Annotated in this window: 68 protein-coding genes, 2 tRNA genes, 1 other RNA gene and 1 riboswitch (1 of these 72 running past the window's edge); of the genes, 59 read left to right on the top strand and 12 right to left on the bottom strand. The window is 69.4% G+C overall.

Annotated elements, in window-relative coordinates; all coding sequences use genetic code 11:
* From rpsL to rpsI, 38 genes are all read left to right on the top strand, one after another.
* A protein-coding gene (gene rpsL, locus FWJ67_RS04960) for a 30S ribosomal protein S12 (RefSeq protein WP_304171519.1) crosses the window boundary here: on the top strand, positions 1 to 307 show its 3' portion. 107 nt of this gene lie to the left of the window's left edge; only the last 307 of its 414 coding nucleotides appear in the window; its start codon lies beyond the left edge, outside the window; it ends in the stop codon at positions 305 to 307.
* A 37-nt stretch (positions 308 to 344) separates the two neighbouring features.
* A complete protein-coding gene (gene rpsG / locus FWJ67_RS04955; RefSeq protein ID WP_304171521.1) occupies positions 345 to 818 on the top strand; it encodes a 30S ribosomal protein S7 in 474 nt (157 codons plus the stop codon).
* Between the two features lie 27 nt (positions 819 to 845).
* Positions 846 to 2,918, top strand: coding sequence for an elongation factor G (gene fusA, locus FWJ67_RS04950; RefSeq protein ID WP_414482606.1), 2,073 nt, complete (start codon positions 846 to 848; stop codon positions 2,916 to 2,918).
* Positions 2,919 to 2,983: 65 nt separating this feature from the next.
* Positions 2,984 to 4,186, top strand: a complete 1,203-nt coding sequence (gene tuf / locus FWJ67_RS04945) for an elongation factor Tu (RefSeq protein WP_414482605.1) — start codon at positions 2,984 to 2,986, stop codon at positions 4,184 to 4,186.
* 66 nt (positions 4,187 to 4,252) lie between these two features.
* On the top strand, positions 4,253 to 4,561 hold the full coding sequence (gene rpsJ, locus FWJ67_RS04940) for a 30S ribosomal protein S10 (protein ID WP_304171194.1): 309 nt from the start codon (positions 4,253 to 4,255) through the stop codon (positions 4,559 to 4,561).
* Positions 4,562 to 4,600: 39 nt separating this feature from the next.
* A complete protein-coding gene (gene rplC / locus FWJ67_RS04935; RefSeq protein WP_304171192.1) occupies positions 4,601 to 5,239 on the top strand; it encodes a 50S ribosomal protein L3 in 639 nt (212 codons plus the stop codon).
* Positions 5,240 to 5,273: 34 nt separating this feature from the next.
* Positions 5,274 to 5,939 (top strand): 50S ribosomal protein L4, encoded by a 666-nt coding sequence (rplD, locus tag FWJ67_RS04930; RefSeq protein ID WP_304171190.1) that lies wholly within the window; start codon positions 5,274 to 5,276, stop codon positions 5,937 to 5,939.
* Entirely contained in the window at positions 5,899 to 6,183 is a 285-nt protein-coding gene (gene rplW, locus FWJ67_RS04925; protein ID WP_414482028.1) for a 50S ribosomal protein L23, read from the top strand. Before rplD ends, rplW begins: the two co-directional genes overlap by 41 nt.
* A 45-nt stretch (positions 6,184 to 6,228) precedes the next feature.
* On the top strand, positions 6,229 to 7,059 hold the full coding sequence (gene rplB / locus FWJ67_RS04920; RefSeq protein ID WP_414482604.1) for a 50S ribosomal protein L2: 831 nt from the start codon (positions 6,229 to 6,231) through the stop codon (positions 7,057 to 7,059).
* 24 nt (positions 7,060 to 7,083) lie between these two features.
* Complete coding sequence (gene rpsS / locus FWJ67_RS04915) at positions 7,084 to 7,365, top strand: 30S ribosomal protein S19 (protein WP_304171184.1); 282 nt, start codon at positions 7,084 to 7,086, stop codon at positions 7,363 to 7,365.
* Between the two features lie 27 nt (positions 7,366 to 7,392).
* Positions 7,393 to 7,728, top strand: coding sequence for a 50S ribosomal protein L22 (gene rplV / locus FWJ67_RS04910; RefSeq protein ID WP_304171182.1), 336 nt, complete (start codon positions 7,393 to 7,395; stop codon positions 7,726 to 7,728).
* Between the two features lie 12 nt (positions 7,729 to 7,740).
* Positions 7,741 to 8,415 (top strand): 30S ribosomal protein S3, encoded by a 675-nt coding sequence (rpsC, locus tag FWJ67_RS04905; RefSeq protein ID WP_304171181.1) that lies wholly within the window; start codon positions 7,741 to 7,743, stop codon positions 8,413 to 8,415.
* A gap of 2 nt (positions 8,416 to 8,417) precedes the next feature.
* Positions 8,418 to 8,846 carry a 50S ribosomal protein L16 gene (gene rplP, locus FWJ67_RS04900; protein WP_414482029.1) on the top strand — a complete coding sequence of 143 codons (429 nt, stop codon included), beginning with the start codon at positions 8,418 to 8,420 and terminating at the stop codon, positions 8,844 to 8,846.
* Positions 8,843 to 9,082 (top strand): 50S ribosomal protein L29, encoded by a 240-nt coding sequence (rpmC, locus tag FWJ67_RS04895; protein WP_304171177.1) that lies wholly within the window; start codon positions 8,843 to 8,845, stop codon positions 9,080 to 9,082. The genes rplP and rpmC overlap by 4 nt, the downstream gene beginning before the upstream one ends.
* Positions 9,083 to 9,087: 5 nt before the next feature.
* Positions 9,088 to 9,351, top strand: coding sequence for a 30S ribosomal protein S17 (gene rpsQ, locus FWJ67_RS04890; protein ID WP_304171175.1), 264 nt, complete (start codon positions 9,088 to 9,090; stop codon positions 9,349 to 9,351).
* 32 nt (positions 9,352 to 9,383) lie between these two features.
* The gene (gene rplN, locus FWJ67_RS04885; RefSeq protein ID WP_304171173.1) at positions 9,384 to 9,752 is read left to right on the top strand and encodes a 50S ribosomal protein L14; all 369 of its coding nucleotides are present in this window, start codon (positions 9,384 to 9,386) and stop codon (positions 9,750 to 9,752) included.
* Positions 9,753 to 9,787: 35 nt separating this feature from the next.
* A complete protein-coding gene (gene rplX / locus FWJ67_RS04880; RefSeq protein ID WP_304171171.1) occupies positions 9,788 to 10,120 on the top strand; it encodes a 50S ribosomal protein L24 in 333 nt (110 codons plus the stop codon).
* 27 nt (positions 10,121 to 10,147) lie between these two features.
* A complete protein-coding gene (gene rplE / locus FWJ67_RS04875) occupies positions 10,148 to 10,696 on the top strand; it encodes a 50S ribosomal protein L5 (protein WP_304171169.1) in 549 nt (182 codons plus the stop codon).
* Positions 10,697 to 10,727: 31 nt separating this feature from the next.
* On the top strand, positions 10,728 to 10,913 hold the full coding sequence (locus tag FWJ67_RS04870) for a type Z 30S ribosomal protein S14 (protein WP_304171167.1): 186 nt from the start codon (positions 10,728 to 10,730) through the stop codon (positions 10,911 to 10,913).
* A 20-nt stretch (positions 10,914 to 10,933) separates the two neighbouring features.
* Positions 10,934 to 11,332 (top strand): 30S ribosomal protein S8, encoded by a 399-nt coding sequence (gene rpsH, locus FWJ67_RS04865; RefSeq protein WP_304171165.1) that lies wholly within the window; start codon positions 10,934 to 10,936, stop codon positions 11,330 to 11,332.
* Between the two features lie 54 nt (positions 11,333 to 11,386).
* On the top strand, positions 11,387 to 11,935 hold the full coding sequence (rplF, locus tag FWJ67_RS04860) for a 50S ribosomal protein L6 (protein ID WP_304171163.1): 549 nt from the start codon (positions 11,387 to 11,389) through the stop codon (positions 11,933 to 11,935).
* A 13-nt stretch (positions 11,936 to 11,948) separates the two neighbouring features.
* Positions 11,949 to 12,314 carry a 50S ribosomal protein L18 gene (rplR, locus tag FWJ67_RS04855; RefSeq protein WP_304171161.1) on the top strand — a complete coding sequence of 122 codons (366 nt, stop codon included), beginning with the start codon at positions 11,949 to 11,951 and terminating at the stop codon, positions 12,312 to 12,314.
* Positions 12,315 to 12,389: 75 nt separating this feature from the next.
* The gene (gene rpsE / locus FWJ67_RS04850; RefSeq protein ID WP_304171197.1) at positions 12,390 to 12,911 is read left to right on the top strand and encodes a 30S ribosomal protein S5; all 522 of its coding nucleotides are present in this window, start codon (positions 12,390 to 12,392) and stop codon (positions 12,909 to 12,911) included.
* 40 nt (positions 12,912 to 12,951) lie between these two features.
* Complete coding sequence (rpmD, locus tag FWJ67_RS04845; protein WP_304171159.1) at positions 12,952 to 13,140, top strand: 50S ribosomal protein L30; 189 nt, start codon at positions 12,952 to 12,954, stop codon at positions 13,138 to 13,140.
* A 28-nt stretch (positions 13,141 to 13,168) separates the two neighbouring features.
* Positions 13,169 to 13,612, top strand: a complete 444-nt coding sequence (gene rplO, locus FWJ67_RS04840) for a 50S ribosomal protein L15 (protein WP_304171156.1) — start codon at positions 13,169 to 13,171, stop codon at positions 13,610 to 13,612.
* A 1-nt stretch (position 13,613) separates the two neighbouring features.
* Positions 13,614 to 14,882 (top strand): preprotein translocase subunit SecY, encoded by a 1,269-nt coding sequence (gene secY, locus FWJ67_RS04835; RefSeq protein ID WP_304171154.1) that lies wholly within the window; start codon positions 13,614 to 13,616, stop codon positions 14,880 to 14,882.
* Between the two features lie 19 nt (positions 14,883 to 14,901).
* Positions 14,902 to 15,651 (top strand): type I methionyl aminopeptidase, encoded by a 750-nt coding sequence (gene map / locus FWJ67_RS04830; protein ID WP_414482032.1) that lies wholly within the window; start codon positions 14,902 to 14,904, stop codon positions 15,649 to 15,651.
* Positions 15,652 to 15,750: 99 nt separating this feature from the next.
* Complete coding sequence (locus FWJ67_RS04825; protein WP_304171058.1) at positions 15,751 to 15,999, top strand: hypothetical protein; 249 nt, start codon at positions 15,751 to 15,753, stop codon at positions 15,997 to 15,999.
* 15 nt (positions 16,000 to 16,014) lie between these two features.
* On the top strand, positions 16,015 to 16,233 hold the full coding sequence (gene infA / locus FWJ67_RS04820; protein WP_304171066.1) for a translation initiation factor IF-1: 219 nt from the start codon (positions 16,015 to 16,017) through the stop codon (positions 16,231 to 16,233).
* A 30-nt stretch (positions 16,234 to 16,263) separates the two neighbouring features.
* The gene (gene rpmJ / locus FWJ67_RS04815) at positions 16,264 to 16,377 is read left to right on the top strand and encodes a 50S ribosomal protein L36 (protein WP_304171055.1); all 114 of its coding nucleotides are present in this window, start codon (positions 16,264 to 16,266) and stop codon (positions 16,375 to 16,377) included.
* A 16-nt stretch (positions 16,378 to 16,393) separates the two neighbouring features.
* Positions 16,394 to 16,768, top strand: coding sequence for a 30S ribosomal protein S13 (rpsM, locus tag FWJ67_RS04810; protein WP_304171053.1), 375 nt, complete (start codon positions 16,394 to 16,396; stop codon positions 16,766 to 16,768).
* A 62-nt stretch (positions 16,769 to 16,830) separates the two neighbouring features.
* Positions 16,831 to 17,226: a 30S ribosomal protein S11 gene (gene rpsK / locus FWJ67_RS04805; RefSeq protein WP_304171051.1), complete on the top strand. Its 396-nt coding sequence runs from the start codon at positions 16,831 to 16,833 to the stop codon at positions 17,224 to 17,226.
* A gap of 24 nt (positions 17,227 to 17,250) precedes the next feature.
* A complete protein-coding gene (gene rpsD, locus FWJ67_RS04800; protein WP_304171049.1) occupies positions 17,251 to 17,877 on the top strand; it encodes a 30S ribosomal protein S4 in 627 nt (208 codons plus the stop codon).
* Positions 17,878 to 17,922: 45 nt separating this feature from the next.
* The gene (locus tag FWJ67_RS04795) at positions 17,923 to 18,864 is read left to right on the top strand and encodes a DNA-directed RNA polymerase subunit alpha (protein ID WP_304171064.1); all 942 of its coding nucleotides are present in this window, start codon (positions 17,923 to 17,925) and stop codon (positions 18,862 to 18,864) included.
* 23 nt (positions 18,865 to 18,887) lie between these two features.
* Positions 18,888 to 19,226, top strand: coding sequence for a 50S ribosomal protein L17 (gene rplQ, locus FWJ67_RS04790; protein ID WP_304171047.1), 339 nt, complete (start codon positions 18,888 to 18,890; stop codon positions 19,224 to 19,226).
* Positions 19,227 to 19,229: 3 nt separating this feature from the next.
* Complete coding sequence (gene truA, locus FWJ67_RS04785; protein ID WP_304171045.1) at positions 19,230 to 20,063, top strand: tRNA pseudouridine(38-40) synthase TruA; 834 nt, start codon at positions 19,230 to 19,232, stop codon at positions 20,061 to 20,063.
* A 54-nt stretch (positions 20,064 to 20,117) separates the two neighbouring features.
* A complete protein-coding gene (rplM, locus tag FWJ67_RS04780) occupies positions 20,118 to 20,564 on the top strand; it encodes a 50S ribosomal protein L13 (protein WP_304171043.1) in 447 nt (148 codons plus the stop codon).
* A gap of 15 nt (positions 20,565 to 20,579) precedes the next feature.
* Positions 20,580 to 20,981: a 30S ribosomal protein S9 gene (gene rpsI, locus FWJ67_RS04775; protein WP_414482603.1), complete on the top strand. Its 402-nt coding sequence runs from the start codon at positions 20,580 to 20,582 to the stop codon at positions 20,979 to 20,981.
* A gap of 104 nt (positions 20,982 to 21,085) precedes the next feature.
* Here rpsI and FWJ67_RS04770 read toward each other — a convergent pair whose 3' ends face one another.
* Positions 21,086 to 23,227: a transglycosylase domain-containing protein gene (locus tag FWJ67_RS04770; RefSeq protein WP_304171041.1), complete on the bottom strand. Its 2,142-nt coding sequence runs from the start codon at positions 23,225 to 23,227 to the stop codon at positions 21,086 to 21,088.
* Positions 23,228 to 23,316: 89 nt separating this feature from the next.
* Positions 23,317 to 24,429 carry an NAD/NADP octopine/nopaline dehydrogenase family protein gene (locus FWJ67_RS04765; protein WP_414482034.1) on the bottom strand — a complete coding sequence of 371 codons (1,113 nt, stop codon included), beginning with the start codon at positions 24,427 to 24,429 and terminating at the stop codon, positions 23,317 to 23,319.
* Positions 24,430 to 24,535: 106 nt separating this feature from the next.
* Positions 24,536 to 24,681, bottom strand: a riboswitch (cyclic di-AMP (ydaO/yuaA leader).
* A gap of 213 nt (positions 24,682 to 24,894) precedes the next feature.
* Here FWJ67_RS04765 and FWJ67_RS04760 point away from each other — a divergent pair.
* Positions 24,895 to 26,310 carry an FAD-binding oxidoreductase gene (locus tag FWJ67_RS04760; RefSeq protein ID WP_304171037.1) on the top strand — a complete coding sequence of 472 codons (1,416 nt, stop codon included), beginning with the start codon at positions 24,895 to 24,897 and terminating at the stop codon, positions 26,308 to 26,310.
* A complete protein-coding gene (locus tag FWJ67_RS04755; protein WP_304171035.1) occupies positions 26,307 to 27,638 on the top strand; it encodes a (Fe-S)-binding protein in 1,332 nt (443 codons plus the stop codon). The genes FWJ67_RS04760 and FWJ67_RS04755 overlap by 4 nt, the downstream gene beginning before the upstream one ends.
* Here FWJ67_RS04755 and FWJ67_RS04750 read toward each other — a convergent pair.
* The 5 genes from FWJ67_RS04750 to FWJ67_RS04730 all read right to left on the bottom strand — a co-directional run bounded on the left by FWJ67_RS04750 (position 27,635) and on the right by FWJ67_RS04730 (position 34,554).
* On the bottom strand, positions 27,635 to 28,006 hold the full coding sequence (locus tag FWJ67_RS04750) for a hypothetical protein (protein WP_304171033.1): 372 nt from the start codon (positions 28,004 to 28,006) through the stop codon (positions 27,635 to 27,637). The two genes, FWJ67_RS04755 and FWJ67_RS04750, sit on opposite strands and share 4 nt — an antisense overlap.
* A gap of 49 nt (positions 28,007 to 28,055) precedes the next feature.
* The gene (locus FWJ67_RS04745) at positions 28,056 to 29,498 is read right to left on the bottom strand and encodes a SpoVR family protein (RefSeq protein ID WP_414482035.1); all 1,443 of its coding nucleotides are present in this window, start codon (positions 29,496 to 29,498) and stop codon (positions 28,056 to 28,058) included.
* Complete coding sequence (gene yhbH / locus FWJ67_RS04740) at positions 29,495 to 30,673, bottom strand: sporulation protein YhbH (protein ID WP_304171029.1); 1,179 nt, start codon at positions 30,671 to 30,673, stop codon at positions 29,495 to 29,497. The genes FWJ67_RS04745 and yhbH overlap by 4 nt, the downstream gene beginning before the upstream one ends.
* A 41-nt stretch (positions 30,674 to 30,714) precedes the next feature.
* Positions 30,715 to 32,610 carry a PrkA family serine protein kinase gene (locus FWJ67_RS04735; protein ID WP_414482036.1) on the bottom strand — a complete coding sequence of 632 codons (1,896 nt, stop codon included), beginning with the start codon at positions 32,608 to 32,610 and terminating at the stop codon, positions 30,715 to 30,717.
* 516 nt (positions 32,611 to 33,126) lie between these two features.
* Positions 33,127 to 34,554: a CCA tRNA nucleotidyltransferase gene (locus tag FWJ67_RS04730; RefSeq protein ID WP_304171025.1), complete on the bottom strand. Its 1,428-nt coding sequence runs from the start codon at positions 34,552 to 34,554 to the stop codon at positions 33,127 to 33,129.
* A gap of 169 nt (positions 34,555 to 34,723) precedes the next feature.
* On the opposite strand from FWJ67_RS04730, the gene FWJ67_RS04725 reads away from it, so the two are divergent.
* From FWJ67_RS04725 to FWJ67_RS04705, 5 genes are all read left to right on the top strand, one after another.
* On the top strand, positions 34,724 to 35,431 hold the full coding sequence (locus FWJ67_RS04725; RefSeq protein WP_414482037.1) for a hypothetical protein: 708 nt from the start codon (positions 34,724 to 34,726) through the stop codon (positions 35,429 to 35,431).
* Between the two features lie 18 nt (positions 35,432 to 35,449).
* The gene (locus FWJ67_RS04720; RefSeq protein WP_304171021.1) at positions 35,450 to 36,178 is read left to right on the top strand and encodes a hypothetical protein; all 729 of its coding nucleotides are present in this window, start codon (positions 35,450 to 35,452) and stop codon (positions 36,176 to 36,178) included.
* Positions 36,179 to 36,279: 101 nt separating this feature from the next.
* Complete coding sequence (locus FWJ67_RS04715; RefSeq protein WP_304171019.1) at positions 36,280 to 37,305, top strand: P1 family peptidase; 1,026 nt, start codon at positions 36,280 to 36,282, stop codon at positions 37,303 to 37,305.
* A 14-nt stretch (positions 37,306 to 37,319) separates the two neighbouring features.
* Positions 37,320 to 38,264: an ABC transporter permease gene (locus tag FWJ67_RS04710; protein WP_304171017.1), complete on the top strand. Its 945-nt coding sequence runs from the start codon at positions 37,320 to 37,322 to the stop codon at positions 38,262 to 38,264.
* Complete coding sequence (locus FWJ67_RS04705) at positions 38,261 to 39,067, top strand: ABC transporter permease (protein WP_304171015.1); 807 nt, start codon at positions 38,261 to 38,263, stop codon at positions 39,065 to 39,067. The genes FWJ67_RS04710 and FWJ67_RS04705 overlap by 4 nt, the downstream gene beginning before the upstream one ends.
* 36 nt (positions 39,068 to 39,103) lie before the next feature.
* Here FWJ67_RS04705 and FWJ67_RS04700 read toward each other — a convergent pair whose 3' ends face one another.
* Positions 39,104 to 39,802, bottom strand: a complete 699-nt coding sequence (locus FWJ67_RS04700) for a DNA-3-methyladenine glycosylase (RefSeq protein WP_414482038.1) — start codon at positions 39,800 to 39,802, stop codon at positions 39,104 to 39,106.
* Between the two features lie 99 nt (positions 39,803 to 39,901).
* On the opposite strand from FWJ67_RS04700, the gene FWJ67_RS04695 reads away from it, so the two are divergent.
* The 4 genes from FWJ67_RS04695 to FWJ67_RS04680 are packed head-to-tail and all read left to right on the top strand — an operon-like array spanning position 39,902 to position 43,965.
* Positions 39,902 to 41,419, top strand: a complete 1,518-nt coding sequence (locus tag FWJ67_RS04695) for an acyl-CoA carboxylase subunit beta (RefSeq protein WP_304172811.1) — start codon at positions 39,902 to 39,904, stop codon at positions 41,417 to 41,419.
* 22 nt (positions 41,420 to 41,441) lie between these two features.
* A complete protein-coding gene (locus FWJ67_RS04690; protein ID WP_304172813.1) occupies positions 41,442 to 42,242 on the top strand; it encodes an enoyl-CoA hydratase/isomerase family protein in 801 nt (266 codons plus the stop codon).
* Entirely contained in the window at positions 42,239 to 43,609 is a 1,371-nt protein-coding gene (locus FWJ67_RS04685; RefSeq protein ID WP_304172815.1) for an acyclic terpene utilization AtuA family protein, read from the top strand. Before FWJ67_RS04690 ends, FWJ67_RS04685 begins: the two co-directional genes overlap by 4 nt.
* Entirely contained in the window at positions 43,609 to 43,965 is a 357-nt protein-coding gene (locus tag FWJ67_RS04680) for a hypothetical protein (RefSeq protein WP_304172817.1), read from the top strand. The genes FWJ67_RS04685 and FWJ67_RS04680 overlap by 1 nt, the downstream gene beginning before the upstream one ends.
* 51 nt (positions 43,966 to 44,016) lie before the next feature.
* On the opposite strand, the gene FWJ67_RS04675 is transcribed toward FWJ67_RS04680, so the two are convergent.
* Together FWJ67_RS04675 and FWJ67_RS04670 are read right to left on the bottom strand one after the other, a co-directional pair.
* Positions 44,017 to 44,466, bottom strand: coding sequence for an SH3 domain-containing protein (locus tag FWJ67_RS04675; RefSeq protein ID WP_304172820.1), 450 nt, complete (start codon positions 44,464 to 44,466; stop codon positions 44,017 to 44,019).
* Between the two features lie 77 nt (positions 44,467 to 44,543).
* Positions 44,544 to 45,218, bottom strand: a complete 675-nt coding sequence (locus FWJ67_RS04670; RefSeq protein WP_304172822.1) for an MBL fold metallo-hydrolase — start codon at positions 45,216 to 45,218, stop codon at positions 44,544 to 44,546.
* A gap of 104 nt (positions 45,219 to 45,322) precedes the next feature.
* On the opposite strand from FWJ67_RS04670, the gene FWJ67_RS04665 reads away from it, so the two are divergent.
* Positions 45,323 to 46,339 (top strand): Gfo/Idh/MocA family protein, encoded by a 1,017-nt coding sequence (locus FWJ67_RS04665; RefSeq protein WP_304172824.1) that lies wholly within the window; start codon positions 45,323 to 45,325, stop codon positions 46,337 to 46,339.
* Here FWJ67_RS04665 and FWJ67_RS04660 read toward each other — a convergent pair.
* Both FWJ67_RS04660 and FWJ67_RS04655 read right to left on the bottom strand, forming a co-directional pair.
* The gene (locus FWJ67_RS04660; RefSeq protein ID WP_304172826.1) at positions 46,333 to 46,650 is read right to left on the bottom strand and encodes a HesB/IscA family protein; all 318 of its coding nucleotides are present in this window, start codon (positions 46,648 to 46,650) and stop codon (positions 46,333 to 46,335) included. The genes FWJ67_RS04665 and FWJ67_RS04660 overlap by 7 nt on opposite strands.
* A 67-nt stretch (positions 46,651 to 46,717) precedes the next feature.
* Complete coding sequence (locus tag FWJ67_RS04655; RefSeq protein WP_304172828.1) at positions 46,718 to 47,425, bottom strand: cell wall hydrolase; 708 nt, start codon at positions 47,423 to 47,425, stop codon at positions 46,718 to 46,720.
* A 173-nt stretch (positions 47,426 to 47,598) separates the two neighbouring features.
* Here FWJ67_RS04655 and FWJ67_RS04650 point away from each other — a divergent pair, with 173 nt between their 5' ends.
* From FWJ67_RS04650 to FWJ67_RS04610, 9 genes are all read left to right on the top strand, one after another.
* Positions 47,599 to 48,270: a spore coat protein gene (locus tag FWJ67_RS04650; protein ID WP_304172830.1), complete on the top strand. Its 672-nt coding sequence runs from the start codon at positions 47,599 to 47,601 to the stop codon at positions 48,268 to 48,270.
* 103 nt (positions 48,271 to 48,373) lie between these two features.
* Positions 48,374 to 48,859 carry a tRNA adenosine(34) deaminase TadA gene (gene tadA, locus FWJ67_RS04645; protein WP_304172838.1) on the top strand — a complete coding sequence of 162 codons (486 nt, stop codon included), beginning with the start codon at positions 48,374 to 48,376 and terminating at the stop codon, positions 48,857 to 48,859.
* Positions 48,846 to 48,937: transfer RNA gene (locus FWJ67_RS04640), tRNA-Ser, on the top strand. The genes tadA and FWJ67_RS04640 overlap by 14 nt, the downstream gene beginning before the upstream one ends.
* 15 nt (positions 48,938 to 48,952) lie before the next feature.
* Positions 48,953 to 49,043: transfer RNA gene (locus FWJ67_RS04635), tRNA-Ser, on the top strand.
* Positions 49,044 to 49,277: 234 nt separating this feature from the next.
* Positions 49,278 to 49,542, top strand: an RNA gene (gene ffs, locus FWJ67_RS04630) — signal recognition particle sRNA large type.
* A gap of 64 nt (positions 49,543 to 49,606) precedes the next feature.
* Positions 49,607 to 51,448, top strand: coding sequence for a DNA polymerase III subunit gamma/tau (gene dnaX / locus FWJ67_RS04625; RefSeq protein ID WP_414482039.1), 1,842 nt, complete (start codon positions 49,607 to 49,609; stop codon positions 51,446 to 51,448).
* Between the two features lie 43 nt (positions 51,449 to 51,491).
* The gene (locus FWJ67_RS04620; protein ID WP_304172840.1) at positions 51,492 to 51,794 is read left to right on the top strand and encodes a YbaB/EbfC family nucleoid-associated protein; all 303 of its coding nucleotides are present in this window, start codon (positions 51,492 to 51,494) and stop codon (positions 51,792 to 51,794) included.
* Positions 51,794 to 52,393, top strand: a complete 600-nt coding sequence (recR, locus tag FWJ67_RS04615) for a recombination mediator RecR (RefSeq protein WP_304172834.1) — start codon at positions 51,794 to 51,796, stop codon at positions 52,391 to 52,393. Before FWJ67_RS04620 ends, recR begins: the two co-directional genes overlap by 1 nt.
* Before the next feature lie 78 nt (positions 52,394 to 52,471).
* Positions 52,472 to 52,744, top strand: a complete 273-nt coding sequence (locus FWJ67_RS04610; RefSeq protein ID WP_304172836.1) for a DUF2508 family protein — start codon at positions 52,472 to 52,474, stop codon at positions 52,742 to 52,744.
* Positions 52,745 to 52,961 lie beyond the last annotated feature (217 nt).

Genomic DNA, 52,961 nt, shown 5'->3' with positions numbered 1-52,961 from the left:
GGCGACCAAGGGATCGCCCCAAAAGCGCGGCGTTTGCACGCGTGTCTTCACGGTAACCCCGAAGAAGCCCAACTCCGCGCTGCGCAAGGTGGCCCGGGTTCGCCTCAGCAATCAGATTGAGGTGACCGCGTACATCCCGGGTGAGGGCCACAACCTGCAGGAGCACTCGGTGGTTCTGGTCCGCGGGGGCCGGGTCAAGGACCTGCCGGGGGTGCGGTACCACATCATCCGGGGAGCCCTGGACGCGGCGGGGGTGGCCGATCGGCGCCAGGGGCGTTCCAAGTACGGGGCCAAGCGGCCCAAGTGAGGGCCACGGAAGGAGCTTGGGGTAAGGAGGGAAGGCCATGCCGCGGCGCGGTCCGGTGCCACCGCGAGAGATTCAGCCCGACCTGGTCTACAACAGTGAGCTGGTGGCGCGCCTGATCAACAAGGTGATGATCTCGGGCAAGAAGGCGTTGGCCGAGCGGATTGTCTACAGCGCGCTGGAGATCGTCCGGGAGAAGTCGGGCCGGGATCCCCTGGAAGTGCTGGAAGAGGCTTTGAAGAATGTCCAGCCCCTCCTGGAGGTGCGGCCCCGCCGGGTGGGCGGCGCCACCTACCAGGTTCCGCTGGAGGTCCGGCCCAGCCGCCGTCTGAGCCTGGGGCTCCGCTGGCTGGTCCAATACGCCCGGCTGCGTGGGGACGCCCGGACGATGGATCAGAAGCTGGCGCGGGAGATTCTGGACGCGGCCAACGGCCAGGGCGGTGCGGTCCGCAAGCGGGAGGAGACCCACCGCATGGCAGAAGCCAACCGGGCCTTTGCCCATTATCGTTGGTAGGTTTTGCAGGACGAGGAGGAGCATCCTTTGGGACGACCAGCTCCCATTGAGCAGATCCGAAATATAGGGATCATGGCCCACATCGACGCGGGCAAGACGACCACCACCGAGCGGATCCTTTTCTACGCGGGCCGGATCCACAAGATGGGCGAGACCCACGAGGGCGCCGCCACCATGGACTGGATGGTCCAGGAGCGGGAGCGGGGGATCACCATCACCGCGGCCGCCACGACGTGCCAGTGGCGGGATTGCACCATCAACATCATTGATACGCCCGGCCACGTGGACTTCACGGTGGAGGTTGAGCGCTCGTTGCGGGTGCTCGATGGGGCTGTGGCCGTCTTTGACGCCGTGGCGGGCGTGGAGCCCCAGTCGGAGACCGTCTGGCGCCAGGCGGACAAGTACCAGGTGCCCCGCATCGCCTACGTCAACAAGATGGACCGGGTCGGCGCCGACTTCCGGGCGGCCGTCGCCTCCATGCGGGAGCGCCTGGGGGCCAATGTAGTGCCCATCCAGCTTCCCATTGGGGCGGAGGATCAGTTTAGCGGGATTGTCGACCTGATCGAGAACCGGGCCATCCACTACCTGGACGACCTGGGGACCCGGGCGGAGTCCACAGAGATCCCCGAGGCCATGCGCGAGGAGGTGGAGTTGGCCCGGCAGGAGATGATCGAGGCCATCGTCGAGTTCGACGATGAGCTGATGGCCAAGTACCTGGAGGGCGAGGAGATCAGTCCGGACGAGCTGCGGCGGGCCCTGCGGGCGGCCTGCCTGGCCAACCAGCTGGTGCCGGTGCTCTGCGGCTCCTCCTTCAAGAACAAGGGCGTCCAGCTCCTCCTGGATGCCATCACCTACTACCTCCCCTCGCCCGTGGATCTGCCGCCGGTGACGGGGCAGAACCCCCGGACCGAGGAGGAGGAGAGCCGGCGCCCCGCCGACGATGAGCCGCTGACCGCGCTGGCGTTCAAGATCGCGGCGGATCCCTACGTGGGGAAGCTGGCGTACGTGCGGGTGTACAGCGGCGTCCTCCAGGCCGGCAGCTACGTCTACAACAGCAGCAAGGGCCGCAAGGAGCGGATCGGGCGGGTCCTGCGGATGCACGCCAACCACCGGGAGGAGCTGGAGGCGGCGTACGCAGGGGATATTGTCGCCTGTGTGGGCCTCAAGGACGTTTCCACCGGCGACAGCCTGTGCGATCCCGATCACCCCATCGTGCTGGAGCAGCTCACCTTCCCTGAGCCGGTTATCGCTCAGGCCATCGAGCCCAAGACCCGGGCCGATCAGGACAAGCTCGGGTTGGCCCTCCAGCGCCTGGCCGAGGAAGACCCGACTTTCCATGTCTCCTACGACGAGGAGACGGGCCAGACCATCATCCGGGGCATGGGCGAGCTCCACCTGGAGGTTCTGGTCGACCGGCTGTTGCGGGAGTTCCACGTCAACGCCAACGTGGGCCGGCCCCAGGTGGCGTACCGGGAGACCATCCGCAAGGCGGTCCGCCAGGAGGGCAAGTTCATCCGGCAGACCGGCGGTCACGGCCAGTACGGCCACGTGGTCTTGGAGGTGGAGCCGGCGGAGCCTGGCGAAGGGTTCGTCTTCGAGAACAAGATCGTCGGCGGTGTGGTCCCCAAGGAGTACATCCCGGCCGTCGAAGCCGGGGTGAAGGAAGCTATGTCCTCCGGCGTGCTGGCCGGCTATCCGGTCGTCGATGTGCGGGTGCGGCTGGTGGACGGGTCCTACCACGAGGTTGACTCCTCGGAGCAGGCCTTCCGCATCGCCGCCTCCATCGGCTTCCGGGAGGCGGCCAAGAAGGCGTCGCCCATCCTGTTGGAGCCGCTGATGAGGGTGGAAGTGGTGACGCCGGAGGAGTTCTTGGGCGACGTCATGGGCGACCTGAACGCTCGGCGGGGTCGTATTGAGGGGATGGCCCCCCGGGGGAATGCGCAGGTGGTCCGGGCCATCGTGCCCCTGGCCGAGATGTTCGGCTACGCGACGGACCTGCGCTCCATGACCCAGGGGCGGGCCACCTACACCATGCAGTTCGAGCGGTACGCTCCGGTGCCTGAGCATCTGGAGCAGGCCATCGTCGAGCAAAAGGCCTAACAGGCAAGGAACCAAAGAGGTGAGTCTGCCGGCCGGTAGGCCGGGATGCAAGGAGGTCGCAGGGGATGGCGAAGCAGAAGTTCGAGCGGACCAAGCCGCACGTGAACGTGGGGACCATCGGGCACGTGGACCACGGGAAGACGACGCTGACGGCAGCGATCACGGCGTATCTGGCGCATCAGGGGAAGGCGGAGCGGCGGAAGTTCGAGGAGATCGACAACGCTCCTGAGGAGCGGGAGCGCGGGATCACCATCAACACGTCGCACGTGGAGTACGAGACGGATGCGCGGCACTATGCGCACGTGGACTGCCCTGGGCACGCGGACTACGTGAAGAACATGATCACGGGAGCGGCCCAGATGGACGGGGCGATTCTGGTGGTGAGCGCTGCGGACGGACCGATGCCGCAGACCCGGGAGCACATTCTCCTGGCGCGTCAGGTGGGTGTTCCTGCGATCGTGGTCTTCCTGAACAAGGCGGACATGGTGGACGATCCCGAGCTGATGGAGCTGGTGGAGGTTGAGGTTCGGGATCTGTTGAACGAGTACGAGTTCCCCGGGGACGAGATTCCGGTGATTTCGGGTTCGGCGCTGAAGGCATTGGAGGAGCTGGAGGCGGGGTCTCCGGGGCCGTGGTGCGAGAAGCTGGGCGAGTTGATGAAGGCGGTGGACGAGTACATTCCGACGCCGCAGCGTGACAACGAGAAGCCGTTCCTGATGCCCGTGGAGGACGTGTTCAGCATCACGGGTCGTGGGACGGTGGCGACGGGTCGGGTGGAGCGCGGGACGATCAAGGTGGGCGACGAGGTGGAGATCGTCGGCCTGACGGATCAGACGCGCAAGACGGTGGCGACGGGCGTGGAGATGTTCCGGAAGCTGCTGGACCAGGCCGAGGCCGGGGACAACATTGGTGTGCTGCTGCGCGGCGTGGACCGGGATGAGATCGAGCGGGGCCAGGTTTTGGCCAAGCCCGGGTCGATCACGCCGCACACCAAGTTCGAGGCCGAGGTGTACGTGCTGTCCAAGGAGGAGGGCGGTCGTCACACGCCGTTCTTCAAGGGGTACCGTCCTCAGTTCTACCTTCGGACGACGGACGTGACGGGCGTGGTGGATCTTCCGGAGGGCGTTGAGATGGTGATGCCTGGCGACAACGTGCGGTTGACGTGCGAGCTGATCACGCCCGTCGCCATGGAGGAAGGCATGCGCTTCGCCATCCGGGAGGGTGGCCGCACCGTCGGTGCGGGGGTCGTCACCAAGATCCTGGGGTGAGGCTCCGGCCCCGCCGCCTCGGCGGGGCCGGGCATGCCGGGAGCTAGCTCCCGGGGAGGTGGAAAGATGGCCAAGCAACGGATCCGGATCCGGCTGAAGGCCTTCGACCACAGGCTGCTTGACGGCTCGGCCGAGCAGATTGTGGAGACGGCTCGACGGACCGGGGCCCTGGTGTCTGGGCCGGTGCCCTTGCCGACCGAGCGGACGGTCTTCACCGTGCTGCGCTCGCCGCACGTTCACAAGGATTCGCGCGAGCAGTTCGAGATGCGGACCCATAAGCGGCTGATCGACATTTTGGAGCCAACCTCCAAGACCGTCGACGCGCTCATGCGGCTCGACCTGCCGGCGGGGGTCGACATCGAGATCAAGGTCTGACCGGCAGGGCGTTGAGCTGGAAAGGAAGGAGGGCGCGAGATGTCTCGGGGCATTCTGGGGCGGAAACTGGGCATGACCCAGATGTTCGACGAAGCAGGCAGGGCGGTGGCCGTCACCGTCATCGAGGCCGGCCCCTGCTGGGTTGTGGCCAAGCGGACCCCAGAGAAGCACCAGTACCGCGCCGTGCAGTTGGGCTTTGAGGAGGCCCGGCCCAACCGGGTGACCAAGGCCGAGGCGGGGCATGCCCAGAAGGCCGGCGTCCCCGTGCCGAGGGTGCTGCGGGAGTTCCGGACGGAGGAAGGGAAGGGTCTGGACACCCTGGAGGTCGGCGCGGAGGTTCGGGCGGACATTTTCCAGGTGGGTGACCGGGTGGATGTCACCGGGATCACCAAGGGGAAGGGGTTTGCCGGCGTTATCAAGCGCTGGAACTTCGCCAGGGGTCCCATGAGCCATGGCTCCATGTACCACCGGCGGGTCGGGGCGCTGAACGCGACGGGGCCGGCCCGGGTCTTCAAGGGCCGGAAGATGCCCGGGCGCATGGGGGGCAAGCGGCGGACCGTCCAGTCGCTCCAGGTCATGCAGGTGGACCCCGAGCGCAACCTGCTGGTGGTCAAGGGCGCGGTGCCTGGGCCGCGTCGGGGCCTCTTGCTCATCAGGGAGTCGGTGCGGGCTCGCTGAGGCGCGCGGGTCCCAGCACTGAGGAGGATGGACGATGCCGAAGGTCGACGTATACGACGTGAACGGCCAGGTGGTGGGCGAGGCAGACCTGTTGGACGACGTCTTCGGCGCGCCCGTCAACCACGCCCTTATGCACCAGGCGGTGCGGGTCTACCTGGCCAACCGCCGGGCAGGGACCGCGTCCACCAAGACCCGTGGCGAGGTTCGGGGCGGGGGCCGGAAGCCCTGGCGGCAGAAGGGTTTGGGGCGGGCCAGGCACGGGAGTATCCGGTCGCCCCTCTGGCGGGGCGGTGGCGTGGTCTTCGGGCCCAAGCCCCGGGACTGGCGGCTGCGGATGCCCAAGAAGGCCAGAAGGCAGGCGCTCCGGAGTGCTCTTTCGGCCAAGCTGCGGGACGGCGAGCTGCTGGTGGTGGACCGGCTGGAGCTGCCTGAGTACAAGACGAAGGTGGTCGCCCAGGTGCTGGAGCGGCTCCAGGCAGGGCGGAAGCCCCTGCTGGTCACCGCCGAGCCCGATCCAGAGTTGCGGCGGGCGGCCCGGAACCTGCCGGGTGTGCGCACCGTGGTCGCGTCCTGCTTGAACACCTACGAGGTGTTGGACTGCACCCGCATCGTCATCACCCAGGATGCGGTGAAGAAGGTGGAGGAGGTGTTCGGGCCCGATGGATCCGCACGACGTCATCAAACGGCCAGTGGTGACTGAGAAGACCACCGGCGCCATGGAAGCCAACCAATACACCTTCGAGGTCGACCTCCGGGCCACCAAGACGCAGATCAAGCAGGCCATTGAGCAGATCTTCAACGTCAAAGTGGTGAAGGTGAACACCAGCAGGGTCCCGGGGAAGGTCCGCCGGCGGGGCCGGACCGAAGGCCGCACGCCCGAGTGGAAGAAGGCGGTTGTCACCCTACGGGAGGGCGACCGGATCCCCATCATCGAGGGTCTGTAAGGTTCCAAGGCGCGTGAGGCCTGAGGAGGAGGAGGGGGCGCTGCCATGCCGGTCAAGAAGTACAAGCCGATCACACCCGGGCGGCGGCAGATGATCGGGCAAAACTTCGACGAGATTACCAAGAGCCGCCCCGAGCGCTCTTTGGTCCGGGGGAAGTCGTCCTCCGGCGGCCGGAACGCGACAGGCCGGATCACCCTGCGCTTCCGGGGGGGCGGCCACAAGCGGCGGTACCGCTTTATTGACTTCCGCCGGGATAAGGACGGCGTGCCCGCCAAGGTGGTCGCCATCGAGTACGATCCCAACCGGTCCGCCCGGATCGCGCTGCTCCACTACGCGGATGGGGAGAAGCGGTACATCCTCGCGCCCCTGGGCCTGGAGGTGGGCCAGACGGTCATGTCGGGCCCCAACGCGGACATCCGCGTGGGGAACGCGCTGCCCCTCCGGTACATTCCCGTGGGGGCCGTGGTCCACAATGTGGAGCTCCACATCGGCAAGGGCGGCCAGCTGGCCCGGGCGGCCGGGACCAGCGCGCAGCTGGTGGCCAAGGAGGAGCCCTACGCGACCCTCCGTCTCCCCTCGGGCGAGATGCGGATGGTCCACTGGGAGTGCCGGGCCACCATCGGTCAGGTCGGCAATGTGGAGCATGAGAACGAGGTCATTGGGAAGGCCGGTCGGAAGCGGTGGCTGGGCCGGCGGCCACGCCAGCGCGGCCTCTCCATGAACCCCGTCGATCACCCGCACGGCGGTGGCGAGGGCAAGGCGCCCATCGGGATGCCGACGCCCAGGACGCCCTGGGGCAAGCCCGCCCTCGGGGTGAAGACGCGGAAGCGCAACAAGCCGTCGGATCGCCTGATCATCCGCCGGCGGAAGCGCTGAGAGCATGAGAGGAGGGGAGCCTGAATGGGCCGGTCGCTGAAGAAGGGGCCATACGCTCACCCGAGCCTCCTGAAGAAGATTCAGCAGATGAACGAGACGGGCAAGAAGCAGGTCATCAAGACCTGGTCCCGGGATTCCACCATCTTCCCGGAGATGGTCGGCCACACCATCGCCGTCCACGACGGGCGGCGGCACGTGCCGGTTTACATCACCGAGGACATGGTGGGCCACAAGTTGGGCGAGTTCGCGCCGACCCGGACCTTCCGGGGGCACGCTGGGTCTGAGCGCTCGGCGAGGATGCGGTAGGCTCCCCGCGTCGAGGAGGGGATGAGGGTGGAAGCACGGGCAACGGCACGGTATCAGCGGATTTCGCCCTATAAGGCGCGCTTGGCCGCGAACCTGATCCGGGGCCGTTCGGTTCAGGAGGCGGAGGCCATCTTGCGCTTCACGCCCAAGAAGGCGGCTGCCCTCTTCGCAAAGGTCTTGCGTTCGGCCGTGGCCAACGCCGAGAACAACCTGAACTTGGACCGCCGCCGCCTCGTGGTCAGCCAGGCCTATGTCGATGAGGGTCCAACCCTCAAGCGGATCCGGCCGCGGGCCCGGGGGATGGCGCACCGGATTCGGAAGCGGACCAGCCACATCACGGTGGTGGTCTCGGAGAAGCGGTGAGGGGGTTTTGCCGTGGGTCAGAAGGTGCACCCGTACGGCCTTCGCCTGGGCATCATCAAGGATTGGCAGAGCAACTGGTACGCCGATAAGCGCTCCTTTGCGGACACGCTCCACGAGGATCTCTTCATCCGGAAGCTGATCAAGGAGCGGTTCTATCGGGCGGGTGTGTCCCGGATCGACATCGAGCGCGCGGCCAACCGGGTGAAGGTCACCATCCGCACGGCCCGGCCTGGCATGGTCATCGGCAAGGGCGGCGCGGAGGTCGAAAGGCTTCGCACCATGCTGGAAGCCCAGACGGGCAAGCAGATGCAGATCAACATTGTGGAGATCAAGATCCCTGAGCTGGACGCCCAGCTCGTCGCCGAGAACGTGGCCTTCCAGCTGGAGCGCCGGGTGGCGTTCCGGCGGGCGATCCGTCAGGCCCAGCAGCGCACCATGCGCATGGGGGCCCTGGGGATCCGGGTGATGGTCGCGGGCCGCTTGGGCGGCGCGGAGATCGCCCGGACCGAGTGGAGCGCCGAGGGGTCCATCCCCCTGCACACGCTCCGGGCCGACGTGGACTACGGGTTCGCCGAGGCTCAGACCACCTACGGGCGGATCGGCGTGAAGGTCTGGATCTACAAGGGCGAGGTTCTTCCTGAACGGCCGGCCCGCCAGGAGGCGCACGCGGCCGAAGGGGGCGAGTAACGGTGTTGATGCCCAAGCGGGTGAAGTACCGGAAGGTGCAGCGTGGCCGCATGAGGGGCATGGCGCGGCGGGGCAACACGGTGACCATGGGCGATTACGGCCTGCAGGCCCTGGAGCCCGCCTGGATCACCAACACCCAGATTGAGGCGGCCCGTGTCGCCATGACCCGGCACATGCGGCGGGGCGGGAAGGTCTGGATCAAGATCTTCCCCGACAAGCCAGTGACCAAGAAGCCCGCCGAGGTCCGCATGGGCAGCGGGAAGGGCAATCCCGAGTACTGGGTGGCCGTGGTTCGCCCGGGCCGGGTGCTCTTTGAGGTGGCCGGGGTGTCGGAGGACGTGGCCCGGGAGGCCCTGCGCCTGGCGGCCCACAAGCTCCCCATCAAGACCCAGGTGGTCGCCCGGCCGGGACTGGGTGGTGAGGCGCGGTGAAGGCTGAGGAGCTGCGGGATCTGACGTCGGAGGAGCTGGCTCAGAAGGTGGCCGACCTGAAGGAGGAGCTTTTCAACCTCCGGTTCCAGATGGCCACCGGGCAGCTCGACAACCCCATGCGCCTGCGGGCCGTCCGGCGGGATATCGCCCGGGTGCGGACGGTCATGCGGGAGCGGGAGCTGGCGGAGCAGCCGACAAGCCGGACGAAGCGGGCGTCCCGGCGGAGGAGGGGGTGACTCCGATGGCGGAGCAGACCCGAGGGCGGCGGAAGGTCCGGGAGGGCATCGTCGTCTCGGACAAGATGGACAAGACGGTGGTTGTGCTGGTGGAGCGGGAGGTGCGCCATCCCCTCTACGGGAAGCGGATGCGCCTCAGCAAGCGCTTCAAGGCCCACGATGAGACCAATGCCTGCCGCGAAGGGGATCGCGTCCGGATCATGGAGACCCGCCCGCTGAGCAAGGAGAAGCGGTGGCGCGTGGTTGAGATCCTGGAGCGGGCGCGGTAAGGCCGAGTCTAGGGCCCGGGAGGTAGGGCGGCATGGTGCAGCAGGAGACGGTGTTGAACGTTGCGGACAACTCGGGCGCGAAGAAACTCCTGTGCATTCGCGTCCTGGGGGGTTCCCGTCGGAGGTACGCGGGCGTCGGCGATGTGATCGTGGCCTCGGTGAAGGAGGCGACGCCGGGAGGGCTCGTCAAGAAGGGCGATGTGGTGAAGGCCGTGGTCGTGCGGACCAAGCACGCCATCCGGCGCCCGGACGGCTCCACCCTGCGCTTCGACGAGAATGCTGCGGTGATCATCGACAACCAGCAGATGCCCCGGGGCACGCGAATCTTTGGGCCGGTGGCCCGGGAGCTTCGGGAACGGAACTTCATGCGGATCGTCTCCCTGGCGCCTGAGGTGCTCTGAGGGTCGGTCGCGACAGGACCTGGGAGGTGAAGCGCATGACGACCAAGGCACGGGCCAAAGTCCACGTGCGGAAAGGCGACCTGGTTGAGGTTCGGAAGGGCGCCGACCGGGGCAAGCGCGGCAAGGTTTTGCAGGTTTATCCCCGCGAGGGGCGGGTGGTGGTGGAAGGCGTGCGTCTCATCAAGCGGCACACCCGCCCCAGCCGGACCAACCCCCAGGGCGGGGTGGTGGAGAGCCCGGCCCCCATCCAGGCGGCCAACGTGATGCTGGTCTGCCCCAGCTGCAACCAGGCGGTCCGGTATGGGAAGGACCGGTCGGGGGAGCAGGTGGTCCGGGTCTGCAAGAACTGCGGCAAGACCATTGACTAGCGGGCGCGAGCGGGGAGGTGTGAGGCCATGTCCCGGTTGCGGGAGTTGTACCAGGAGCAAGTGGTCCCGGCGATGATGGAACGCTTTGGGTACACGAGCGTCATGCAGGTGCCCCGCCTGTACAAAGTGGTGCTCAACATGGGCGTGGGCGAGGCGGCCCACGACTCCAAGGCGTTGGAAGGCGCCATCCGTGACCTGACCATGATTTCGGGCCAGAAGCCCGCCATCACCCGGGCGAAGAAGTCCGTCTCCAACTTTCGGATCCGTGCGGGGATGCCCATCGGGTGCAAGGTGACCCTGCGGGGCCAGCGCATGTACGACTTTGTCGACAAGCTGATCCATATCGCGCTGCCCCGGATTCGGGACTTCTCGGGCCTGTCGCCCAACGGCTTCGACGGGCGGGGCAACTACTCCCTGGGCGTCAACGAGCAGCTGATCTTCCCGGAGATCCGGTATGACGACATCGATCGGATCCGGGGTCTGGACATCACGGTGGTGACCACGGCCGAGACCGATGAGGAGGCCCTGGAGCTCTTCAAGCTGCTGGGCTTCCCCATGCGGGACCGGGCCGCGTAGCGGAAACCGGGGGCAGGAAGGAGGTTGACGTGTGGCCAGAAAGGCGCTCATTATCAGAGCCCAACGCGAACCCAAGTACTCCACTCGCAAAGTGAACAGGTGCCGGCGCTGTGGGCGGCCTCGCGGGTACATGCGGCGCTTCGGCCTCTGCCGCATCTGCTTCCGGGAGCTAGCCCACCGGGGTCAGATCCCGGGCGTGGTTAAGGCGAGCTGGTAGGGCCGGAGGGTGGTAGAGAGATGGTCATGACCGATCCGATTGCCGACATGCTGACCCGGATCCGCAATGCGAGCCACGCGCGCCACGACTCGGTGGACATTCCGAGCTCGCGGTTGAAGAAGGAGTTGGCCCGGGTGCTCAAGGAAGAGGGGTACATCCGCGACGTGCGGATCCTCCAGGACGGCCCCTTCGAGACCATCCGGGTCTACCTCAAGTATGGTCCCCAGAAGCGGGAGAGCATCAGGGGCATCCGGCGCATCAGCAAGCCGGGGCGGCGGGTCTACGCCACCAAAGATCAGGTTCCCAAGGTGCTTGGTGGGCTGGGCATCGCCGTGCTGTCGACCTCCCGCGGCGTGATGACCGACCGGCAGGCTCGCAAGGAGCGGGTGGGCGGCGAGGTCATCTGTTATGTCTGGTAAGGCGCCGGGCCCCAGGCCCTGGCGGCCGTCAAGGGTCGCGGGAGGTGAGCGCGCGTGTCACGGATTGGCAAGAAGCCGATCCCCATTCCCAGCGGGGTGAAGGTAGAAACCACCGACCACCAGGTGAAGGTGAGCGGTCCCAAGGGTGAGCTGGTCCAGCAGGTCCACCCCCGGATGCGGGTGGTGGTGGAGGGGCAGGAGATCCGGGTGGAGCGGGCGAGCGACGCCCGGCAGGACCGGGCCCTCCATGGGCTCACCCGGACCTTGATCGCCAACATGGTTGAAGGGGTTACCAACGGTTTTGAGAAGGTTCTCCTCCTCTCCGGCGTCGGCTACCGGGCCGCCAAGCAGGGAAACAAGCTGGTGCTCAGCCTGGGTTTCAGCCACCCCGTGGAGATCGATCCCCCACCGGGCATCGAGATTGAGGTACCCCAGCCCACCCGAATCGTGGTCCGGGGGATCGACAAGCAGGCCGTCGGCCAGATCGCGGCCGATATCCGGAGCCTGCGCAAGGTGGAGCCCTACCTGGGCAAGGGGATCCGCTACGAGAACGAGCGGGTCCGCCGGAAGGCCGGGAAGGCGGGCAAGGTGAGCAAGGCGTAAGGGGTGAAGGCTTGTGGCTGAGAGGAGTCGTCATGTCGGGCGCGAGCGGCGCCACCGGCGGGTGCGCAAGCGCATCAGCGGGACCCCTGAACGCCCGAGATTGGCAGTCTTCCGGAGCCTGCGCCACATCTACGCGCAGGTGATCGACGACACCCAGGGGCGGACCCTCGCCCACGCGTCCACCCTCGACCCGGAGCTGCGGGGGCAGCTCACCTCCACGAAGAACGTGGAGGCGGCCCGGAAGGTGGGCGAGCTGGTGGCGGAGCGGGCGAAGGCCGTGGGGATCGAACGGGTCGTCTTCGATCGCGGGGGTCACAAGTATCACGGCCGGGTGGCCGCTCTGGCCGATGGGGCCCGGTCTCGGGGACTGGACTTCTAAGAAGAGGCCGGGTACACTGGAGAGCGTTCTGCGTTCGGAAGTGGAAGGGGCGAGAGCGTGGCAGAGCGACGGCGCGTGGGTGGCCGGCGGCGGGATGACCGGCGCCGGGACCGTCCCGAAAGCGAGTTTGAAGAGCGGGTCGTCCACATCAACCCTGTCTCCAAGACGGTGAAGGGTGGCCGCAGCCGGTCCTTCAATGCCCTGGTCGTGGTGGGCGATCGCCAGGGCCGGGTGGGGGCTGGCCTGGGCAAGGCCAAGGAGGTTGCGGACGCCATCCGCAAGGCCGTGGATGAGGGGAAGAAGAACCTGATCGAGGTTCCCCTGGTGGGCACGACAATCCCGCACGAGGTGACGGTGCGCTACAGCGGGGCCCGGGTGCTCCTCAAGCCGGCCTCCCGCGGGACGGGCGTCATCGCCGGAGGGCCTGTCCGGGCGGTGTTGGAGCTGGCAGGGGTGCAGGACGTGCTGAGCAAGTCCCTCGGGTCATCCAACCCCATCAACGTGGTTCGGGCCACCTTGAAGGCCCTCTCCGAGCTGCGGACGGCCGCCGAGGTGGCTGAGATCCGGGGCAAGCGCGTCGAGGAGATCATCGGCTGATCGTCGGCCGATGAACCCTAGGGATGGAGGGGGCGAGAGCGTGGCCAAGCGGTTGCGTATCACGTACCGGCGGAGCGTGATCGGCCGCCCCGAGGACCAGAAGAAGACCATCCGGTCGCTGGGCCTCCGCAAGCTGAACAGCACCGTCGAACAGCCAGATACGCCCACCATTCGGGGCATGATTGCCAAGGTGCGTCACCTCGTGGACGTGGAAGAGGTCGACGCCTGACGGCCGAGGGCACAAGGGGGTTACCGGGGTGAGGATTCACGATCTGACACCGCCGGAAGGGAGCCGCCACCGTCGCAAGCGGGTCGGGCGGGGGATCGGTTCCGGGCACGGGAAGACGTCCGGGCGGGGCCAGAAGGGGCAAGGGGCCCGGAGCGGGGGCGGAAAGGGCCCCTACTTCGAGGGCGGTCAGATGCCCCTGGTCCGCCGCATCCCCAAGCGGGGCTTTACCAACCCGTTCCGCAAGGAGTATGAAGAGGTGAAGCTCCAGGACCTGAACCGGTTCCCGGCAGGGACGCGGGTGACGCCGGAGCTGCTCCGGGAGGTCGGGTTGGTTCGCAAGCAGCGGGATGGCATCAAGATCTTGGGGAACGGTGAGCTGCACGTCGCGCTGGAGGTGAGCGCGCACCGCTTCACCGAGTCGGCTCGGCAGAAGATCGAGGCGGCTGGCGGGAAGGTCGAGGTGATCGGCTGAGATGCTGGAAGCCCTCATCAACGCGTTTCGCATCTCGGACCTCCGGCGGAAGATCCTGTACACCCTGGGGCTTCTGGTGGTCTTCCGCATCGGCTCCTATATCCCCGTGCCCGGTGTCGACGCGGCCACCTTGCGGGAGATGCTCGACATCGGCGGCGGGAACGTCTTTGCCTTCCTCGACCTGTTCGCCGGCGGGGCGTTGGGGAACTTCGCCCTCTTTGCCATGGGCGTCAACCCCTACATCACCGCCTCGATCATCATGCAGCTGCTCCAGGTGGTCATTCCCCGGTTGGAGGAGCTGGCCAAAGAGGGGATCGAGGGTCGGAAGCAGATCGCCCAGTACACCCGCTACGGCACCGTCATCCTGGCCATCGTGCAGGCCATCGGTTTGACGGCCCTGGCGCGCAGCTACGGTGTGATCGCCAGCCCGACCTTCTTCACTCTGGCCGTCATCGTCGTCAATTTGACGGCGGGCTCCCTCTTCCTCACCTGGATCGGTGAGAAGATCAGCGAGAAGGGTATTGGCAACGGCGTCTCCCTGATCATCTTCACGGGGATTGTGGCCCGCTTCCCCTCCCAGATCGGCTTCGCCATCCGGGCGGTGGGAGAGGGCGGGGTGAGCATCTTCAGCCTGCTCCTCTACCTGGTGCTGGCGGTGGTCGTCATCGCCGGCGTGGTCATGGTACAGGAAGGGCAGCGGAGGATCCCGGTCCAGTACGCCCGGCGGGTGGTGGGCCGGCGGGTGATGGGCGGCCAGAGCACCCACATCCCCCTACGGGTCAACCAGGCGGGGGTCATCCCCGTCATCTTCGCCAGCTCCATCCTGACCTTCCCCTTGACCCTGGGGCAGTTCGTCCCCTCGCTGGCGCGGTTTACCGACTGGCTGGCCTTGGGCGGGGTTGGGTATAATATCGTGTACGCGCTGCTGGTGGTCTTCTTCACGTACTTTTACACGGCCGTCACCTTTAACCCCCGGGATGTGGCGGACAACATGCGGAAGTACGGCGGGTTCATCCCCGGCTTGCGCCCCGGGCGGCCGACGGCCGAGTACTTGGACCGGGTGCTCACCCGCATCACCCTGCTGGGGGCACTCTTCCTGGCGTTCATTGCGGTGCTGCCTTACCTGATGGCAGGCATCACCCGGTTGCCCATGCAGATTATGTCCTTCGGCGGCACCAGCCTCTTGATCATGGTGGGCGTCGCCCTGGACACGATGAAGCAGGTGGAGGCGCAGCTCTTGATGCGCCACTACGAAGGCTTCATCCGCTAGGGAAGGCGGCGACGGGAGGGTGATCATTCTCAAGTCGTCCGAAGAGATCCGCCGGCTTCGCCGGGCCGGGAAGCTGGTGGCCGACGCGCATGCGCTGGTGGCCGAGATGATCCGTCCCGGCGTGACCACCGCCGAGCTGGATGAGGCGGTGGAGCAACTGATCCGGAAGGCGGGCGGCATCCCGACCTTCAAGGGGTACCAAGGGTTCCCGGCAAGCATCTGCACCTCCGTGGACGATGAGGTGATCCATGGGATTCCGGGCTCCCGGCGGCTGGAGGAAGGCCAGATTGTCTCGGTGGACATCGGGGTGACCTTAGACGGTTTTGTGGGCGACAGCGCCTGGACCTACCCCGTCGGCGCCATCGCGCCCGACGTCCAGCGGCTTCTCCAGACCACGGAGGAGGCCCTGTACCGCGGAATCGAAGCCGCCCGCCCAGGGAACCGCATCTCCGATATCGGGCATGCGATCCAGACCTGGGTTGAGCGCCGCGGCTTCTCTGTGGTGCGTGACTTTGTCGGCCACGGGGTGGGGCGCGAGATGCATGAAGAACCTCAGGTGCCCAACTTCGGCCCCCCGGGGCGGGGCCCCCGGATCAAACCTGGCATGTGCCTGGCCATCGAACCGATGGTCACCATGGGGAAGCATCATGTGCGGATCTTGGACGACCAGTGGACGGCGGTGACGGTGGATGGGTCCCTCGCGGCCCACTTTGAGCACACCATCATCGTCACCCCCGATGGGCCCGAGATCCTGACCCGGCGGGAGTGAGCCGGGTCGGGAGCGGGATGGTGAGGTGTTATGGCCAGGAAGCCGGAGCTCGGCGGACGGGTGACATCCCGAGCCGGGCGGGACGCAGGTCGGTGCTACATGGTGGTCGGCTTGGCCGATGAGCGGATGGTGCTGGTGAGCGACGGCGACCGCCACCCGCTCAGCAAGCCCAAGCGGAAGAACCTGAAGCACCTGTGGCTTCATGCGGAGGTCGATCGGGATCTGGGCCAGCGGCTGATGCGGGGGGAGCCGGTGAGCGACCGGGAAATTCGGGCTCGCATCGAAGCGTGGCTGGCCGAGGAGGCCAGCGCCGGAGAGCGATCGGAGCCGGCAGGCGTCGCGGAATAGGAGGTGATGGCACGGGTGGGTAAGGAAGACGTGATCGAGATGGAAGGGACCGTGATTGAGCCGCTGCCGAACGCCATGTTCCGCGTCGAGCTTGAGAATGGCCACCGGGTTCTGGCGCACATTTCCGGGAAGATGCGGATGCACTACATCCGAATCATCCCAGGCGATAAGGTGACCGTTGAGCTTTCGCCGTACGATTTGAGCCGGGGCCGGATTGTCTACCGGAAGCGGTGACGGCCCGGCCCAGTGGGGAGGTGGGTGCAGATGAAGGTGCGGCCCTCGGTGAAGCCCAGGTGCGAGAAGTGTAAGGTGATCCGGCGCCACGGCCGGGTCATGGTTATCTGCGAGAACCCGAAGCACAAGCAGGTGCAGGGTTAGTCAGGAGGGTGTGACGATGGCGCGGATCGCCGGCGTCGACATCCCGCGAGAGAAGCGTGTGGAGGCGGCGCTTACCTACATTTACGGCATTGGCTTGTCGACGTCCCGCAAGATCCTGGCGAAGACGGGCGTCAACCCCGACACGCGCGTGCGGGATCTCACCGAGGACGAGGTGACCCGCCTCCGGGAGGTCATCGAGAAGGAGCACGTGGTGGAGGGTGACCTCCGGCGGGAGGTCCAGGCCAACATTAAGCGGTTGATCGACATCGGTTGCTACCGGGGCCTCCGCCACCGCCGGGGCCTGCCGGTCCGGGGCCAGCGGACGCGCACCAACGCTCGGACGCGCAAGGGCCCGCGGCGGACGGTCGGCATCCGGAAGAAGAAGAAGTGAGGCCAGGCCAGGGGGCCGTTCAGCCCAGCAGTCAGCTCGGGTTCCATGAGGGGTGAAGGCGCATGTCCAGACAGCGGGGCACCACCCGGGTGAAGCGCCGGGAACGGAAGAACGTGGCGTACGGGGTGGCCCACATCAAGTCAACCTTTAACAACACGCTGGTCACCATTACCGACCGTCAGGGGAATGTGATCGCTTGGGCCAGCGCCGGGACCGTTGGCTTCAAGGGTGCCCGTAAGGGGACGCCGTACGCGGCCGGCCTGGCGGCGGAGCGGGCGGCGCGGATGGCCATGGAGCATGGCATGCGGGAGATCGACGTCTACGTCAAGGGACCGGGTTCAGGCCGGGAGGCCGCCATCCGTTCCTTGCAGGCGGCCGGCTTGGAAGTGAACGCCATCAAGGACGTCACCCCCGTGCCCCACAACGGCTGCCGTCCTCCCAAGCGGCGCCGTGTCTAACGTGAGGAGGTGAAGGGATCCAGCATGGCACGATACACCGGCCCCGTTTGCCGTCTCTGCCGGCGGGCGGGCGAGAAGCTTTACCTCAAAGGTGACAAGTGCTACAGCGACAAGTGCCCCGTGGCCCGGCGGACCTACCCGCCCGGTCAGCACGGGCAGCGGCGGCGGAAGGCGTCGGATTACGCCCTGCACCTGCAGGAGAAGCAGAAGCTGCGCCGCATCTACGGCGTGCTGGAGCGCCAGTTTAGCCGGTACTACGAGATGGCGGCCAAGGCCAAGGGTGTTACGGGCGAGACTTTGCTGCAGATCTTGGAGCGGCGCCTGGACAACGTGGTTTACCGCCTCGGGTTCGGCGTCTCCCGTCCTCAGGCCCGTCAGCTGGTCATGCACGGCCACGTGGCGGTCAACGGGCGGAAGGTGGACATTCCGTCCTATCTGGTCAAGCCCGGCGACGTCATCAGCATCCGGGAGCGGAGCCGGGACCTGGACCTGATCAAGGCCAACGTGGAAGCGGCCCAGCAGCGCGGTGTGCCTGAGTGGCTCAGCTTCAGCCCCGAGACCTACTCGGGTGAGGTCTTGGAGTTGCCGCGCCGGGAGCAGATCGACCTCGATGTGGAAGAGCATCTGGTCGTCGAGTACTACTCCCGGTAGGGGCGCCCGGTTGAGGGCCTGGTCTGAAGGGGGGCAACGGTGCGCATGATCGAGATCGAACGGCCGCGGATCGTCAGCGAGGTCTTGGAGCCGACCTACGGCCGGTTCGTGGTGGAACCGCTGGAACGCGGCTACGGCACCACGCTGGGGAACAGCCTCCGGCGGATCCTGCTCTCGTCCCTTCCCGGTGCGGCCCCTACGGCGGTGCGGATCGACGGGGTGCTCCACGAATTCTCGACGATCCCGGGCGTGGTCGAGGACACGACGGACATCGTCCTCAACCTGAAGCAGCTCTTGGTGAAGCTGCACGTCGACGAGCCGGTGCAGGTGCGGGTGGAGGCCCAGGGCCCCGCCGAGGTAACGGCCGGGGACATCATCGCCGGCCCCGAGGTGGAGATCCTGAACCCTGACCTCCACATCGCCACCCTGGACGAGGGCGGCAGGCTCTACATGGAGATTACCCTTGAGAAGGGCCGGGGATACGTCTCCGCCGAGCGGAACAAGAAGGATGAGATGCCTATTGGCCTCATCCCTCTCGACGCCATCTTCACCCCCGTGCCGCGGGTGAACTTTGAGGTGGAGAACACCCGGGTGGGTCAGGTGACGGACTATGACCGCCTGATCCTCGATGTGTGGACCGATGGGAGCATTGCTCCCGACGAGGCAGTCAGCCTGGCGGCCCGCATCATGTCGGAGCACCTGAAGCTCTTCATCGCTCTGACCGACACCTCCGCCGACGTGGAGATCATGGTCGAGAAGGAAGAGGAGGAGAAGGACCGGCTCCTGGAGCTGCCCATCGAGGAGCTGGATCTGTCGGTCCGCTCCTACAACTGCCTGAAGCGGGCCGGCATCAACACCATCGAGGATCTCGTCCGGAAGACCGAAGAGGACATGCTGAAGATCCGGAACCTGGGCAAGAAGTCGCTCGCGGAGATCAAGGAGAAGCTGGGCAACTTCGGGCTCTCCTTGCGGTCGGCGGACGAGTAGTGACCACGGCGAGGTGAATGGCGTTGAAGCGACACAAGCTGGGCCGGAATGCAGCCAGCCGGCGCGCGTTGCTCCGCAACCAGGTGAGCGCCCTCATCGTCCACGGGCGCATCCAGACCACCGAGGCGAAGGCCAAGGCCATCCGGCCGTTGGCTGAGCGGATGATCCATTTGGGCAAGGAGGGCACCCTGCACGCCCGCCGTCAGGCCGCCCGGTACTTAGTGGGGAAGGAGCCCGTCCGGAAGCTCTTCGAAGAGGTGGCTCCCCGGTACCAGGACCGGAACGGCGGCTACGTGCGGATCGTCAAGGTGGGGCCCCGCCGCGGGGATGCCGCGCCCATGTCCATCATCGAACTGGTGTGATCGATGCGCCCCCAACGGCGCGTGGTCCTCGTCGTCGAGTACGACGGGACGGGTTTTGCGGGATTTCAATCCCAACGGGGGCGTCCCGGCGGCCGGGTCACCGTTCAGGACGCCCTGAGGGCGGCGGTCCAGCGGGCGACGGGCGAATCGCCCAGGCTCTTGGCGGCCGGCCGGACCGATGCCGGTGTCCATGCCCTGGGCCAGGTGGTCGCTTTTGACACGACCAGCTCCATTCCCGGCGACCGGTTCGCCCCGGCGTTGAACCGCCACCTGCCGGACGGGGTGGTGGTCCGCCGGTCCTGGGAGGCGGAGGCCTCCTTCCACCCCCAGTACGGGGCGGTCTCCAAAGAGTACCGGTACCTGCTCCTAACCCGGAAAGAGCCGACCGCCCTGGCCCGGCACCGGGCCTGGTGGGTGCCCCGCGAGTTGGATCTGGAGGCGATGCGGGAGGCGGCGGCGGGGCTCACCGGACGGCATGATTTCGCCGCCTTTGCCAGCACCGGCTCTTCGGCCCGCTCCACCGTCCGGACCGTGTACCGTTTGGATCTTCTTCCCCAGCCCCCGTGGCTGGTCGTTGCGGTGGAAGGGGACGGCTTCCTGTACCGGATGGTCCGCCGCCTGGTGGCTGGGCTGGTCGAGGTGGGGCGGGGCCGGATGGCCCCGGCAGACCTGACCCGGCGCCTGAAAGAACCCCACCTGAAGCCTCCGGTGGGAACCGCGCCCCCGTGGGGCTTGTACCTGGTCCGGGTCCGCTACCCGCCCGAGCAACCGGGCGGGGTCGAAGGGCCTGGGGACCCGATCGGCGAGCTGATTGACCCGCTTGCCTCGATGTGGTAGCATCATACCGCCCCATTTGGAGGGCGGGTGCCGTAGGTGAGGAGGAGCTCGACCATGCAGGGCGTGACCCAGCGGACGGTGGTTCCCAAGAAGGACGAGATTGAGCGGAAGTGGTACGTGGTCGACGCGCGCGGGCAAGTCTTGGGCCGCCTGGCCAGCCGCATCGCCGCCATCCTTCGGGGGAAGCACAAGCCCTATTACACCCCCCACCTGGACACGGGGGATTACGTGATTGTGATCAACGCTGCGGACGTGGTGCTGACCGGCAAGAAGTGGGACAAGAAGAAGTACTTTTGGCACACCGGGTACCCCGGCGGCCTGAAGCAGCTGACCGCTCGCCAGATGCGGGAGCGGCATCCTGAGGCGCCCATCCGGCGGGCCGTGTGGGGGATGCTGCCCCACAACCGCCTGGGCCGCCAGATGATCAAGAAGCTGAAGGTCTACCCCGGGCCGGACCATCCGCACCAGGCTCAGAACCCCGAGCCGCTGCAGCTTTCCTAAAGGAGTGGGGTTGGTATGGCAGTCGAAGTGAGCGAGCGCACGTACGCCACCGGGCGGCGCAAGACCGCGGTGGCCAAGGTCTGGCTCATGCCGGGCACGGGCGAGATCCGGGTCAACGGGCAGACCGTCAGCCAGTACTTCGGGCGGGTGACCCTGGAGCGGGAGATCCTCCGTCCCTTCCAGGTGACCGAGACCGAGGGGAAGTTTGATGTCCAGGCCCGGCTCCTCGGCGGGGGCGTGGCCGCCCAGGCCATCGCCCTGAGGCACGGCATCGCCCGGGCGCTGAGCAGCCTGAACCCCGAGTTCCACACGCCGTTGAAGCGGGCGGGCTTGCTCACCCGGGACCCGCGCATGAAGGAGCGGCGCAAGTACGGCCTCAAGAAGGCCCGGAAGGCGCCCCAGTTCTCCAAGCGCTGAACCTGGGCCCTGCTGGCTTGCTCTCATCCTTTGGCCGTCCGTTTTCGTGGCCGTCCGTCGCCGCGGCGGTCCGGTGGCGCGCTGGTGGATCCGCGGGCTGTTCCTCAGGGTGTCTCGGGGGAAGCCTCCGCCTCCGGCCCCTCCTCCGGGAGAAGGAGGCGGCGCAGGAGGTCGGAAAGGCTCCCGGGGCGCCGGGGCAGCCCGTCATCGCGCTCGGACGCCGCCCCAGGGGCCTGGGGGCGGGGGGCCTGGGGAAGGAGAAGGGGGAAGAGGGAGCCGGAGCGGGGCCGGCCAGGCTCCGCGGCGACGGTCACCTCGCCCCGTTCGAAGGCCGCGCGGCTGGCCGGCAGCCCCTCCCCTTGGGGCGCGCCCCAGGTGCAGGGCGCGTACCGGCTGGGCACCTGGCCCCGGAGGAGGGCGTGAGGTTGGGCCCGGGGGCAGCGCTCGCTCGCCCGCAGGCCGGTGAAGGGATCGATGAGCACGTCGGGGACCACCCCCGGGGGCGGGGTGAAGGCCTGGACCGGCCGGTGGGCCAAAGCCCGGGTGATGAACCGGCCCCACAAGGGGGCGGCCAGGGTTCCCCCGCCGCCGGCGATGGGCGAGCCGTCGTCGTTGCCCAGGTAGACGGCCGCCACCAGCTCCGGCGTGTACCCCACAAACCAGGCATTGACCAGATCGTCGCTGGTCCCCGTCTTCCCCGCGGCCGGCCGACCGGGCCACGCCGCGGTCCCCGTGCCCGTCTCCACCACGCCCCGGAGCATGTCGGTGATCAGGTAGGCGATCTGTGGGCTGAGGACCAGGCGGGGGTCCGGCTCCTCCTCGATCCAGACCCGGCCTTGAGCATCTTGGACTCGGATGATGCCGTGGGGTTCCACCCGGTAGCCGCCGTTGGCGAAGACCGCATAGGCGGCGGCCAGCTCCAGCGGCGTGACGCCCTCGGCCAAGGCGCCCAGCACCAGGCCCAGGTGGCGGTCGGCGTCGCCGATCCGGGAGAGACCGAGCCGCCGGGCCATCTCGATCCCCGCCTCCACCCCGATCTGACTCAAAAGCCACACGGAGCCGTTGTTGAGCGAATCGACCAGGGCCTGGCGAAGGGTGACCGGGCCCCAGTACTCATCCTTGTAGTTCTCCGGGGCGTACTCGCCGAACCGGTGGGGCCGGTCGTCCACCAGCCAGTTGGGCTGCCAGCCCTGTTCCAGGGCGGCGGCGTAGATGATCGGCTTCAGCGCGGACCCGGGCTGGCGGACGGCCAGGGTCGCCCGGTTCCACTGGCTCTCCCGGTAGCTGCGGCCGCCCACCAGGCCCAGGACTCCTCCTGTCTGGGGGTCCAGGGCCACGATGGCGCCCTGGTGCTCGCCCAGGATCCCCTCCATGGCCGCTTGCACCTGGGGATCGATGGTGGTCTGGACCACCAGCCCGCCGTACCGGACCAGGTTGGAGCCCAGCCGCCGGACGAGTTCAGACCGGATCCAGTCGGTAACGTACCGCTCGCCCCCGGAGGGCCGTTGGGCCAACTGGAGGGGGGCTTCCCGGGCGGCGGCCGCCTCCTCCCGGGTGACGTAGCCGTCCTCCACCATGCGGTCCAACACGTAGGCCTGCCGGGCTAAGGCACCGTCCAGGTTGCGGAAGGGTGAGTACAGGTAAGGCCCCTGGAGGATACCGGCCAAGAGCGCGCTCTGGCCCAGGTGAAGCTGTTCGGGCGGGCGCCCGAAGTAGGTCCGGCTGGCCGCGTCGACGCCCACCGCCCCCTCGCCGAACTCGTACCGGTTGAGGTACATCTCCAGGATCTCCTCTTTGGAGAAGCGCTGCTCCAGGAAGAGGGCCAGGACCATCTCCTGGACCTTTCGGCTGAGGGTCTGCTCGGTGGTGAGGAAGAGGGTGCGGGCCAGCTGCTGGGTGATGGTGCTGGCCCCCTGGACGATGGACCCGGCCCGCAGGTTGGCCCAGATGGCCCGCCCGATGGCGATCAGGTCCACCCCGCGGTGCTGGTAGAAGCGCTTGTCCTCCGCGGCCACCACCGCCTGCTGGAGGTGTAGGGGCACCTCATCCAACGAGACCCGTCGGACGGCGCCCCAGCCAGCGTACGCAAAAAACTGCCCCTCCCGGTCCAGAAGGACGGCCGCCTGGGGCGGCGCGTCCGGGTCCAAGCCAGCCACCAGACGGTAGCTGTTGACCACCACCAGCACCAGGACCAGAAGGAGCAGGATCAAAACCCCGAGTCCGATGCGTCGGAACCAACGGATCATGGCAGTGGCGGGCCTCGAACGGCCTCGCCCCTACCTTGCGACAGGGAACGGGAGCCTATACGAAGCTCACGTGTTCCGGCGCCCTTGGGTCAGCCTTCCATCCCCGCCCGGTGGGCCTGAGGGGCGAAGCCCAGCTCCACCGTGCGCCGGATGGCTGCCGGGCCCAGACCCGCCAAGCCCAGACTCTCCACCGTACGGCCGGTGGCGCTGTACTCCACCCGGTGGAGGCACTCAGCCATCCGGACCAGGGACTCCATGACGGCCATGGGCAGGCCCAGGGCCTTCCCCAGGGAGACCATGGGGACCAGCCCCGTGGGCACATCCTCCGTCAGGTAGCGGTGCCGGTCGGTTTGGGGGGCCTTCAGGCCCCGGTAGGACCGGTTGGCCTGAATGGACTCGTAGAGGTTCCGGCCGTCGACACCGTACGCCTTCCGCAGCCACTGGCGGGCCGACAGGACCTCCACCCCCAACCGGGCGGCCAGGTCGGTCCGCTCCCGGTCGGCCTCTTCCATCACCGCCGCCACCCCGGGGGTGATCCCTTCATGGTAGTGGTCGAAGGGGAGGCCTGCCTGAACCCGGCCCAAGTTGAGCAGGAGGGGCGCGGGGTGGAAGATGGCGCCGATATTCTGCAGGCTCGTCTCCAACACGTTCCGGGCGGGCACGAAGGCCGGGTGGATCTTCTGCAGCAGCTCGACGACCCGCCGCGTCTGGTGGGCCGGCACCGCCGCCACCCGGACCCGCTGCTTGATCTGGTAGATCCGCGCGGTCCCCGGCGCCTCGACACGACTGGCCATGAGGAAGGTCTCCGCCTCCGCCACCACGTTGGGAAGGCCGGCAGCCGCCAGAATCCGGGCCACCTCCAGGGCCCCGCCCGTCCGGCCGGGGTGGAGGAGGACCACCTGCTCGGGCGAGAGGTGAGGAACCATCCGGTAGGCCAGGGGCCGGTGGGCCGTGGCCGGTGTCACCACCATCACCAGGTCGGCCCCGTCCAGGGCCTCATCGATGTGGGTGGTCACCTGCAGCCGCACGTGGCCCGAGACCACACCCTCGAGGGTCAGCCCAGAGCGGAGGGGCATCAGAGCCTCGGCCGAGCGGTTGAAGAGCCGGACCTGGTGCCCTTGCCAAGCCATCCAACCGGCCATCGCCTGACCGCCATGGCCGGCGCCCAGCACGGCGACGCGCAGAAAGTCCCGGTGAGGCATGCCACAACCTCCTCACATCACAGGATGGGCCCCGGTTGACCACGCAGGGAGTTGGCTGAGAGACCTCCGTGCAGGTGCCGCCACGCGGCAGGTGACGACCAACCAGCCGCACTCCCTTGCAACGCTTGCGGGGTTAGCTGACGGGTTCGGGCGGCAAGAGTTCGCCCTTCCCCGGCCCAGGCCGGAGATTCACCCCGAAGAGGTTGGGTCCCCCGCTCGCACCCGTGGGGCGCGATTCAGCGATTCAGCTGGTCTCGAGGCGGGTTATGCACACCCAATTATACGGAAACCCCTCCAGGAGATGCAACCCGGCCTCACTCCCCGGGCCAAGATCGGTCCCGGCGCGGGTGCGCCCGGCGGGTTTCAGGCTGCAGGCCCCCGGCCGCCCGGCGCGGAACCAGAGGACAGAAGACGGCGAAAGGGCTGGCACCCCGGCGGCGCCGGGGAAGGGAGAGGAGTGCGTGCATGCTCGACCCGCGGGTTGTGGATGAGCTTCGGGCCATCGTCGGCCCCGCCTGGGTCTTGGACAGCGAGGCGGACCGGGCGGCCTACGCCTACGACGGGGCCCCTGGGTACCGGTCCCTGCCCGATGCGGTGGTCTTCCCTGGGGCGACGGAGCAGGTCCAGGCGGTGGTCCGGCTGGCCGCCCGGGAGGGGATCCCCCTCCTCCCCCGGGGCCAGGCGACCAACCTCTCGGGCGGGACGGTCCCTGTGGAGGGCGGCATCGTCTTGGTCATGACCCGGATGAACCGGATCCTGGAGCTGGACCGGGAGAACCTGACGGTGACGGTGGAGCCAGGGGTGATCACGGCCCAGCTCCAACGGCAGGTGGAGGCGGAGGGTCTCTTTTACCCGCCCGATCCGGGGAGTGTGGCCGTCTCCACCATCGGCGGGAACGTGGCGGAGAACGCCGGGGGCCTGCGGGGGTTGAAGTACGGTGTCACCGGCGATTACGTCATGGGCTTGGAGGCGGTGCTGGCCAACGGTGAGCGGATCACCACCGGGGGCAAGAACGTCAAGGATGTGGCCGGCTACGACCTGACCCGGCTCCTGGTTGGCTCGGAGGGGACCTTGGCCATCATCACCCGGATCATCCTCCGGCTGATTCCCCTGCCGCCGGCCCGCCAGGTGGCCCTGGCTGTCTACACCCGCCTGGAGGAGGCGGCTCGGAGCGTGGAGCGGATCATCGCCGCCCGCATGCTCCCCGCCACCCTAGAGTTCCTCGATCAGGGCACCATCCAGGCGGTGGAGGCCTTCGCCCGGGTGGGTCTTCCCACTGACGCGCAGGCCGTCCTCCTCATCGGCCAGGACGGTCCGGAAGAGCAGGTGGCCAACGACATCGCCGCGGCGGCGGCCATCTGCCGGGAGGCGGGGGCGGTCCGGGTGGAGGTGGGCGCCAGCCCTGAGGAGGGCGACCGCCTGATGGCGGCCCGCAGGGCAGCCCTTTCCGCCCTGGCTCGGATCCGCCCCACCACCATCCTGGAGGACGCCACCGTGCCCCGGGCCCGCCTGGTGGAGATGCTCCAGGCCATCCAGGAGGCGGCGGCCCGGCACCGGGTGACCATCTGCACCTTCGGCCACGCGGGCGACGGCAACCTCCACCCCACCTGCCTCACCGACGAGCGGGACCGGGAGGAGATGGCCCGGGTGGAGGCTGCCTTCGAGGACATTTTCCGGGCGGCCATCCAACTGGGCGGGACCATCACCGGTGAGCACGGGGTGGGCCTGGCCAAGCAGAACTACCTGGAGTGGAAGGTCGGCCCCGCGGGGATGGCGGCCATGCGGGCGATCAAGGAGGCTCTGGACCCCCAGAACCTGCTCAACCCGGGGAAGATCTTGCCCCGCCAGCGCCCCCGTCGCCTGGTGGTGAGGCAGGGATGAGCGGGCCGCTCAAGCTGCGGGATCCCGAGACCCTCCGGCTCCCCCTGGAGGCGGCGGTCCAGTGCATGCGGTGCGGCTTCTGCCTGGCCGCCTGCCCGACCTACCAGGTGACAGGCTTGGAGACCCAAAGCCCCCGGGGGCGGATCCACCTGGTCCGCTCGGCCGCGGAAGGGTGGCTGGATCCGGCGGCCATCCTCCCCGCGTTGGACCTGTGCATCGGCTGCCGGGCCTGTGAGCCTGCCTGCCCGGCCGGGGTCCCCTACGGCCAGATCCTGGAGGCGAGCCGGGCGGAGCTGGAGCCCCGGCGGCCCCGCCCCTGGCTGGAAGGGGTTGCCTGGCGGGTTGTTCTCCGGGGCCTCTTGGGCCGCCCCTGGGGGCTCCGCCTGAGCCGGTGGCTCTACCGCCTCTACCGCGCCCTGGGGCTCCAGGGCCTGATCCGTCGGACGGGGGTCTTGGAACGGCTCCTGCCGCCCTTGGGTGAGCTGGAGGCCTCCCTGCCCAGCCCGGAGCGGGCGGACGGGCCCGCCAGGGGGAAGGCCCCCTTGGGGAACGGTCCACGGGTCGCCTTCTTCTCCGGGTGTGTGCAGGCCATCGCTCTGGACCACGTCAACCAGGCGGCCATCCGGGTTCTGGAGGCGGCGGGCTGCCAGGTCCTCATCCCGCCCGGCCAGGGGTGCTGCGGGGCGGTCCACGCCCACCTGGGGGACCGGGAGGCCGCCTTGGCTCAGGCCCGGCGGAACATCGAGGTCTTCGAGCAGGTGGAGGCCGACTGGATCGTGAACGTGGCGGGTGGTTGCGGCGCGGCCCTCAAGGAGTACCCCGACTGGCTGGCCGGCGATCCCCAGTGGGCTGAGCGGGCCCAGGCCTTCGCCAGCCGATGCCGGGACTTCACCGAGCTGGTGGACCAGCTGCCCCTTCCCGAGCTGGGGCCCTTCGAGGCGGCGGTCACCTACCAGGACTCGTGCCACCTGCGGAATGTGCAAGGGGTGGTCGATCCGCCCCGGCGCCTCCTCCGGCGGGTGCCCGGCCTCCGGTACGTGGAGCTGCCTGGCGCGGCCCAGTGCTGTGGCGCAGGCGGCGTCTACACCCTCACCCAGCCGGCTATGAGCCGGGAGCTTTTGGATGCTAAGATGGCCCAGGTGGCCCAGGTGGGGGCTTCGGTCCTGGCGGTGGCCAACACCCCCTGCCACCTCCAGCTCTTGATGGGGGCCCGGCGGCTCGCTCAAGGGCGGGTGGGCGGCGCGCCGGCGACGGCGCCCGTTCAGGTGCTCCACATCGCCGAGATCCTCGACCGGGCCATCCAGGCCGGGGCCCGGGGAGCCGGTTAGAGGAGCCCGCCGTGCTCCCGGACCACCAGCTCCGCCCGGTCCAGCTCCCGGGCGGGGGCGACGATGGTGAGCAGGTAGCCCTTCTCGGGGGCGTCGGTTTCCAGGCCGGAGCTACCGGCCCCAGGGACGGGCCCCATCAGGGGAGCGCCCGCCTCTTCGGGGCCGTCTCCGCCCCCGGGGGCCAGGCTGGTGAAGCTGCCCGTCAGGGGGTTGGTCAGAATGGAGGCGTCTCCCCTGGCGTGGCGGCTCACCCGGTCGATGTGGAGCTGGTGGAAGCCCGCTGCCCCGAGGGCCGCCTTCGCCGCCTCGGCCTGGGCCCGGGAGGGGAAGAAGGCAAGGAGTATCTGCCGGTCCGGCTCCTGGCTCACGGCCATCCCTCCCGGGGGCTAGTATCTCCTGGGAGGCGAGGTGCCCGACTCACGGGCTCGCGGCGCTCTCGCCGTCGAAGACGTAGACCCGCTCCCGCCCCTGTTCCACGGTGGCCAGGTGGACGGGCTTCCCCCAGAGGCGGTAGAGGTGTTCCAAGGTCTTCAGGGCATACCGCCGGTCCAGATCCCACCCCTCATGGCGGTGGCGGAGGAGAAGCTCGCCCCGGCCCCGGTAGTCGCCATCCTCCACCACGATGTAGGGGATGCCGCAGTGGGTCAGCCTCTGGACCAGGTGATCCCGCACCCGCTCCCAGTCCTTCTCCACCACCTGCCAGTGGCCGTCCACCTGAGCGTAGAGGTAAAGGTCCAGCTCCTCCACCAGCTCCTTGGTCAGGTAGTTGCGGATGAAGGAGAGGTCCGTCTCCGTCTCCCGGACCTCGAAGATCTTGGCCCGCCCCTCGCCCCCCTGTCGGCCCCACCGCTCCCGCTCCTCGGGGGTGGGGTGGTCCCACCGCCGCTCGATGGACTCGAAGAGCTTCAGGCCCAGAAGGTAGGGGTTGATCTGGTGGGGGGAGGGCTGGATGACGCCCGCGTGCATCTGAGCGAACTCCAAGGCCTCCGCGTCGGAGAGGTCCAGGGCCCGCATGATCCTTGTGTGGAAGTAGGTGGCCCACCCCTCGTTCATGATCTTGGTCTCCAACTGGGGCCAGAAGTAGAGCATCTCCTGGCGGATCATGAGGAGCACGTCCCGCTCCCAAGGCTCCAGGATGGGGGACGCCTCCGCGATGAACCGGACCAGGTCTTTGACGGGCCGCCGGGGGAAGGCCCGCCGGGTGGGCTGGGCGGGTGGGCTCTCTTGGCGCTCCTCACCGGTGCCGCCGGGCAGCCACCGGTCCAGGGCCCACAGATCGGCGTAGGGGTCCTGGGCTGCACCGTCAGCCGGGCTCCGCTCCGGCAGGTTCGGTTCCTCCTCGGGCTCGCGGGCCCAGGGGTCGGTGTAGGGATCCACCTGATCCTGGATGGCCAGAGCCGCGTCCAGGACGCGCTCCACCGCCTCCCGGCCGTACTTGAACTCATAGGCCCGGATCCGCTCCGCGTGGACCGCCATGGTCTCCACCATATCCCGGGCGGTCCGCCGGAAGCGGGCGTTGTTCTTGAAGAAGTCCACGTGCGCCAGGACGTGGGCGGCCACCACCAGGTTCTGGAGGAGGCTGTTCCCCTCGAGCAGGAAGGCGTAAGCCGGGTTGGCGTTGATCACCAGCTCGTAGATCCGGCTCAGGTTGAAGTCGTACTCGGTCTTCATCCGGTGGTAGGCCTTCCCAAAGCTCCAGTGGCTGAACCGGCGGGGCATGCCGTAGGCCCCGAAGGTGTACATCACCTGGGCCGGCACCACCTCGAAGCGGACCGGGTAGTAGTCCAGGCCCAGGGACCGGGCGATCCGGTCGATCTCCTCCAACCGCCGTTCGAAGAGGGCCAGCTCCGCCGGGGTCATCCCACGAGCCCCCCCGGGACCGGCTCAGTCCGCCGGAAGAAGCGCTTCAAGGCGGGGTAAACCTCCTCCTTGGAGCGGATCTGGACGCAGGTGAAACGGGGATCCTGGAGCCGTTCAAAGGCGGCCATCAGGGTGCTCTCCCGGTAATACCGGGAACTGGTGATCTCGCCGTAGCCCACCGCGCTGGACCGCTCCAGAAGCTCGCTCATCAGCTTCACGCAGCGGACGTTGTCCGACGGGAAGTTGTCACCGTCGGAGAAGTGGAAGGGGTAGATGTTGTATTCCGCGGGCGGAAAGCGCTGGTCGATGATCTCCAAGGCCTTCTCGTACGCGGCGGAGCACTTGGTGCCGCCCGACTCGCCCTTGGTGAAGAACTCCTCCTCCGTCACCTCCCGGGCCCGGGTGTCGTGGGCGATGAAGACGATCTGGACATCCCGGTAGCAGGTCCGGAGAAAGCGGACCATCCAGAAGTAGAAGCTGCGGGCGATGTACTTCTCGAAGGTGCCCATGGAGCCCGAAGTGTCCATCATGGCCAGGACCACCGCGGAGGCGATGGGCCGGTGGTGCTCCTCCCACGTCTTGTAACGGAGGTCCTCCCGGCGGATGCCGTCCAAGCCCCGGCGGCCCTGGCGGGCCGAGCGCCGCAGGGCTTCCAAGAGGGTGCGCCGCTTGTCGAGGTTGGCCTGCAGGCCCTGCTTCCGCACATCGGTGAACTCCACGCTGGGGTTCTCCAGGTGGGCCCGCCGCTTCTGCTGCAGGTTGGGCAGCCCCAGGTCGGCGAAGATCAGCTCGGCCAGCTCGTCGACGGTCACCTCCGCTTCGTAGTAATCCACCCCCGGCTGATCCCCCGCCCCCGGACCCGCCCCTGGGCCGGCCTCGCCCCGATCCGGGCGGGCGGGCCCCAGGATGTGCCCCACCTCCGTCCCCCCGGGGCCCGAGCCCGCGTGCTCGCCCTGGTAGGGATCAAAGCGAAACCGGTACTCTTCCAGCGAGCGGATGGGGACCTTCACCACCTTCCGCCCGTCGGAGAGGATGATGCTCTCCTCACTGACCAGCTCCGCCAGGTTCTCCCGGATCGCTTCCCGGACCTTCTCCTGGTGCCGCTGTTGATCCAGCTCCCCCTGGCGGTGGAGGGACCAGTCCTCCCTGGAGACGACCAAGAGCCGGTCGGCCATGGCGCTCCCCCCTCACGGTGCTCCCGCGCGTTGTGGCGCGCCTAACGGTTCAGGAGGCTGCCCGCGTAGCGGAGGAGCTCGTTGGCGCAGATGGGGCAGTAGCCGTGCTCCTCCATGAGGCGGGCGCTCACCTCGTTCAGCTTCTTCATTTGTTCAGGGTCGGGGGTCTTGGTGGAGGTGGTGATCCGGATGACGTCCTTCAGGTCCGCGAAGAGTTTCCGCTCGATGGCCTCCCGCAGCCGCTCGTGGGAGGTGTAGTCGAACCGGCGGCCCCGCCGGGCGTAGCTGGACATCCGGATCAGGATCTCTTCCCGGAAGCTCTTCTTGGCGTTTTCGGAGACGCCGATCTGCTCCTCGATGGAGCGCATCAGCTTCTCGTCGGGGTCGATCTCCTCGCCGGTGATGGGGTCCTTCACCTTCTGGGTGTTGCAGTAGGCCTCCACGTTGTCCAGGTAGTTCTCGAAGAGGGTCCGGGCCGACTCTTCAAAGGAGTAGACGAAGGCCTTCTGCACTTCCTTCTTGGCCAGCTCGTCGTACTCCTGACGGGCGATGGCCACCAGGCCCAGGAGCCGCTCCTTCTCCTCCTCGGTGATGGAGGGGTGCTGATCCAAGCCGTCCTTGAGGGCCCGGAGCACGTCCAGGGGGCCGATGCAGGGCCGCGACCGGGTGACAAAGGCGCTGGAGATCCGGTTGATGACGTAGCGGGGGTCGACCCCGTCCATCCCTTCGTTGGGAAATTCAGCCCGGAGCTCCTCCACGTCCGCCGGCTTGAAGCCCTCCACCTCCTCGCCGTCGTAGAGCTTCATCTTCTTGACCAGGTCCATTCCCTGCTTCTTGGAGGGCTTGAGACGGGAGAGGATGGAGAAGATGGCCGCCACCCTCAGGGCGTGGGGGGCCATGTGCACCTCCCGCAGATCCGACTGGCGGACCAGCTTCTCGTAGATGCGGACCTCATCGGAGACCCGGAGGTTGTAGGGAATGGGCATGACGATGATCCGGGAGTGGAGGGCCTCGTTCTTCTTGTTGGCCACAAAGGCGCGGTACTCTTCCTCGTTGGTGTGGGCGATGATGCACTCGTCCGCGGAGATGAGGGCGAAGCGGCCGGCTTTGAAGTTCCCCTCCTGAGAGAGGGAGAGGAGGTTCCAAAGGAACTTCTCGTCGGCCTTCAGCATCTCTTGGAACTCCATGATGCCGCGGTTGGCGATGTTCAGCTCGCCGTCGAACCGGTAGGCCCGGGGATCGGACTCAGAGCCGTACTCGGTCACCGTGGAGAAGTCGATGCTCCCCGTCAGGTCGGCGATGTCCTGGCTCTTGGGGTCCGAGGGCTGGAAGGTGCCGATGCCGATCCGCTGCTCTTCCGAGAAGACGATCCGGTGGACCAGGACCTCCTCGATCTGGTCCCGGTAGTGCTCCCGGACCATGAGCTGGCACGAGGGGCAGAGGGAGCCCTCGATCTTGATGCCGAAGTCCCGCTCCACCTCGGGGCGGAGCTCGTGGGGGATCAGGTGGAGAGGGTCTTCGTGCATGGGGCAGCCCTTGATGGCGTAGACCGCCCCCTCGTCGGTGCGGGTGTACTGGACCAGTCCCCGCTTGAGCATGTTGACGATGGTGGACTTACCGCCCGAGACAGGACCCATCAAGAGCAGGATCCGGCGGCGGACGTCCAGCCGTCGGGCGGCCGCATGGAAGTACTCCTCCACCAGGCGCTCCAAAGGCCGTTCCAGGCCAAACAGCTCCTGTTCGAAGAAGCGGTACCGGCGGTGGCCATCCACCTCTTCCACACCGTGGGAGATGATCATATCGTAGATGCGGGCATGGGCGTGGCGGGCCAGCTTGGGGTTGCGGGTGACCATCTCGAAGTACTCGGCGAAGGTCCCTTCCCAGGAGAGGTGCTGTTCCTGTTGGCGGTAGGCCTCCAGCCGCTTGGCAAGATCCAAGGCGTCTCACCCTCCCTCACGTAGGGTCCCAGTTCGTCAGAGCGGACCGTGGGGCCGATCGGGGAGAGGCAGGCCGGTCAGCATGCTGCTCGTGGACGGGGCGGGATACCCGGATGGTCGGTGCGGACGTGGGGCCCTGGGGACCCATGGGTCCGGGCCGCGGTGGCAACGGGTTGGGGCAGTGCTGGCCAAGGTGGGGGCAGGAGGGATGGTGGGGCTGCTGCTGCCAAGGGAGACGAGCGAGGCGTGACAGGCTTCTCGAGGCTGTGTTCCGCGTCTTTCACCGCGGCGCGTTCCATTCCTCCTATCAGAACCGTCCAAATTCCACCGTTCTGACCGGTCCGACCGGCACCCTGGCCGGGGCTCCGTTGCTAGGATGTTCCCTGGGTTGGCAGATATACGGAGTCCAGGAGGTTCCTGGCATCCGGGCCGGCTGGGGAACGGCGCTCTGCAAGCATTGTACGGGCCAACCCGTCCCAGCGCTCCTCTCGACGGTGGGAGCCCGCTCCTGCCCGCCTAGGGTGGGGTCTCCGACTCGGGCTGGAGCTCGGGGGGCGGGTCTTCCAGGAGGAGCCGGGCCAGGCGCTCCCGTGTGTTCAAGGTGGGATCCTCCAGGACCCGGTCCAGGAGGTAGGCGAGCGCGCGGCCGACGGCGGGCCCGGGGCCGATCTGGAGGAGGGCCATCACATCGTGGCCGTCTAGGGCCAGGTCCCGGACGGTGAAGGCGGAATCCTCGGCCACCACCTCCGCCAGCAACGCCTCCAGGTGGTCGGCGAAGGGGTTCTCGGGGCCGTGGCCGCTGGCGATGTGGTCCGCCCGGCGGAGCGCGATGAGCCGCCGGATCCAGGCCTCGCCCGTCTCTTCCCCCTCCAGACGAGGGGCTTGGGTCATCCAGCGGCGGATCGCCTTCTTCCCCACGTCAGGCCCCGAGACCATGTGCCAGCGGACGAGGCTGGCCACCACCTCCCGGCGGCGGCGGTCCAGCTTGAGCCGCTGGCCGATCTGGGCGGCCACCTCCCCGCCCGCCACGTCGTGGCCGTGGAAGACCAGCCGGCCGTCGGCCAGCCGCTGGGCCGTTTGGGGCTTGGCCACGTCGTGGAGGAGCGCGGCCAGGCGGAGGACGGGGTCGGGGGGGCAGGCGGCCACCGTCTGGATCAGGTGGTCCAGAAGGGTGGGCGCGTTGGGCTTCCCCTGGGGGAAGGTCCGGGCGGGGGCCAGTTCGGGCAGGATGGTCTCCAAGAGCCCCAGGTGGCTCGCCTCCCAGAGGGCCTGGGCCACGTGGGGACCGGCCAGGATGCGGAGGAGTTCGTCCCGGATCCGCTCGGCGCTGAGCAGGGTGAGCCGGTGGGCCAGGGCTTGGGCTGCCTGACGGGTCGCCTCTTCGATCTGGAAGCCCAGCTGGGCCACCAGGCGGATGGCCCGGAGGCTCCGCAGAGGGTCCTCCCGGAGGCGGGCCAGGGGCTCGCCCACGGCCCGGATCCGCCCCTGGGCCAGATCCTCCCGGCCCTCCCACAAGTCGACCAGCTCTCCTGTCAGGGGGTCGTAGGCCAGGGCGTTGATGGTGAAGTCCCGGCGGGCCAGGTCCGTCGTCAAATCCCCGGTGAACGCGACGCGGGTGGGCCGGTGGGCGTCCCGGTACTCCAGGTCGGCCCGGAAGGTGGTCACCTCCACCTCATGGGGCGGCTCCTCGGAGGCCAGGGGAACGGTTACGGTTCCGAAGGCGACCCCCGTGGGCCGGGCGTCGGGGAAGAGGGCCAGCACCTGGTCGGGCCGGGCATCGGTGGCCAAGTCCCAGTCGTGGGGCTGGCGGCCCAAGAGGCGGTCCCGGATGGAGCCCCCCACCACGTAGGCCTGGAAGCCCGCCTCCCGCAACCGCCCGCAGACCTGGCGGATGGGGTGGGGGACCTCCACCGGGTGTTGGCTTCGCGGCTGGCTCTGCGCCATACCACTCCCCCCAACCAACTTCCCCTTCAGCATAGCCCCCGAAAGGGCCCAGCGGAAGCCCTGGCGGCCTGGGCCCAGCCCCCGGAGCAGGCGCGGGCCTCCAGGGGGTCGAATGTTCCCCTGCAGGGGCAGCCATGCCCCGGCCCGGCCCCAAGGGAGGAGAGAGTCGGTGCTCTACCCAAGCATCGTCGCCCTGGTCGCGTTGGTCTTCACCGTCGCCTTGGTGGGCCAGTACCGGGCTCGCCGGAAGGCGCACCAGCTCCTCTGGGCCATCGCCCTGGCCCTGGGTTTCTTGGGCGCCGCGGGGTATCTGGCCGCCCTCCGGGGGAGTGCCGCCGGTTTCCGTCTCTACTACCTGGCGGGGGCCCTCTGGATGGCCCCGGTCATGGGGCTGGGCAGCGTCTACCTCCACTACGGGCCCGACCGGTCCCGCTGGGTGGCGGCCCTGGTGGTCTTGACCGGGGTGGTGGCCAGCGTGGGGGTGATGGGCGCGCCCTTGGATGGGGAAGCCCTGGCCCGCCTGGACGGTGGTCCCGGGCAGGATGTCCTCGACCTGGCAGGCCTGCCCCTGGCGGCGTTGATCCTCTCCAACACCTTCGGGGTGGTGGCCGTCGCCGCCCTGGCCATCCGCTCGGCCCTGCGCAGCCGTTACACACCTGACGGAAAGGGCTTCGCGGTGGGCAACCTCCTCCTGGCCCTGGGCGTGATCCTCCTGGGGATGGCGGGGAGCCTGGCCCGGCTGGGCGTGCCGGGAACCTTCTGGATCATGATGGCCCTGGGCTTCCTGATCCTCTACGGGGGCTTCGCCACCATCAACCGGGCGGCCGCTCGGGCCCGCGAGGCCCAGCCCGGCGGCCAGGCGGGGGCCCGGGTCTAGGTTGGGGGAGGCATGGCCATGAGCCGCAGGTTGGGGGTGCAGGTGGGCCCCCTGACCGCCGAGGTGGACCTGGTCCTGGAGGTAGGCCCCGGCGGCGGGACGGTGGTGCATGCCCTGGGGCACCCGGGCTTCATCCACCGGGCCTCGGCGGAAGACCAGGCCCTGCGGGAAGCGCCCGTGGCCCTGTGGAAATTCGGGCGGTGGCTCTGGACCCACGGGGAGCGGCCCTTCCGCGGCGGACCGCCCCGGGTCCGGGTGGTGGAGCGGGTGGCCGTTCCCCACGATCTGGAAGCGCCGCACGCCTGGGCCCTCTTCGAGGCGGAACAGGCCCCGCTCGACGATGCCGCCCTCGAGTCCTTCCGAACCCGCTGGGCGTGGGCTGAGGAGGACCTGGCGGACCTCGTCACGCCCCTCCCGCCGGAGGTGATGGGCCGGCCCGCTCGCCCGGGGGCCCCGGCGCCCAACCAGATCTTGGACCGGCTTCTCACCCTCCAGCGGGCGGACGCGGCCGTCTTTGGCCTGAACCCGCCGCCCGGAGAGGGGGAGGAGCCCCTGGAGGCCCTCCGAAACCTCAGGCAGGCGGTTCTGGCCGGCCTGGAGCGCCAGTCCCCGGACGCCTGGACCCAGGTGACCCTTCACCAGCGGGAGGGCCAGGCGGTGCCGGAGCCTTGGACCTTGGCCAAGCTCCTCCGTCGCCTCCTCCAGGTCCAGCGGGAGCAGCTGGCCGCGCTCCGACGGGCCCTCTGACCGGGCCGCCCGGGGCCGCGGGAGGAGGATTTCCGCCGGCCGCTGCCGCAATACGGGAAGGGCGCCGGGGCCAAGCCTGGCACCGCCGGGGAGGGGGAGCCATGCATCCAGGACCGACCAACACCCTGACGGACGTGGCGGGCCTGCGGGTGGGCCATGCCACCCACCGGGACCGGCTGACGGGCACGACCGTCATCCTGTGTGAGGAGGGCGCGGTGGCCGGGGTGGACGTCCGGGGGTCCGCGCCCGGCACCCGGGAGACGGCCCTTCTCGATCCTGTTCATTTGGTGGAGCGGGTCCACGCTGTCGTCCTCAGCGGGGGCAGTGCCTTCGGCCTGGATGCGGCCGGCGGGGTGATGGAGATCCTGGCCGGGCGCCAGGTGGGGTTCCCGGTGGGGGGCGGCCGGGTGGTGCCCATTGTCCCCGCCGCCATCCTCTTCGATCTGGGCCGGGGGGCTGTTGACCAGCCCCCGGGCCGGGAAGACGGGGCGGCGGCGGTTCAGGCGGCCCTGGCTCCTCCTGGACGGGGCCCCGTTCCCCAGGGGAACGTGGGGGCGGGCACGGGCGCGGTGGCCGGGGGTCTGAAGGGCGGCGTGGGCAGTGCCAGTGTCGTCCTGGAAGGGATCGGTACCGTGGCCGCGTTGGTGGCCGTCAACGCGCTGGGCCTGCCTTGCGATCCCCGCACCGGCCGGCTCTACGCCCGCTCTCTGGAACTGGGGGAGGAGTTCGGCGGTCTGGCCGATCCCCGGCCCGACGATCCGGGGCTCCCCTTGCCCGACCCCCTCGAGGGGCCCGCGGTCCTGGGCCAGCAGACCACCATCGGCGTGGTGGCCACCGACCTGCCCCTGACCAAAGCCCAGGCCACCAAGGTGGCCCAGATGGCCCACGACGGCCTGGCCCGGGCCCTGTGGCCGGTCCACACGCCCTTTGACGGCGATGTCCTCTTTGCCCTGGCCACCGGCCGCGGGGATCCCCCTGTCGCCCCCATCCTCACCCGCGTCGGCGCGGCGGCCGCGGACGCGGTCAGCCGGGCGGTGATCCACGCCATCCTCCACGCGGAGAGCGTCGGCCCCTATCCCAGTTACCTGGACCGCTTGCCCACGGCCCGCCGCCGGGGCAGCCGGTAGGGAGCCATGGAGCGGTGCACGGGTACCTCCTCCGCCGGAGCCTCACCTTTCTGATCACCCTGGGCCTGGCCGCGGCCTTGAGCTACCTGGTCCTTCTGGTCCTGCCGGGGGATCCGGCCCAGGTGATGCTGGGTTTGGACCCATCCCCGGAAGCCTTGGCCGCCTGGCGCCGCCAGCTGGGGCTGGACCGGCCGCCCCTGAGCCGGTTCGCCGCCTGGCTGGCCAGGGCGGTCCAGGGGGATCTGGGCACCTCCCTCATCTACCGGGTTCCCGTCCGGGAGCTGATCGGGGCCGGGCTGGCCGTCACCCTGCCCCTGGTTGCCGGCAGCATGCTCCTGGCCTGCCTCATCGCCGTGCCCCTGGGCACCTGGGCCGCGGTGCGGCGGGACGGCCTCGCAGGCTGGGTGGTGAGCGGTGCCACCGCGTTGGGGCAAGCCATCCCGTCCTTCGCCTTGGGGCTCCTGCTCATGAGCGGCTTCGCCGTTCGCCTGGGCTGGTTCCCCGCGGGCGGCTTCCCGCCGTGGTCCCAAGGGCTGCTCCCGGCGGGGCGCGCCTTGATCCTCCCCATGGTGGCCCTGGCCGCGGGGCGGGCCGCCTCCCTGGCCCGGATGATCCGGGCCGGCCTGGTGGAGGTGCTCCGGGCGGAGTACGTCCGGACGGCCCGGGGGAAGGGCTTGCCCGCCCTGCGGGTGCTGACCCGCCACGCCCTGCGGAACAGCCTCATCCCCGTCCTGACCCTGGCGGGCACCGAGTTCACCCAGCTTCTGGCAGGCAGTGTGGTGGTGGAGAACCTCTTTGCCCTGCCCGGCCTGGGGAGCCTGGCCTTCCAGGCCATCGGCGCCCGGGACCTCCCCCTCCTCCAAGGGATCGTCCTGGTCATGGCGGCCGCGGTGCTCCTGACCAGCCTCCTCCTCGATATCCTCTACGCCGTGGTCGACCCGCGGGTGCGGTACCCGTGAGGCGGCGCCCCCCGTGGAACCTGGTGGCGGGGGGGCTCCTCCTGGCCCTGGTGGCCGGGGCGGCCCTTCTGAGCCTGGTCTGGGTGCCCCACGACCCCAACCAGATGGCGGTGACCGAGCGGCTCGCGCCCCCCAGCCGGGCTCACCCCTTGGGGACCGATCCCTTCGGCAGGGACCTCCTCAGCCGGGTGATGGTGGGCGCCCGGACCACCCTGGGCGTCGGCCTGGCGGTGGTTCTCATCGGAGCTGGGGCGGGCGTCGCTTTGGGGACCCTGGCCGGACTGGGGCGGGGCTGGACCGACGAGGTCCTGATGCGCCTCATCGATGCCCTGGCCGCCTTTCCCTCCGTCTTGCTGGCCTTGATGCTGGTGGCGGTGATGGGGCCGGGAGCGGTGAGCACCACCCTGGCCCTGGGGCTGGCGGCGGTGCCCGCCTTCGCCCGGCTGACCCGGTCGGGCCTCCTCTCCCTGCGGGAGAGCCCTCTGGTGGAGGCGGCCCGGGCGGTGGGCGCAGGGCCCGGGCGGCTCTTCCGCCATCACCTCCTCCCCAACCTGGAGCCCCTCCTCTTGGTGGAGGCCAGCCTCACCTTCGCCCGGGCGGTGGTGGCAGAGGCGGGCTTGAGCTACCTGGGGCTGGGCATCCAGCCGCCCTGGCCCAGCTGGGGGCGGATGCTCCGGGAGGCCCAGAGCTTCATCGCCCTCTCGCCCTATCCAGCCCTGGCTCCGGGCCTCGCCATGGTGTTGACGGTCCTGGGCCTGCACCTGGTGGGCGATGGGCTGCGGGACCGGTGGACCCGCCGCTGACCGGGGACCCCGAAGGGCCGCGGGAGGGGGAAGGCTTTAGCGGGAGACGAAGGGATTGCCGTCGATCCAGAACCGCCAGGGCTTCTGGCTCCACGCCCCCGCGTACTCCACCCCGATGCGGGGCCCCGAGCGGATGGGCCAGGGCCCGGGGTGGGGCGGCGGGTCGAGGCGTAAGGGCGAGGTGCGGAAAGACCACCCGTACTGGGCCTGGGAGACAGCCAAGGCCTGGGTGAGCCGGGCAGGGCCGGAGGTGAGGAGCCGGACGGGCTGGGGCGGCCGGGCGGGGATGCCGGTCCAGGGCCGGAGCACAGCAGGCCCCATCGCCGCCTCCCACGCAGCCACCTGCGCCCGCGCGTCGGCCTTCAGCCCGCGCCGGCGGGCCATCAGCTCCAATCCCCGGACGGGCTGGAGGGCTCGGAGCAAGACCGCGTGGGGCACCCCTACCGGGCCGGCCACCACGTTGACGCACTGGTGGATCCCATAGATGGTGAAGACATACGCATGCCCCGCCGGCCCGTACATGGCCCGGACTCGGGGGGTACGCCGCCCGTTCCGGGAGTGGGCCGCCTGGTCCTCGGGACCCCGGTACGCCTCGGTTTCGACGATGATGCCTGCGGTGACACCCTCGGGGGTCTGGTGGGTCAGCACCCAGCCCAAGAGGCGCTGGGCCAGCTCCACCACCGGGAGCCGGAGGAGCTGATCCAGCGCCCGGTCCCGGTCGGGGGTGGTGGGCACGGCCTTCCCTCCTCACCGAGCAGCCATCTGCCAGAAAAAGACAGAGAAGCAGGAAGAAGAACCTCAAATGCGTACTCTTCCCTCGGGAGGGAGGCGTCCATGGAGATCGGCGCCTTGGCGGACCGCCTCCGCCGGGGGGGTCCCGAGCGGTACCACCAGCGGCTCCGGGACCAGGGGAAGCTTTTCGTCAGGAAGCGCTTGGAACTCCTCCTCGACCCCGGCAGTTGGGTGGAGGACGGCCTCTTCGCCAACGCCCAGGCGGAAGAGCTGGCGGCCGACGGGGTGGTGACGGGGCTGGGGCGGATCGGCGGCCGCCCCGTCGCGGTGATGGCCAACGATCCCACGGTGAAGGCGGGCTCCTGGGGCGCCCGGACGGTGGAGAAGATCCTCCGGATCCAGGAGACGGCCCTGCGGCACCGGCTGCCCCTCTTCTACCTGGTCGACTCGGCCGGAGCCCGGATCACCGAGCAGGTGGCCATGTTCCCGGGGCGGCGGGGGGCGGGCCGGATCTTTTACAATCAGGTCCAGCTTTCGGGCTTGGTGCCCCAGATCTGCGTGCTCCTGGGGCCGTCGGCCGCGGGGGGCGCCTACATTCCCGCCTTCTGTGACGTGGTCATCATGGTGGACGGTCAGGCCTCCATGTACCTGGGCTCACCTCGGATGGCGGAGATGGTCATCGGGGAGCGGGTCAGCCTGGAGGAGATGGGCGGCGCCCGCATGCACTGCACCCTTTCGGGCTGCGGCGATCTCCTGGCGTCCAGCGAGGAGGAGGCCCTCGCCCTGGCCCGGGCCTACTTCAGCTACATGCCCCAGCATGCGGGCGAAGCCCCTCCGGTGGGGCCCGCCGCGCCGCCCCAGCGGGACCCCGCCTCCCTGGCGGGGCTGATTCCCGCCGACCAGAACCAGCCCTTCGACATGCGGGCCCTCATCGCCGGGGTGGTGGACGGGGGCTCCTTCTTCGAGCTGAAGCCACTCTTCGCCCCGGAGCTGATCATTGGTCTCGCCCGCCTGGAGGGCCAGCCGATCGGGGTGGTGGCCAACCAGCCCTTGGTGAAAGGTGGCGTCCTCTTCGTCGACTCGGCCGACAAGGCCGCCCGCTTCATCTGGCTCTGCGACGCCTTTAACCTGCCGCTCCTCTTCCTCGCGGACGTGCCCGGGTTCATGATCGGCTCCCAGGTGGAGCGCCAGGGGATCATCCGCCACGGGGCCAAGATGATCGCGGCCGTGGCCGAGGCCCAGGTGCCCACCATCTCCGTCATCGTCCGGAAAGCCTACGGCGCCGGGCTCTACGCGATGGCGGGGCCTGGCTTCGGCCCCGACGCCACCTTGGCCCTGCCGGGGGCCGCCATCGCTGTCATGGGCCCTGAAGCGGCTGTCAACGCGGTCTACGCCCGCCACATCGAAGAGCTCCCCCCCGAGGAACGGCCTGCCTTCATCCAAGCCCAGCGGGAAGCGTACGCCCGGGACATCGACCTGCTCCGCCTCGCCTCGGAGCTGGTGGTGGATGAGATCGTCCCACCCCAACGGCTGCGGGAGGAGCTGGTCCGCCGTTTCGCCTTCTACGGGCAACGCCGGCGGGAGCGCCTCCCCAAGCACCATGGCGTCCATCCGGTCTAAACGGAAGAAGGGGGGAGACGGGGTGGCTGAGACCGTCCGGTTGGCGGTGGAGCAGGGGGTGGCCCGGATCACCCTCGCCCGGCCCCGGCACCGGAACGCGCTCGACCGGGCCACGTGCCAGGCCCTGGTGCACGCCCTGGTCCAGGCGGGAGAGGACCCGACGGTTCGGGTGATCCTCCTTTCGGGTGAAGGGGGCCACTTCTCCGCCGGGGCCGACCTGGGGGAGGTGGCCGCCGCCCAGGCTCAGGGCGCCGACGCCGTCCGGCAGGTCTTCCAGGGGGTGGCCGATGGGATCCTGGCCGTGGAGCGGAGCCCGGTCCCCGTGGTGGGCATGGTGGCCGGGGCTGCGCTGGGCGGGGGGTTGGGCCTCGCGGCCGCCTGCGACATCCTGTACGTGGCCGACGACGCCCGCCTGGGCCTGCCCGAGCTTCAGATCGGCCTCTTCCCCATGGTGGTCCTGGCCCCCATCCTCCGGTCCCTGGGCCGGAAGAAAGCCCTGGAGCTCATCTTCAGCGCCGGGATCCTGGACGGGGCCGAGGCGGCCCGGCTCGGCTTGGCCACCCGATCCTTCCCCCGCCAGGAGCTGGAAAGGGCCACCGAGGCCCTCCTCCGCCGCATCGCCCAGTTCCCGCCCCGGATCCTTCGCCTGGGCCGGCGGGCGGTGGTCCAGGCCGACGGGCTCGGCCTCGCCCAGGCGGTCCCCTGGCTGGTGGAGGCCATCACCGTCGCTGCCCTCACGGAAGAGGCTCGGCAGGGGGTGGCGGCCGCCCGGGCCCCGAGGGCTGCTGGCTCACCGCCCGGGGGAGGGGAGGGCGCAGGATGAGACGGGTCCGCATCGGGGCCGGGATGGGCTTCTACGGTGACAGCATCCTCCCCGCGCTGGAGACCTTGCGGCGGGGTCAGGTCCAGTACCTGGCCATGGATCATCTGGCCGAGTTGACCCTGGCCATCCTCCAGAAAGACCGCCAGCGGGACCCCACCCTGGGCTATACCCGGGACATGGGGGAGGTGATGGGGCGCCTCCTCCCTGAGGCGGTCCCCCGGGGCGTCCGGCTCATCACCAACGGGGGCGGGATCAACCCGCCGGGGGCGGCCCGGGAGGTCCTGCGGGTTGCCCGGGAGCTGGGGTTGGAGGGTCTCCGGGTGGCGGTGGTGACGGGTGATGGGATCGGGGACCGCTTGGAGGAGCTGGAGGCCGCGGGCGTCCGGTTCGCCGATCCCGAGAGGGGTCGCACCCTGGCGGAGGTCCGGGACCGGGTCCTCTTTGCGTCGGTCTACCTGGGGGCCGGGCCCATCGTCCGGGCCCTCCAGATGGGGGCGGACGTGGTGGTGACGGGGCGGACCACCGACACCGCCCCCTTCGCCGCGCCCCTCATCCACAAGTTCGGGTGGGCGCCTGATGATTGGGACCGGCTGGCCGTCGGGATCGTGGCCGGCCACCTCCTGGAATGTTCGGGCCAGGCGACGGGGGGCAACTTCAGCGGCCGGTGGTGGGAGGTGGAGGGCCTGGACCGGATCGGCTACCCCATCGCCGAGGTGGACGAGGGGGGCGGGTTGGTCATCACCAAGGCTGAGGGGACGGGCGGCCTGGTCACGGTGGATACGGTCAAAGAACAGCTCCTTTACGAGATCCACGACCCCGCTCAGTACCTGACCCCCGATGTGACCGTCGACCTCTCCCAGGTCCGCCTCCAGCCCGCGGGGCCCGATCGGGTCCGAGTGAGCGGGATCCGAGGCCGTCCCGCACCCCCCACCCTGAAGGCCCTGGTGGGGTACGAGGCCGGTTGGGCGGGGGAGGGGATGATGGGCTTCTCCTGGCCCGATGCCCTGCCTAAGGCCCGGCGGGCCGCGGCCATCCTTCAGGCCCAGATGGCTCGGCTGGGCATCGAGGCGGAGGAGGTGCACGTGGCCTACCTGGGCTACGATTCCCTCCACGGGCCCACGGCCCCCGAGCCAGACCCCGACCAGGTGAACGAGGTCTTCCTCCGGATGGCCATCCGGACCCAGCGGGCAGAAGACGCGGCCCGGTTTGCCCGGCTCTTCCCGCCCCTGGCCTTGAGCGGCCCGCCCTTCATTGGCGGCCTGGGCGGCGTGAGCCGGCCCCGCCAGCTCTTGGGTTTCCTCACTGGGCTCGTCCCCCGGGACCTGATCGAACCCCACGTGCGGGTGGAGCTGTGGGAGGTGGGCTGATGCGGATTCGGCTCGCGGAGGTGGCCCAGGCCCGCTCCGGGGACAAAGGGGACACGGCGGACATCAGCCTCTTCGCCCCTACGGACGCCCTGTACCAGCTTTTCTGCCAGCAGGTGACGGCCGAGCGGGTGAAGGCCCACTTCGGCTCCTGGTGCCGGGGAAGGGTGCGGCGCTATGAACTCCCCACCCTCCGGGCCCTGAAGTTCGTCCTGGAGGGGGCGTTGGGCGGCGGCGCGCCGGCCTCTCTCCGTTTGGATAACCTGGGCAAGTCCCTGGCCTCGGCCCTCCTCCGCCTGGAGGTCGATGTGCCCGAGGAGCTCCTCCTGGGGGTCCCCCGCCTCCGCTATCCAGGGTGATGAACGGGATGGGGCTCTGGGTGACGGGGCGAGTGGGCGGGGAAGGGGGCCTCAGAGATTGGGGAGCGACAGGAGCGGTGAGCGGGTCTGCACGGGGTCCACGTACTCCCCCGAGATCCAGCCCGAGGGGCCGCCGGAGACGATCCGGTACCAGCCGCCCCAGTAATCCCGGACGAGCACCTGGTCGCCCTGCACCACCTGGCCGATGACCGTCGCCCCCAGGGCGGGTGCCTCCCGCACGTTCACCCGGGTGCCCGTCACCACCATGGGGATGGTCCCCGGCTCGGGCAGGGGGCCTTGGAGGACGATGGACGGATCGCCGAACTGGAGGAAGATGAGCCAGCCGGTGAAGAGGAGGACGGCCGCCCAGCCGAGGAGGTCCATCCAGGGGATGGCCCGCCGGGCGCGCCGCTGCCGCCTCCGCCGCAGCCGCTCCCGGGCGACCACGGTGGCCGGCGGCAAGGGATCCCCGTAGGGATGGTTGGGGCGCGCCGGAAGCATGGAACGGGAACCTCCTCAGATGGTGTACCGAGGAGTTCGCACGTTTCCCGGGAAACTCCTGCATGCTCCTGGGAAGTTCAGGGGGAAAGCCCTTGCAGGAAGGGGTTCGCTCGCCGTTCCTCCCCGATGGTGCTCTCGGGCCCGTGGCCGGGGAGGATCACCGTCTCGTCGGGGAGGGTGAGGAGGGAGCGGCGAATCCCTTCCAGGAGCTGCGTCAGGTTCCCGCCGGGCAGATCCGTCCGGCCGATGCTTTGCTTGAAAAGGGCGTCTCCGGTGAAGACCCAGCCGGCGTCGGGGAGCCAGTAAGAGAGCCCGCCCGGGGTGTGGCCCGGGGTGGGGAGAACCCGGATGGCCTGGCCTGCCAGGGTGAGGACCTCGCCGCCCACGAGGGTCCGGTGGGGGTGGGGTCCCCGGATGGGCTCGGAGAGGAGGCCTTCCAGCCCCGCCGACAGGTTGAGGGTAGGGTCTCCCAGCCAGCCGGCCTCCGCCTCGTGGACCAGGATGGGTGCGCCGGTGGCTTGGTGCACCGGCTCCAGCGCGCCGATGTGATCGAAGTGGGTGTGGGTGAGGAGGATGGCCTTCACCTGCAGTTCCTTCGCCGTGAGGGCCTCCAGGATCCGGTGCCCGTCGGCTCCGGGATCGATGACCATCGCCTCCCCGCCGGGCCGGTCGTAGAGCAGGTAGCAGTTGGCCTCGATGGGACCCACCACAAGCCGTTCCCAGTGCACCGTCGCCACCTCCGCGGTTGCCATTCTGTTCGACACCCGTCCCGACACCGCCTTCCAGGAATCTCTCGCAAGGGGAGCGAAGCCATTCCCGGCGGGATGGCATCCCGCCGAGGGAGGAGGGAGGCGCCATGGCCCCAGCGCGTCGCTGGCGGGTGGGCGTGGCCGGCTTGGCCCGGGCCGGTATCTGGCGACGGGTGCGGGCCTGGCTGGCGGATCCTCGGGTGGAGCTGGTCGCCGCGGGCGACGGGGACGGGGGGCGCCGCCGCCGGGCCCTCGCCTTGGGGGTGCCCCGGGTCTACAGGTCCCCCCGGGAGCTCCTGTCTCGGGAGAGCCTGGATCTGGTCCACATCGCCGCCAACCCCGGCCGCCAAGGGGCCTTGATCCGGTCGGCCCTGATGCGGGGCCTGGATGTGGTGGTGGAGCTGCCGGTCACCGCCGACCTGGCGGAATTGGCCAAGGTGGTGGCGGCCAGCAAGACCTACGGCGGCCTCCTCATCCCCCTGTGGCCGTCCGTCTTCGACCCGCCCTGGTTGGGCGCCCCGGGTCAGCTCGCCCGGATCGGCCGGCCCCACCACCTGGAGGTGGTCCAGGTGGCCGGCCTCGATCCCTGGTGGGAGGAGCTGGCCTACGAGCTGGCCGACGATCCCCAGCTGCCGGTGCCCACCCTCACCCGCCTGGCCGCCTTCCCGGGAGTCGCCCTGGCGCTGGAGCTGTTCGGCACCCCGGAAGCGGTGGCCGCCCAGGAGGCCCCACCTGGGCCCGGGGCCCTGTGGGGCGACGGGGCCACTCTGATCCTCACTTTCCCCCAGGCGACCGCCCGGGTGCGGGTGGTGTGGGCCGGCCAGAGGCAAGGGCCGACCTTCATCCTCTACGGGACCGAGGGGCGGCTGGAGGGCCGGGGCTTGCGCCTCATCCTGGAAGGGCCCGGGGGCCGGTCCACCCTGGGGCTGGCCCCACCGTCATCCCCCTGGGAGCCCGTCCTGCAGGCCGTGGTGGATCCCGCGTCCCTGCCCAGAAGCCTTAGCCTGGCCCACCTCCAGGTGGTCGCCCAGGTGCTGGCCGGCTTGGACGCGTCGGCGGCTGCGGCGGGGAGGCTCCAGCCTCTCGCCCACCGCAGCCGCCCGGCAGCCAGCGGCCGTCAGTGATGACCGCAGCCGCAGCCGCCGCCTCCGGCCACCTGGATGTGGAAGCCCGAGTCAAAGGGATCCGAATGGTAGTCGATGATGGCGTGATCCAGGTGAGGGGCGCTGACGGGATCGATGAGGAGCTGCAGCTCGCCGTACTCCAGGTGGATGTCGTCCGGCCGCCGCTCCCGATCCCAGGCCAGGCCGAAGTGGAGGTTGCCGCACCCGCACTGGCCGGTGACGGCCACCCGCAGGGCCGGCGTGGGCTCGGCCTGCTCTTTGAGCAGCCGGAGCAGCTGCCGGTTGGCTTCCTCGGTGATGGTGAGGTTCATGGCCACACCCCCTGCCGTTAGTCTAATCCCCAGGCGGGGGATCGACCAGGCAGGGGGTGGTGAGGGGTTAGAGCCAGCCGAAGGCGTGCCGCCCGATCTGGCCCGTCACGTGGACCCGCCAGATCCAGCTGGACCGGCTCACTTTGGCCGGGTTGTAGAAGTAGAGCGCGCCGCCCGTCGGATCCCATCCGTCCAGGGCCGCCTTGGCCGCCCGCCAGGAGGCGGCGTCCGGCTCCTCCCAGATCCGACCGTTGGCCACCGGCTCGAACGCGCCGGGTTGGAAGATGACCCCCGCGATGGTGTCCGGGAAGCGGCTGTGGCGGACCCGGTTGAGGACGACGGCCGCCACGCCGACCCGCCCGGCGAAGGGTTCCCCCTCCGCTTCCGCATGGACCAGGCGGGCCAGAAGCTCCAGCTCCCGCTGGGTGTACCACGGCTGGGGGGTGGCCTCGCTGGACGGGGAGGTCGGCGCCTCGTGGCTGGAAGCGGGGTCTTGAACCGGTGAGGCGTCCGCTTCCGGCGACGACCCCTCGGCCCCGGCCTCGTCCCGAGGAGCCCTGTCCTGAGCGGCCCCTTCGGTCTGAGAGGCCGCCTCCTGTGACCCGGACCGACCCGCCGTCCCATCCTCCTGGGCCCGCTCGGCGACAGCGGGGTCCCCGAGGGACTGGGCCAGGGCCACCCCGCCCAGGGGCGCCACCACCGTCAACACGGCCAGTGCCAGGGCGGCCAGCCGGATGGCTGGATGGGGGCGGCCGTCGCGGTGCTGCACTGGCATCCGTTCCAACCTCCTTTCGTCCAGACGTCGGCCCGGTCGACCCCGAGCCGCACACGCAACTCATTATAGGGAGAAAGGTCAGACAGAGCAAAGGGAAGAGGTGCCAGGCTGGAAGAGCGGCCTCCCTGGCAAACTGGACCTGGGCATTCTGGATCCCGTAAGGAGGGACGGTGTTGGCCCAGGCCAACTTGACCACCATTGAAATCCACCGGGTGCACGAGCGGTTGATGGAACACGTGGTGGGGATCGAAAACGCCAGTCTCTGGCTCCGGCAGGCCCAAGATGGGGACCTGCGGCGAACCCTGCAATCCCACCTGAACATGTTCCAGAACCACTTCCAGAAGCTCTTCAGCTTCCTGGGCGGCCAGCCGGCGTGGGGAGGGGCCCCCGGCGCTTCCGGCCCCCAACCGGGGACCATGGGCGGGCCCTGGTCCCAGCCGGGCGGCTCGCCCCCGGGGAACGGGGGCGGCTGGGCGTGGACGCCCCAGACCAGCGGCTTCGCCGGCCAGTACGGCTACCGGCCCACTGAGCCGACCCAAGCCTTCCAGGCCGATCCCAGCGATACCCGGATCACCGATCCGGTGCTGGCCGCCAGCTGCCTGGTCTTCTGCAAGTTTGAGAGCCTGGCCTGCGCCCAAGGGGCTGTGGAGGTGGGGCACCTGCCCCTGCGGCAGGCCCTGCTTGAGATGAGCCGGGATCACTCCCAGATGGCCCTGGAGCTCTACCAGCTCATGGAGCGGAAAGGATGGTACCCGGTGCGGATCGGCCCAGACAGTGCCTTGATGGACCAGGCCCGCGCCGCCTACCAGGGAGCCCTCCGCCGGACGCCCACCTTCGTGGGGTAAGGGCCGGGCGGTTGGGGGAAGGGAGGCCCGGAGCGGGGAGGCCCTCCCCCGTTCCGGGCCTTCGTGGTATACTCAAAATGTGGACCACCCAACCCCGCCAGACGTGGAACGGGATGACGCCTCCTGGATGGGCCTGGCCCTGGCCGAGGCGAAGAAGGCTTGGGCTCTGGGCGAGGTGCCCATCGGCGCGGTGGTGGTGCGGGACGGCGAGGTCCTGGCCCGGGCCCACAACCTCCGGGAGACCTGGGGCGATCCCACCGCCCATGCGGAGCTTATCGCGATCCGGGAGGCGGCCCGGCGGGTGGGTGGGTGGCGATTGACGGGAGCGACCGTCTATGCTACAATCGAGCCCTGCCCGATGTGTGCCGGTGCCCTTCTGCTGGCCCGGGTCGACCGGCTGGTCTACGGGGCGCCGGATCCCAAGGGCGGGGCGGTTGACTCGCTGGTCCGGCTCCTGGACGATCCCCGGTTCAACCACCAGGTCCGGGTGACCTCAGGGGTCCGGGCTGAGGAGGGAGCCGACCTCCTGCGACGCTTCTTCCGGCAGTTGCGGGAGGGCTCGGGCGGAACCGTGTGGAGAGGTTGCTGAGCGGACGAAAGCGGCGGTCTCGAAAACCGTTAGGCGCCTTGCGGCGCCTCGTGGGTTCGAATCCCACCCTCTCCGCCAGACAGGTTCCCGCCCGGAGGGATGCGAGAGCGGACGAATCGGCATGCCTGGAGAGCATGTGAGGGGCTTGTCCCCTCCGTGGGTTCGAATCCCACTCCCTCCGCCAGGCCCACCCATCCGGTGCAGGATGGGTGGGCCTCACTCTTTGGGCCCTCCGTCCCGGTCCCCTTCGTCCCCCAGCGCCCACGGGGGCGGAGGGCAGCCTCCGGGCCCGCCCGCCGGGGTGTGGGGCCGGAGAAGCGATCCCGACGAACGGGAGGTCCGTTTGACACGTCCGAAAACGGGCGGTAGAATGGGCGTGATCCCCGGGTTCGAACCGAGGGTTCGAACATCCCTTTTGCCGTGCTAGACGGGGAGGTAGCGGTGCCCTGTACCCGCAATCCGCTATAGCGGGGTCGAATTCCCGTCCGAGGCAGGGCCTTGTGGGGCCTGGGCCCGGCAAGTGGCGTTGACGGTTGGGTCTTGCGCAACAGGATCCCACCAACCCCGTCAGGTCCGGAAGGAAGCAGCGGTACGTGGGGCGCCCTGTGTGCCGCAAGGGTGCCTGATCCGAGCCAACTACCGGGATTCCGCCTGGAAGGCCCCAGTCGACGACGGGTGCACGGCAACTTTAGGGCGGCCGCCATGGCGGCCGCCTTGTCGCGAGCGGGGAGGGTTGGAGGGACCAAGGTGGCGCACCTCTCCCTGTACCGGAAGTGGCGGCCCCAGACCTTTGACGAGGTGGTGGGCCAGGAGGCCGTCGTCCGTACCCTGAGGCAGGGCTTGCGTCTGGGACGCTTCGCCCATGCCTACCTCTTTTCCGGGCCCCGGGGCACAGGGAAGACAACCCTGGCCCGCCTGGTGAGCAAGGGGCTCAACTGCGAGCAGGGGCCCACCGATCAACCCTGCGGCGTCTGCGTCCCCTGCCAGCGTATCAGCGAGGCCCGCTCCCTGGATGTCATCGAGATCGACGGCGCGTCCAACCGGGGCATCGACGAGGTTCGGGAACTCCGGGAGAATGCCCGTTTCGCGCCGGCCGAGTCCCGCTTCAAGGTCTACATCATCGACGAAGTCCACATGCTGACCAACGAGGCCTTCAACGCCTTGTTGAAGCTCTTGGAGGAGCCGCCGGCGCACGTCATCTTCATCTTTGCCACCACCGAGCCCCACCGGTTGCCGGCCACCATCATCTCCCGCTGCCAGCGTTTCGACCTCCACCGGCTGTCCGATCAGGATCTGGCAGCCCGCCTCCGGCAGGTGGCCGAGGCCGAGGGCATCCCCCTGGAGGAGGGCGCCTTGCACCTCCTGGTCCGGATGAGCCAGGGCGCGCTCCGGGACGGGCTGAGCCTTCTGGACCAGCTGGCGGCCTTGGGGGCCGATGGGCCCATCGGGGCGGACCTGGTGCGGGAGCTCTTGGGGCTGGTGCCCGAAGAGCGGGTGGACGGCCTGTTGGAGGCGCTCATTGCCCGGGAGGCCGGCCGGATCTTCGACTGGCTGGCCCAGCTGGAGCGGGAGGGGGTCGACTTCCGCCAGCTGGCCCGGGCGCTGGTGGACCGGGTGCGGGATCTCCTCATCCTCCTGGCTGTGCCCAACCCCGAAGGCTTGGTCGACATGGCCGGGGAGCGGCTGGAAGCGAGCCGGCGGCTGGCCCAGCGGGCAGGATGGGAGCAGCTGGAGCGGATGGCCCGGCTGTTCAGCCAGGCGGAAGGCGAGATCCGCCGGGGTGAAGGGCCCCGTCTCACCCTGGAGCTGGCCTGCCTGGAAGCCCTGCGGGCGGGCAGTTGGGAGGAGCGCCTCGGCCGGCTGGAGGCCCAGGTGGAGCAGCTGGCCCAAAGCCTGGCGGCTGGTCAGGCCCGGCCGGGTCCGCCGCCCCCTCCGCCCTCCCCGGCGCCGACGGCCCTGCCCGAGGAGGAGCGCCGTCCGTCGCCGCCCACCGCCGCCGAAGCCGCGCCCACGCGGGAAGAGCGCGCCCCCAGCGGGAGCCGGCCCATTCCCCCAGCCGCCCAGGAGGCTGGGGCGGGTTCGCCCCCCACGGGCGGGGAGGGACGGCCCGCGACCGGCGAGGCAGCCGATCTGGCGAGCCTCTGGGAGCGGGTGCTGGCCGAGTTGAACCGCTCCGCCGCCGGCCGGTCGACCCACGCCTTCGCCCGGGAGGCCCGGCTGGCCGCCCTCCAGGGGGACGATGCTTATCTGGTCTTCCCCGAGGGCTACGAGTTTCACCGGTCCAACCTGAGCCAGAAGGCCCACCAGGACCGGGTCCGGCGCGTGCTCAGCCGGCAGGTGGGCCGCCCGGTCCGGCTCCACATCGCCTCGGAGCAGGATCTGCCCGAGGAGGTGGGGGCGGCCCGAGGGCAGGGGCCGGCCTCTGGCGAGTCCGGGCAGGGGGGGCCGGGCCGGCCGCCTGAGGGCGAGGAGGCGGCGCCGGTCGACGTCGAGGCTCTGCAGGATCCGCTGGTCCGCAAGGCCGTGGAGTTCTTCGGGGGCCATGTGATCCGGGTGGAGCGCAAGGACTCCGGTAACGGAGCCGAATAAGGAACCCTCTGGGGAGGGAGCTGGAGTGGCCAACTTCAACAAGATGATGAAGCAGGTCCAGCGGATGCAGGCCGAGATGGCCCGCCTGCAGGAGGAACTGGCCAACCGGCGGGTGGAGGGCTCGGCCGGCGGGGGGGCCGTCCGGGTGGTGGCCAACGGCCACCAGGAGCTGGTGGAGGTGGTCATCGACCCGGCGGCCGTCGACCCTGAGGACGTCGAGATCCTGCAAGATCTGGTCTTGACCGCGGTCAACGACGCCCTCACCCAGGCACGGGAGCTGGCGGCCCAGGAGATGGCCAAGGTGACGGGAGGCCTTAAGGTGCCCGGGCTGCCGGGGCTGTTCTGATGGTGCTGCCCGGACCCCTGGCCCGCCTGGTGGAGGAGCTGAGCCGGCTGCCGGGGATCGGGCCCAAGACGGCCCAACGGCTCGCCTTCCATATTGTTGAGCAGCCCCAAGAGCGGGTAACGGCTCTGGCGAACGCGCTGGTGGAGGCGCGGGAGCAGATCCGGACCTGCTCTGTCTGCTGCAACCTGACGGACGTCGACCCGTGCCGGCTCTGCAGTGATCCCCAACGGGATGATGCCCTCCTCTGCGTGGTCGAAGGCCCCCGGGACGTGATGGCCCTCGAGCGGACCCGGGAGTACCGGGGCCGGTACCATGTCCTGCGGGGCGCCATCTCCCCCTTGGACGGCATCGGGCCTGGTGAGCTCCGGATCCGGGAGCTCCTGGACCGGCTCCAGAGCGGTGAGGTGCGCGAGGTGATCCTGGCCACCGACCCCGATCCCGAGGGCGAGGCGACGGCCATGTACTTGAGCCGCCTCCTCAAGCCCCTGGGCGTCAAGGTGACCCGGATGGCCCGGGGAATGCCCGTGGGCGGCAGCGTAGAGTACATGGACGAGGTGACCCTGGCCAAGGCCATGGAAGGCCGGCGGGAGATCACGTAAGGGCGGGCCCTTCCCCCTGGCATACGCCGCCCTCCCGGAACATAGCCTCCAGTGAGACAGGACGTGGGGGGCTGGCCAGTGCATCTCCGGTGGGGCAAGCGCGGGTCGGACGGGGCCCACCAGGATCTGATCGACCAGCTGGAGGCCGCGCGTCAGGAGTGGCGGGCGGCCCGAGCCTACTTCGACTCCGTCTCCGATTCGGACCTGGTCTTGGAGGCGGTCCACCGCCTCGAGGCGAGCCAGCGGAAGTACATCCACCTGTGGAAGACCGCCCGGGCCCAGGGCCTGCGGGTGGACCGGGAGCGGATGGCCCGGTTCCTCCTCGATCAGCAGTCAGGAATTTCCTCTTGATGAACTCGAGGCTCTCTGCTATGATCTGTGACTGCAGCGAGGCGGTCAGTCCTGGCGACGGCCGCCCCGGCGACCAACAAGTCCAGGAACAACCAGTTGCATTCCAGCAGGACTTGTGGTAGCATACGGAATTGCCGCCGGGCGATACACCGGGCGGCGGGGACCTTGAAAACGGAACAGCGAGTCGAGAGCGGGCCAGAGGTCAAAGGTGTGTAAC

The organism is Limnochorda sp. (assembly GCF_047459355.1).
Classification (GTDB): domain Bacteria; phylum Bacillota; class Limnochordia; order Limnochordales; family Limnochordaceae; genus Limnochorda.
The sequence above is the reverse complement of the archived record's forward strand: the minus strand, read 5'-3'. Positions and strand labels throughout refer to the sequence as shown.

Bases quoted from the DNA above. Each gene is read 5' to 3' on its own strand.
- rpsG (WP_304171521.1), top strand. From the start codon at position 345: ATGCCGCGGCGCGGTCCGGTGCCACCGCGAGAGATTCAGCCCGACCTG.
- tuf (WP_414482605.1), top strand. From the start codon at position 2,984: ATGGCGAAGCAGAAGTTCGAGCGGACCAAGCCGCACGTGAACGTGGGG.
- rpsJ (WP_304171194.1), top strand. From the start codon at position 4,253: ATGGCCAAGCAACGGATCCGGATCCGGCTGAAGGCCTTCGACCACAGG.
- rplC (WP_304171192.1), top strand. From the start codon at position 4,601: ATGTCTCGGGGCATTCTGGGGCGGAAACTGGGCATGACCCAGATGTTC.
- rplD (WP_304171190.1), top strand. From the start codon at position 5,274: ATGCCGAAGGTCGACGTATACGACGTGAACGGCCAGGTGGTGGGCGAG.
- rplW (WP_414482028.1), top strand. From the start codon at position 5,899: ATGGATCCGCACGACGTCATCAAACGGCCAGTGGTGACTGAGAAGACC.
- rplB (WP_414482604.1), top strand. From the start codon at position 6,229: ATGCCGGTCAAGAAGTACAAGCCGATCACACCCGGGCGGCGGCAGATG.
- rpsS (WP_304171184.1), top strand. From the start codon at position 7,084: ATGGGCCGGTCGCTGAAGAAGGGGCCATACGCTCACCCGAGCCTCCTG.
- rpsQ (WP_304171175.1), top strand. From the start codon at position 9,088: ATGGCGGAGCAGACCCGAGGGCGGCGGAAGGTCCGGGAGGGCATCGTC.
- rplN (WP_304171173.1), top strand. From the start codon at position 9,384: ATGGTGCAGCAGGAGACGGTGTTGAACGTTGCGGACAACTCGGGCGCG.
- rplX (WP_304171171.1), top strand. From the start codon at position 9,788: ATGACGACCAAGGCACGGGCCAAAGTCCACGTGCGGAAAGGCGACCTG.
- rplE (WP_304171169.1), top strand. From the start codon at position 10,148: ATGTCCCGGTTGCGGGAGTTGTACCAGGAGCAAGTGGTCCCGGCGATG.
- rpsH (WP_304171165.1), top strand. From the start codon at position 10,934: ATGGTCATGACCGATCCGATTGCCGACATGCTGACCCGGATCCGCAAT.
- secY (WP_304171154.1), top strand. From the start codon at position 13,614: ATGCTGGAAGCCCTCATCAACGCGTTTCGCATCTCGGACCTCCGGCGG.
- FWJ67_RS04825 (WP_304171058.1), top strand. From the start codon at position 15,751: ATGGTGGTCGGCTTGGCCGATGAGCGGATGGTGCTGGTGAGCGACGGC.
- rpmJ (WP_304171055.1), top strand. From the start codon at position 16,264: ATGAAGGTGCGGCCCTCGGTGAAGCCCAGGTGCGAGAAGTGTAAGGTG.
- rpsM (WP_304171053.1), top strand. From the start codon at position 16,394: ATGGCGCGGATCGCCGGCGTCGACATCCCGCGAGAGAAGCGTGTGGAG.
- rpsK (WP_304171051.1), top strand. From the start codon at position 16,831: ATGTCCAGACAGCGGGGCACCACCCGGGTGAAGCGCCGGGAACGGAAG.
- rpsD (WP_304171049.1), top strand. From the start codon at position 17,251: ATGGCACGATACACCGGCCCCGTTTGCCGTCTCTGCCGGCGGGCGGGC.
- FWJ67_RS04795 (WP_304171064.1), top strand. From the start codon at position 17,923: ATGATCGAGATCGAACGGCCGCGGATCGTCAGCGAGGTCTTGGAGCCG.
- truA (WP_304171045.1), top strand. From the start codon at position 19,230: ATGCGCCCCCAACGGCGCGTGGTCCTCGTCGTCGAGTACGACGGGACG.
- rplM (WP_304171043.1), top strand. From the start codon at position 20,118: ATGCAGGGCGTGACCCAGCGGACGGTGGTTCCCAAGAAGGACGAGATT.
- rpsI (WP_414482603.1), top strand. From the start codon at position 20,580: ATGGCAGTCGAAGTGAGCGAGCGCACGTACGCCACCGGGCGGCGCAAG.
- FWJ67_RS04770 (WP_304171041.1), bottom strand. From the start codon at position 23,227: ATGATCCGTTGGTTCCGACGCATCGGACTCGGGGTTTTGATCCTGCTC.
- FWJ67_RS04765 (WP_414482034.1), bottom strand. From the start codon at position 24,429: ATGCCTCACCGGGACTTTCTGCGCGTCGCCGTGCTGGGCGCCGGCCAT.
- FWJ67_RS04760 (WP_304171037.1), top strand. From the start codon at position 24,895: ATGCTCGACCCGCGGGTTGTGGATGAGCTTCGGGCCATCGTCGGCCCC.
- FWJ67_RS04755 (WP_304171035.1), top strand. From the start codon at position 26,307: ATGAGCGGGCCGCTCAAGCTGCGGGATCCCGAGACCCTCCGGCTCCCC.
- FWJ67_RS04745 (WP_414482035.1), bottom strand. From the start codon at position 29,498: ATGACCCCGGCGGAGCTGGCCCTCTTCGAACGGCGGTTGGAGGAGATC.
- yhbH (WP_304171029.1), bottom strand. From the start codon at position 30,673: ATGGCCGACCGGCTCTTGGTCGTCTCCAGGGAGGACTGGTCCCTCCAC.
- FWJ67_RS04730 (WP_304171025.1), bottom strand. From the start codon at position 34,554: ATGGCGCAGAGCCAGCCGCGAAGCCAACACCCGGTGGAGGTCCCCCAC.
- FWJ67_RS04720 (WP_304171021.1), top strand. From the start codon at position 35,450: ATGAGCCGCAGGTTGGGGGTGCAGGTGGGCCCCCTGACCGCCGAGGTG.
- FWJ67_RS04715 (WP_304171019.1), top strand. From the start codon at position 36,280: ATGCATCCAGGACCGACCAACACCCTGACGGACGTGGCGGGCCTGCGG.
- FWJ67_RS04695 (WP_304172811.1), top strand. From the start codon at position 39,902: ATGGAGATCGGCGCCTTGGCGGACCGCCTCCGCCGGGGGGGTCCCGAG.
- FWJ67_RS04685 (WP_304172815.1), top strand. From the start codon at position 42,239: ATGAGACGGGTCCGCATCGGGGCCGGGATGGGCTTCTACGGTGACAGC.
- FWJ67_RS04680 (WP_304172817.1), top strand. From the start codon at position 43,609: ATGCGGATTCGGCTCGCGGAGGTGGCCCAGGCCCGCTCCGGGGACAAA.
- FWJ67_RS04675 (WP_304172820.1), bottom strand. From the start codon at position 44,466: ATGCTTCCGGCGCGCCCCAACCATCCCTACGGGGATCCCTTGCCGCCG.
- FWJ67_RS04670 (WP_304172822.1), bottom strand. From the start codon at position 45,218: ATGGCAACCGCGGAGGTGGCGACGGTGCACTGGGAACGGCTTGTGGTG.
- FWJ67_RS04665 (WP_304172824.1), top strand. From the start codon at position 45,323: ATGGCCCCAGCGCGTCGCTGGCGGGTGGGCGTGGCCGGCTTGGCCCGG.
- FWJ67_RS04660 (WP_304172826.1), bottom strand. From the start codon at position 46,650: ATGAACCTCACCATCACCGAGGAAGCCAACCGGCAGCTGCTCCGGCTG.
- FWJ67_RS04655 (WP_304172828.1), bottom strand. From the start codon at position 47,425: ATGCCAGTGCAGCACCGCGACGGCCGCCCCCATCCAGCCATCCGGCTG.
- FWJ67_RS04620 (WP_304172840.1), top strand. From the start codon at position 51,492: ATGATGAAGCAGGTCCAGCGGATGCAGGCCGAGATGGCCCGCCTGCAG.
- recR (WP_304172834.1), top strand. From the start codon at position 51,794: ATGGTGCTGCCCGGACCCCTGGCCCGCCTGGTGGAGGAGCTGAGCCGG.